This window comes from Moorena bouillonii PNG (assembly GCF_001942495.1).
GTDB classification, from domain to species: domain Bacteria; phylum Cyanobacteriota; class Cyanobacteriia; order Cyanobacteriales; family Coleofasciculaceae; genus Moorena; species Moorena bouillonii.
On sequence record NZ_MKZS01000001.1, the window covers coordinates 2,499,277 to 2,539,652 of the forward strand.

The 40,376-nt window shown below is 41.9% G+C and carries 33 protein-coding genes and 2 pseudogenes; 27 read left to right on the top strand and 8 right to left on the bottom strand.

The genetic code is table 11. The features are described from left to right. Nucleotides 1-68 precede the first annotated feature (68 nt). From BJP37_RS36130 to BJP37_RS10275, 13 genes and pseudogenes are all read left to right on the top strand, one after another. Nucleotides 69-269 carry a hypothetical protein gene (locus BJP37_RS36130; protein ID WP_143727552.1) on the top strand — a complete coding sequence of 67 codons (201 nt, stop codon included), beginning with the start codon at nucleotides 69-71 and terminating at the stop codon, nucleotides 267-269. 444 nt (nucleotides 270-713) lie between these two features. Next, a complete protein-coding gene (locus BJP37_RS10230; protein WP_075898544.1) occupies nucleotides 714-4,910 on the top strand; it encodes a condensation domain-containing protein in 4,197 nt (1,398 codons plus the stop codon). Nucleotides 4,911-5,003: 93 nt separating this feature from the next. After that, nucleotides 5,004-7,691 (top strand): tetratricopeptide repeat protein, encoded by a 2,688-nt coding sequence (locus tag BJP37_RS10235; protein WP_075898547.1) that lies wholly within the window; start codon nucleotides 5,004-5,006, stop codon nucleotides 7,689-7,691. 173 nt (nucleotides 7,692-7,864) lie between these two features. Beyond that, nucleotides 7,865-9,232, top strand: a complete 1,368-nt coding sequence (locus tag BJP37_RS10240; RefSeq protein WP_158069509.1) for a sulfotransferase — start codon at nucleotides 7,865-7,867, stop codon at nucleotides 9,230-9,232. A gap of 1,084 nt (nucleotides 9,233-10,316) precedes the next feature. Continuing rightward, nucleotides 10,317-10,514, top strand: a complete 198-nt coding sequence (locus tag BJP37_RS36135; RefSeq protein ID WP_143727553.1) for a hypothetical protein — start codon at nucleotides 10,317-10,319, stop codon at nucleotides 10,512-10,514. Nucleotides 10,515-10,703: 189 nt separating this feature from the next. Next, on the top strand, nucleotides 10,704-10,979 hold the full coding sequence (locus tag BJP37_RS10245; protein ID WP_075898552.1) for an acyl carrier protein: 276 nt from the start codon (nucleotides 10,704-10,706) through the stop codon (nucleotides 10,977-10,979). A gap of 636 nt (nucleotides 10,980-11,615) precedes the next feature. Continuing rightward, complete coding sequence (locus tag BJP37_RS10250; protein ID WP_075898555.1) at nucleotides 11,616-12,065, top strand: hypothetical protein; 450 nt, start codon at nucleotides 11,616-11,618, stop codon at nucleotides 12,063-12,065. 18 nt (nucleotides 12,066-12,083) lie between these two features. Further along, nucleotides 12,084-12,188 (top strand): annotated as a pseudogene (locus BJP37_RS44925) (ABC transporter permease); the annotation flags it as partial. A gap of 229 nt (nucleotides 12,189-12,417) precedes the next feature. Next, nucleotides 12,418-13,908, top strand: a complete 1,491-nt coding sequence (locus tag BJP37_RS44255) for a LicD family protein (RefSeq protein ID WP_075898560.1) — start codon at nucleotides 12,418-12,420, stop codon at nucleotides 13,906-13,908. A 366-nt stretch (nucleotides 13,909-14,274) separates the two neighbouring features. Continuing rightward, nucleotides 14,275-15,003 carry a sulfotransferase family 2 domain-containing protein gene (locus BJP37_RS10265; RefSeq protein ID WP_158069510.1) on the top strand — a complete coding sequence of 243 codons (729 nt, stop codon included), beginning with the start codon at nucleotides 14,275-14,277 and terminating at the stop codon, nucleotides 15,001-15,003. A 17-nt stretch (nucleotides 15,004-15,020) separates the two neighbouring features. Continuing rightward, complete coding sequence (locus tag BJP37_RS10270; protein WP_075898566.1) at nucleotides 15,021-15,521, top strand: glycosyltransferase family 2 protein; 501 nt, start codon at nucleotides 15,021-15,023, stop codon at nucleotides 15,519-15,521. Between the two features lie 10 nt (nucleotides 15,522-15,531). Further along, complete coding sequence (locus tag BJP37_RS36145) at nucleotides 15,532-15,861, top strand: hypothetical protein (RefSeq protein WP_143727554.1); 330 nt, start codon at nucleotides 15,532-15,534, stop codon at nucleotides 15,859-15,861. Nucleotides 15,862-16,110: 249 nt separating this feature from the next. Beyond that, entirely contained in the window at nucleotides 16,111-16,797 is a 687-nt protein-coding gene (locus tag BJP37_RS10275) for a glycosyltransferase family 10 domain-containing protein (protein WP_143727555.1), read from the top strand. Here BJP37_RS10275 and BJP37_RS10280 read toward each other — a convergent pair. After that, nucleotides 16,778-17,200: a hypothetical protein gene (locus BJP37_RS10280; protein WP_075898572.1), complete on the bottom strand. Its 423-nt coding sequence runs from the start codon at nucleotides 17,198-17,200 to the stop codon at nucleotides 16,778-16,780. The two genes, BJP37_RS10275 and BJP37_RS10280, sit on opposite strands and share 20 nt — an antisense overlap. Between BJP37_RS10280 and BJP37_RS10285 the strand changes: the two genes are divergently transcribed. The 7 genes from BJP37_RS10285 (at nucleotide 17,187) to BJP37_RS10310 (ending at nucleotide 23,567) form a co-directional block, all read left to right on the top strand. Further along, a complete protein-coding gene (locus BJP37_RS10285) occupies nucleotides 17,187-18,116 on the top strand; it encodes a glycosyltransferase family 2 protein (protein ID WP_075898575.1) in 930 nt (309 codons plus the stop codon). The two genes, BJP37_RS10280 and BJP37_RS10285, sit on opposite strands and share 14 nt — an antisense overlap. Beyond that, nucleotides 18,113-18,331 (top strand): hypothetical protein, encoded by a 219-nt coding sequence (locus BJP37_RS40920; protein WP_143727556.1) that lies wholly within the window; start codon nucleotides 18,113-18,115, stop codon nucleotides 18,329-18,331. The genes BJP37_RS10285 and BJP37_RS40920 overlap by 4 nt, the downstream gene beginning before the upstream one ends. Before the next feature lie 26 nt (nucleotides 18,332-18,357). Further along, on the top strand, nucleotides 18,358-19,323 hold the full coding sequence (locus BJP37_RS10290) for a glycosyltransferase family protein (RefSeq protein WP_081431131.1): 966 nt from the start codon (nucleotides 18,358-18,360) through the stop codon (nucleotides 19,321-19,323). A 44-nt stretch (nucleotides 19,324-19,367) separates the two neighbouring features. Beyond that, on the top strand, nucleotides 19,368-20,273 hold the full coding sequence (locus BJP37_RS10295; protein ID WP_075898577.1) for an alpha-1,2-fucosyltransferase: 906 nt from the start codon (nucleotides 19,368-19,370) through the stop codon (nucleotides 20,271-20,273). Further along, on the top strand, nucleotides 20,270-21,331 hold the full coding sequence (locus BJP37_RS10300; RefSeq protein WP_081431132.1) for a glycosyltransferase family 2 protein: 1,062 nt from the start codon (nucleotides 20,270-20,272) through the stop codon (nucleotides 21,329-21,331). The genes BJP37_RS10295 and BJP37_RS10300 overlap by 4 nt, the downstream gene beginning before the upstream one ends. 260 nt (nucleotides 21,332-21,591) lie before the next feature. Then, nucleotides 21,592-22,539, top strand: coding sequence for a hypothetical protein (locus BJP37_RS10305; protein ID WP_075898581.1), 948 nt, complete (start codon nucleotides 21,592-21,594; stop codon nucleotides 22,537-22,539). A gap of 8 nt (nucleotides 22,540-22,547) precedes the next feature. Then, nucleotides 22,548-23,567, top strand: coding sequence for an STELLO glycosyltransferase family protein (locus tag BJP37_RS10310; RefSeq protein ID WP_075898583.1), 1,020 nt, complete (start codon nucleotides 22,548-22,550; stop codon nucleotides 23,565-23,567). 200 nt (nucleotides 23,568-23,767) lie between these two features. On the opposite strand, the gene tnpA is transcribed toward BJP37_RS10310, so the two are convergent. Then, nucleotides 23,768-24,166: an IS200/IS605 family transposase gene (tnpA, locus tag BJP37_RS10315; protein WP_075898585.1), complete on the bottom strand. Its 399-nt coding sequence runs from the start codon at nucleotides 24,164-24,166 to the stop codon at nucleotides 23,768-23,770. Between the two features lie 77 nt (nucleotides 24,167-24,243). Here tnpA and BJP37_RS10320 point away from each other — a divergent pair, with 77 nt between their 5' ends. The 4 genes from BJP37_RS10320 to BJP37_RS10335 all read left to right on the top strand — a co-directional run bounded on the left by BJP37_RS10320 (nucleotide 24,244) and on the right by BJP37_RS10335 (nucleotide 31,221). Next, the gene (locus BJP37_RS10320; RefSeq protein WP_075898587.1) at nucleotides 24,244-25,446 is read left to right on the top strand and encodes an RNA-guided endonuclease InsQ/TnpB family protein; all 1,203 of its coding nucleotides are present in this window, start codon (nucleotides 24,244-24,246) and stop codon (nucleotides 25,444-25,446) included. Nucleotides 25,447-26,239: 793 nt separating this feature from the next. Next, nucleotides 26,240-27,175: a hypothetical protein gene (locus BJP37_RS10325; RefSeq protein ID WP_075898588.1), complete on the top strand. Its 936-nt coding sequence runs from the start codon at nucleotides 26,240-26,242 to the stop codon at nucleotides 27,173-27,175. 699 nt (nucleotides 27,176-27,874) lie between these two features. Continuing rightward, complete coding sequence (locus BJP37_RS10330) at nucleotides 27,875-29,050, top strand: glycosyltransferase (protein ID WP_075898590.1); 1,176 nt, start codon at nucleotides 27,875-27,877, stop codon at nucleotides 29,048-29,050. Nucleotides 29,051-29,142: 92 nt separating this feature from the next. Beyond that, a complete protein-coding gene (locus BJP37_RS10335) occupies nucleotides 29,143-31,221 on the top strand; it encodes a tetratricopeptide repeat protein (protein ID WP_075898593.1) in 2,079 nt (692 codons plus the stop codon). Between the two features lie 18 nt (nucleotides 31,222-31,239). Here the strand turns inward: BJP37_RS10335 and BJP37_RS10340 are convergent, their stop codons facing one another. Further along, nucleotides 31,240-31,437, bottom strand: a complete 198-nt coding sequence (locus BJP37_RS10340) for a hypothetical protein (RefSeq protein ID WP_075898595.1) — start codon at nucleotides 31,435-31,437, stop codon at nucleotides 31,240-31,242. Nucleotides 31,438-31,774: 337 nt separating this feature from the next. Here BJP37_RS10340 and BJP37_RS10345 point away from each other — a divergent pair, with 337 nt between their 5' ends. Beyond that, nucleotides 31,775-32,716: a polysaccharide pyruvyl transferase family protein gene (locus tag BJP37_RS10345; RefSeq protein WP_075898599.1), complete on the top strand. Its 942-nt coding sequence runs from the start codon at nucleotides 31,775-31,777 to the stop codon at nucleotides 32,714-32,716. Between the two features lie 105 nt (nucleotides 32,717-32,821). On the opposite strand, the gene BJP37_RS10350 is transcribed toward BJP37_RS10345, so the two are convergent. Continuing rightward, nucleotides 32,822-33,667, bottom strand: coding sequence for an ABC transporter permease (locus BJP37_RS10350; protein WP_075898602.1), 846 nt, complete (start codon nucleotides 33,665-33,667; stop codon nucleotides 32,822-32,824). Between the two features lie 175 nt (nucleotides 33,668-33,842). Here BJP37_RS10350 and BJP37_RS38875 point away from each other — a divergent pair, with 175 nt between their 5' ends. After that, nucleotides 33,843-33,998 (top strand): hypothetical protein, encoded by a 156-nt coding sequence (locus tag BJP37_RS38875; protein ID WP_158069513.1) that lies wholly within the window; start codon nucleotides 33,843-33,845, stop codon nucleotides 33,996-33,998. On the opposite strand, the pseudogene BJP37_RS10355 reads toward BJP37_RS38875, so the two are convergent. The 4 genes and pseudogenes from BJP37_RS10355 to BJP37_RS10370 form a co-directional block, all read right to left on the bottom strand. Continuing rightward, nucleotides 33,930-34,178: pseudogene (locus BJP37_RS10355) on the bottom strand (ABC transporter permease); the annotation flags it as partial. The gene BJP37_RS38875 and the pseudogene BJP37_RS10355 sit on opposite strands and share 69 nt — an antisense overlap. 75 nt (nucleotides 34,179-34,253) lie before the next feature. Next, complete coding sequence (locus BJP37_RS10360) at nucleotides 34,254-35,117, bottom strand: ABC transporter permease (RefSeq protein ID WP_075905957.1); 864 nt, start codon at nucleotides 35,115-35,117, stop codon at nucleotides 34,254-34,256. 337 nt (nucleotides 35,118-35,454) lie between these two features. Continuing rightward, entirely contained in the window at nucleotides 35,455-36,579 is a 1,125-nt protein-coding gene (locus BJP37_RS10365; RefSeq protein ID WP_075898605.1) for an ABC transporter substrate-binding protein, read from the bottom strand. Between the two features lie 221 nt (nucleotides 36,580-36,800). Then, nucleotides 36,801-37,943: an ABC transporter ATP-binding protein gene (locus BJP37_RS10370; protein WP_075898607.1), complete on the bottom strand. Its 1,143-nt coding sequence runs from the start codon at nucleotides 37,941-37,943 to the stop codon at nucleotides 36,801-36,803. 538 nt (nucleotides 37,944-38,481) lie between these two features. On the opposite strand from BJP37_RS10370, the gene mrdA reads away from it, so the two are divergent. Beyond that, nucleotides 38,482-40,260: a penicillin-binding protein 2 gene (mrdA, locus tag BJP37_RS10375; protein WP_075898609.1), complete on the top strand. Its 1,779-nt coding sequence runs from the start codon at nucleotides 38,482-38,484 to the stop codon at nucleotides 40,258-40,260. Nucleotides 40,261-40,376 lie beyond the last annotated feature (116 nt).

Consider the following 40,376-nt stretch of genomic DNA (forward strand, 5'->3'; position numbering starts at 1 on the left):
CCTGTTTATTGTGGAGCCTTTATAGTTAGCAGGTTATGCAGAAAAGGGTTAAATACTTTTGAATAGCGATGCAGCGCGGTCTTGGGGGTTTCCCCCATGAGCGACTGCATCAAGACAAGGCTCCACTATCTTACGGTAACTATCGCCTTTGGCGACGCTTGGCCGTAGGCCACGCCAAAGGCGAACGCGAACAAACCATGAGCGACTGCCGTGGTTTCCCCCACTCGCGCTTTGCATCAAGACAGGGTAATTATCCTGACATGATATAAGTCATGTTTCGTGTAAGCATATGCGCTACGCGCATTGGCTGATAGCTGTTCGGTGTAGCGTGCGCGTAGGCCGTAGGCCTTTAGCTGAATGCTTACAGTTGGTTTTGACCCCCTAACCCAATTTTGGGGATTAATGATGTCAAAGTACCTCATAATTTTGGGACATACAGGGGCAATGGGTAAGTTCTGTCCTATTTATTTGAATCAGTTTGAAGCTATTGAGATATAGCGTTTCGTGTAGGAGATGTAAACCTGTATGGTCTTTTTTTCTTGTCCAATAAAACTCCGGCCCCTCCTGGGAGAGGTTAGGGGTGTGTTCCTCTTGCCTTTTGCCTTTTGCCTCTTGCCTTTTTCAGCAATTCGTGTGTTTACAACCCAGATACAAACGCTATAGTTAAGCGATCGCGTTTTCCCCCCTGAGTCCTGACCTGACATTAATTAAAAATGGCATCCTCCACTCCCAAAGAATCCAGTGTTAATCCTTCGAGCCAAACCGAGTCTGAAAGTTTGGTTTCAGATTTCTGGAAATCTGTTAAAACTAACATCAAATTAAAGCATCAGGCTCCTCCAATTAAGCCTGTCCAACGTAACGGAAATCTACCCCTTTCCTTTGCCCAGGAGCGGCTGTGGTATCTCGACCAGTTGCAGCCTGGTAACTCTTTCCATAATATGCGTATGGCCCTTCGCCTCCAGGGTGTACTCAACATAGACGCACTGGAGCAAAGTCTGAGGGAAATTCTGTGCCGCCACGAAATCCTACGCACCACATTTACCGCTGTGGATGGCAAACCTGTGCAAGTCATCTGCCCAAATATCTCCCCAAATATCTCCCCAAATATCTCCCCAAATATCTCCCCAAATACAGTATTGGAGTTGCCAGTAGTAGACCTCCAGAAACTCCCTAAAACTGAGCGGGAAACTGAAACTCACCGACTAGCCACTGAAGAGGCTGAAAAGCCTTTCGACCTGGCACAAGGACCATTGTGGCGCTGCAAACTCTTGCGCCTGAGCGAAGAGGAACATGTACTGATCTCGACAATACACCACATCATTTTTGACGGTTGGTCTAATGCTGTTTTCTGGCGAGAAATGGTTGCGCTCTACGAAGCCTTTGTCACCGGGAAGCCGTCGCCACTTCCTAAACTCCTGATTCAGTATGCTGATTTTGCTCAATCACAACGACAATGGCTGCAAGGTCAAGTGCTGGAGTCTCAGCTTGACTACTGGAAGCAGCAATTACGTGGTCATGTTCCCCAGTTAGAATTGCCCATTGACTACCCAAAACCCACTGTCCCAACTCACCAAGGTAGACTTCAATATCTAGCACTATCTAAACACCTCACCAAAGCCCTCAAGACCCTGAGTCATCAGGAGGGTGTGTCTCTGTTTGTGACATTACTGGCGGCATTTAAAACCTTACTTTATCGATACACAGGTCAGGAAGACATGATTGTGTGTTCTCCTGTGGCCGGTCGCAATCGAGTGCAAACCAAAAAGTTAATTGGATACTTTAACAATATTGTTGTAGTGCGCACTGGACTGGGGGGAAACCCAAGTTTTCGGGAAGTAATCGGTCGTGTCAGCCAAGTCACCTTAGGAGCCACTCAACACCAAGACTTGCCCTTCCAGAAGCTGGCAGATCTGGTTCCCATTCCTCTGTCGAGAGGGATGTTTGCTCTGCAAAATACCCCAAGTCAACCCGAACAGATGGCAGGCATCACGGTTAGTCTTCTGCCTTCAGATCGGCAGACGGCAGATTTTGATTTGTTCCTGTCTATGCAGGAGACGGGAGGACAACTCAACGGGAGGCTACAGTACAAAACTGATTTGTTTGAGGCAGCTACAATTACCCAGATGCTAGAGAATTTCCAGGCTTTACTGGAAAGTGTCATTGCTAATCCGGATCGGCATCTGGAGGAGTTGCCCTCTTTTGGAAAGGCAAACCCGATTGACGCAGTGGGGTCATCGTCCGCGATCGCTATTGAACCCGGAAAAATAGAAACAGTCCTAGCACAACATCCCGATGTCGAAGAAAGTCTGGTCACTATTCAGGAAGACCCACCGGGGGAAAAGTGCCTGATCGTCTATGTAGTCCCAAATCAGAAACAGGTTCCCAGCCTAAAGGAACTGCGCCGTTTCCTGAAGCAGAAGCTACCCAACTATAGGGTACCTTCAAGGTTTGTTCCCCTAGAGGCAATGCCCCTCACAACTGACGGTAACGTAGACTATACTGCTCTACCAGCTCCCAACTTGATCAGGCAAACCCCAGAACAAGCCTATGTAGCACCTCGCACCCCCATTGAGCAAAAGCTAGCAGAAATTTGGGCGAAAGTCCTTTGGCGAGACCAAGATGTAGGCATCCATGACAACTTCTTTGACCTGGGAGGACATTCCTTACTGTCGATGCGCCTAGTGGCAGAAATTGAGGAAGCCTTCCAGAAAACACTCCCTTTAGCATCCCTATCCCAGTTAGCTACCATTGCTGAACTGGCTAGCTTTTTGGAGCAGGCAGCCGAATCAACACCAACACCCTCAGTCTTACCACCAATATCCCCACCATCATCACCCTTCCCTGAGCTGTCACCAGAAATCTATCGCAAACTATTGGCCTACAATGCTGGACGCAAAGGTCAACGAGCCGCCCCCAACTCCTTAATAGTAGGCATGAACACCTCTGGAACAAAGCAGCCCCTGTTCTGGTGTTCAGGACGGTTTCAACTCGTAGTTCAACTAGCTGAGTATCTAGGTCAAGACCAGCCCACCTATGCCATACACTCAGGGCAGTCTGCTATAAAATACACCAACGATAATATCAAAGCCTTAGCAGCATATTACGTCAGGGAAATTCTCACCATCCAGCCATCTGGGTCTTATTTACTGGGAGGAGGCTGCCATGCTGGAACGATTGCCTTTGAAATTGCCCAGCAACTACTCAGTCAAGGCAAAACCATCACCCTGCTATGCCTACTCGAAAAATTCATCCCCCAACTCTATCCAGGCCGGGTGGCACTTTTCTTCGGTCGAGACAGTGAGTTCAACCCTTACAACTCTTTCCAGAACCTGGAGTTAGGCTGGCGTAAATTTTATCAGGGAGGATTTAGTATAGACCTGGTGTCTGGAGCCCACGGACAGTTCTGGTATCAACCCCACATCCACGTATTCATCCCAAAATTACAGGCTGCCATCGAGAACGCTCAGAAGGAGGAAACATTACAAACTGCCATCGAGAATACTCAGACAGAGGAAACCGGACAGATTTTCTCTGAGAAAGCCTATCGAGCTGAGCTTGTTGCCCGACCATCCTTGGTAGCTTCGGCGGGAGAAACCATCTCGATTCCGATCACAGTCAAGAATATTTCTTCTGTGACCTGGCTATCGACCCATAAAAGTGCGATCCGACTAGGAAATCACTGGTTAGATCAGACCACAGAAGTGATACAGTGGTCTGATGGTAGAGTAGACCTGCCATCGGATTTGCCACCAGGGGAAGACATTGAATTGTCCTTGGAGGTGACCACGCCAGTCGAATCTGGTCACTACTTGTTAGAACTGGATCTGGTGGAAGAGGGGATAACTTGGTTCAAAGATTTTGGTTCCCAAACCACCACCGTTGAGGTGAGTGTCAATCCTGAGCAGGAGACGATTACCTTAGAGCAAGACAATCCTGAAGTTTATCGCTGCCGAGGTCACTGGGAATTTGAGAAAGGGGATGTAGACAGAGCCATCATCAACTACCAAAAAGCCCTTCAACTCGATCCAAGTGGGCCAGTTGAAGTCTATCAAAACCTAGGAGACGCTCTGAGTCAGCAAAAGCAGTTTCCATTAGCCATAACTGCCTACACCAAAGCTCTTCAGTTACAGCCAGACAATGGACATGTTTATTTTAGGCTCGGCAATGCTCAGCTGGAGGAAAAGGAGCTAGATAGTGCCATTGCCAGCTACCAAAAAGCGATTGAGCTGGCTCCTGCATCGGCTTGGATACACCAAAACCTAGGCAAAGCTTTGCATAAGCAAGGACAGTTAGAGTCCGCCATCGCTAATTACACCAAAGCCATCAAATTACAGCCCGATATGCCGGAGCTTTATGTTCAATTAAGTTCTGTTCAGCTCAGACTTGGACAAATCGAGTCACCCATAGCCAACTACACAGAAGCGATTAGGTTGTTATATCCAAACAATCTGAAGGTTTATTGTCAATTGGGCAACGCTTACCTAAGAAACGGGGATAGAAAAGCAGCGATCACCTGTTATCAAAAAGTGATCGAGGTCAATCCATCTTATGCTGACGCCTACCGACACTGGGGGAATGCTCTGACTCACTTCGGGGAGCTAGAGTCGGCCATAGCCTATTATCAAAAAGCAATTGAATTGCAGCCAGACAATCCCAATTTTTATTATATGTTAGGCAATGCTCAGCTTAAGCAAGGGGATATAGGAAATGCGATCGCTTCTTATCAAAAAGTGATTGAGTTGAATCCCAAACAGTTTAGAGCGTACACAAATCTGGGATACCTTTTCAACAAGCTTGGGCAACTAGATCAAGCCTACGCTGCTTACACTAAAGCCATACAGTTACAACCCAAAAGTCGAGTTGTGGCTCGCAGCTTGGAAAACCTCAGGCGAAAAAAGGGGGGGATATAGAAAAAGGGCTGTTGGAGCGAGAGCCAGATAAAATGCGATCGCGTCTTTGAGTGTAAAAGTTATAGAACAAGAATTCACGAATCACTTAAGTTAATGAGTAAATCAAAAATTAAAAACCAAAACCCAATCTTGACTTGGGTAGCTAAAGGTAATGCCCTCATAGAACTGGGAAAATTTGAGGAAGCTGAAGCAGTATTCCAGGAACTTTCCCAGAAATACCCTGAAAAAAAACAAGGCTATGGAGGTTTGGCTCGTGTAGCGATACATTGCCAACAGTGGGAGCTGGTTGTTGAAAGACTTGATTTAGCAATTAGCCTTTTTCCAGGTGATTGGAAGTTTCTGTTGCAGAAAATCAATGCCCTATTGAATATTCCCTTATTTGAGGAAGCCAAACAGCTAATTCACGCTGGACAATCACGGTTTACCCAAAACATACAATTCACTATCGCTGAAGCGAATTTCTTCCAAAAACAATATAATTACCGAGAAGCCCAAAAAATCATGAAAACAGCCAATCTAAGATATCCGGAAAATTTGACTATTCAACTTGAGATGGCTTACAACCATTTACAACTTGGCGAAATTCAAGACGCCAGAAGCCTACTAGATAAACTTAAACAGAACAGCTGGTGTAAAAAAATGCATCGATTTATAGAACTTTACTTAAAAGTTTTGAGCTATGACTATGATAATAATCTAGGTGAACTTAAGCAATATATTCAGGAAATTATATCAAGCCCAACGTTTAATAGCCAATGGTTTAATAACGGGCTGCTCATCCAGTATGCCCAAGTATTAGTTAGTCAAGGTCATTATCAAGAAGCCTATGAATTATATAATCAGTTAACCAGACAGGCTCCTGGTAACTCAATGGTTTATAAAAAACAACTTCTTGGCCTATTTGAATTAGAAAAAATTACTAATATTGAAAAATTCAGCAATTTTGAGCAAACCCCTCAATTAGGGATTTTAGTAGAAGAAACTAGTCAGTCCCTACAGGCTCGACTCACCTCTTATCTAGGCACTCATTCAGACTTTACAGAAATTAATAGTTTTTTGGGGAAAGTTATTAAAAAAAATCAACAACTATCAAGCAGCTATAAAACCGTTTTATTGAATACTTATATTTCTCCATTTGAGGTCTATAAAATCGCTTTTATTATCCTAGATAATATCCTAAATAAAATCCCGTTTTCCTTGGTTAGATTAGGGGATGGAGAAGGGCATTTTTTAGACTACCAAGAAACATTTCAGGATTTACAAAATCAGGATCGTGAAGAAACACAAATACTTTTTTGGGGTAATGTACAGATAACTAGACATGACTTTAAAAAACTTATTCCTGACTATGTTTCAGCTATCAAAAATGCTGATATAATCGGAATTCCAGAACTCTATAGATTTTGTAAATCATTAAATTCTCAATTAATAAAAAACAATTATGGACGAGAAATGCGAGGGTTACTTTCTATAATTAATACCCTAACTGATTCAAAATTTAATCAGGAACACTCTAGGGATAAACTTATCAATCAAACCCTGACATCCTGTAACATTCATCACGATCTTGAGACCTGGGGACTTTATCGATTAATTTTCAATCACTTAAAGGAATGTTCAGTGATTTCATGTCACGATAATATTAGTCAAGTTCTCAGAGAAAAATACGGAGTTGCGGTTAACCGGTTATATAAAATACCGTCAGAATATAAATTTTCGCAACTGTTTAATTATGAAGACCAGCAAGCTCAACCTCATTATCCTTACTATTTTCATCAAATCTGTTCCGAAATTACTGTCTCCTATAGAGGAGAGGTATTTCTGGTGGCTGCAGGTTTCTTAGGCAAGATCTACTGTAATATTATCAAAAATCGCGGGGGTATTGCCCTTGATATTGGCAGTATTGCTGACTATTGGCTAAATTACAAGACAAGATGGAGTCTTCAGGGGATTCCTAATCCTAATTACTATGGGAAGTTTGCGAAACTAATTAATAGGGATCTAAGGGGGGCTCAAGGAGCTTCATTGTCTTTACAAAAGTTAAATCAAAAAAATTATAAGTCAACTTATTACTGTGATAGAAATATATATAGCGCAAGCGACCTGTTTTCAGAATGGGGATCGGTTAAAGAAAAACTCTTTCTTATCACTGGTCATCCCAGATGTGGTTCCGGATTTATGAGTAACCTATTCAGACAATTGGGATTTGATATTGGTCATGAAAAACTCTGTCAAGATGGTATATCAAGCTGGTTAATGGCTGTCAAAGACCTTAAGGCTCCTTGGGGAGATCAAAGTGCCTCTTACTACGTTAAGTTTAACTATTTAATTCTCTATGTCAGAAATCCTCAAGATGCTCTGCAATCAATCCTGTTAGAAAATGAAGTTGAACGTTCGTTTAATTTCAGAAGAAACCATATCCTGAGACAACTTGATTTTGATATCAATCAATTTACTCATCCTTTGGATAAGGCTATTGCCTCTTTCCTAGGGTGGAATAAAATTATTGAGCTTCAAAAACCTGATCAAGTCGTCAAAGTAGAAGATTGTCTTGAAGATATTAAAAGGTTTATCACTCAAAAATCCCTGGCTAAGTTATTACCTGATGTTGTAGAAAATGTTTTGAACAACACCAAGATCAATAACAGCTATCAAAAATTTGCTAAAACCAAGCCTAACTTGACAGCAGAAGATTTTATTAAAATTGATAAAACTCTCAAACAAAATCTGATAAAATTCTGCAAAGCTTATGGTTATGATCATAATTTTATTGGCGGATAAATTAAGGTTATAATTGGAAAAATCAGCTAAATTAATTCATATTAAATAATCACTTTTTAGGTAAGTTCATGAGTAAGTCAGACCCTAAGCAGAGTAATGTACAGGACGCTATTGACTATTATCGTAAAGTAATTCAACTTGATTCCAATCAACCTCCAGGACTGTACCAGAGATTGGGAAATCAATTACTTAGGACAAATCATGTACAGGAAGCTGAAGCAGTTTTCCAAGAACTCTCACAAAGGTACCCTGAAAAGCTGCAAGGATATGAAGGTTTAGCTCGTGTGGCACAACAAACTCAGCAGTGGGAGTTGGCACAACAAAGGTGGGAGAAAGTGCTGGAGTTGTCCCCGAACCATATCCGGGCTTTGGTTAGTAAGGGGAATACACTGATAGAGTTACGAAAATATCAGGCAGCGGAGGCAGTTTTCGAGGAACTGTCACACCAGCATCCTGATCAGCCCCAAGGCTATGAAGGTTTGGCGCGTGTGGCACAACAAACTAAGCAGTGGGAGTTAGCCCTGGAGCGTTGGAATATCGCAATCAGTAAGACAAAGGCGAAGTCGAGCTATATCGGAAAATGCAGATTATTAGTTCGTTTTGTTGAGGATGAAAAAGCATTTAATGTCATCGATACTCTTATTGCTGAAAAAGGAGATGATCTAGAAATATTACTAGCCAAAGCTGATTTACTCATGTCAGCCTTAAGATTTGACGAGGCAGTTAAACTCCTTATAGGATTAAGGAATGACCATCCAGAAAATTTGAAAATTAAGCTCTTACTCTCTCAAGCTCTCATCGGAGCGAAACACTTTGATGAAGCCAGTCGCCTAATCGAAGAACTGCCCAACTATCAGAATTTCTCTCAAGGAATCATTAAACTCCTAAAAACCTGGCAAAAAAACTACCAGAGTGGAATTAGCTTTGAGCAGCCAAAAATTTTTGGCATAGGGTTAAGTAAAACGGGAACAACTTCTCTTGATAAAGCGTTTATTATTCTCGGCTATGCTTCACTTCATTTTGAAAATCCTATCACTAAAAAAGTTATCGATTTAGAAGATATTTTGTATTATGATGCCTTCTCAGATGCCTCGATATGCTTCAGATTTGAAGAATTATTTTTTGCTTTTCCAAATGCTAAATTTATCTACACAGAACGAAATTTAAAAGATTGGATTAACTCCATATCTAATTTGTTTATTTACCGTGGCTTCAGTACCCCTACAGGAGTGAAAGCATGGCTTAATAAACGTGAATTTAGTATGATTGAAAAAGTTCGGTTTAATTTAATTCATCGTTATGCCTTTGAGAGTTTATATGCTAACCATTCGACTTGGGAGGAGGTATATACATCTTTTGAGAGACGAGTCAATAATTTTTTTCAAGACAAACCACCAGAAAAATTATTGAAACTAAATATATGCAGTGGTGAGGGCTGGGAAAAGCTCTGCAAATTTCTAGAGGTTCCAGTTCCTTCCCAACCATTCCCTCATCTGAATAAAGGTCCTGGCAACCAAAGTCATCTTTCCTTAGTTCTGTAACTGGTAGGACTTAGGAAGTTTATTTGATTTTGCCCTCCCTAACCCCCCAATACTGCCGGGAATTAGCGGATACTTCGCTTTTTTACAGATGGGGATTTCAGAGTGCCTTGCGTAATTCCTGACTGGAAATGTAGCAGAATACCAGCAATTACTAGTTATCATAAAATAAGTACCTGGACATAAATTATGTTAACTCTGTTCAGGGCTCTCTAGGAATTATGGGTACTGGGTAAGGATTCAGCCTACCGCTATCAGCTATCAGCTAAAATGGACCGAAACCTTGATCTGGCAACCATTAGTCCTCTTAAAAGGACTTGATTTACTCGCTGTGGCCGTTTAATCCCTGATGGATTATTGGGATTGGAGCAAGATCTCAATGTAGGCATTCAGCCGTCAGCTGTCAGCCGTCAGCTTAAAATAAACTTCGTTCGCATAGCCTGCGCATCACGCAAACGGGAGCATTTAATCATGCTTACCTGTTTTATTCAAAAGCACCTCAAGTAAGGTGCGCTATGGGCATAAGCTGATAGCTGTTCGCTTAGGGTGGCCAAAGGCCTTTAGCTGATAGCACCTCAAGTAGCGTGCGCTTAGCGCATAGGCTGATAGCTGATAGCTGAATGCTTACATCTCAATAAAGGATTTATGCGATCGCTTATTTCAGTATGCTGCCCTCAGGGATGGATATATTTTTTTTTCAGGGATGGATATATTTTACTGAATCTTTATCAAAAAACACTATTTTTACTCAGTTTATTTATTAGTTCTTTATAATAAATAACCAGTTTTTTCATAAACTAATATTGATCTATACTGCAGCCAAAAAAAAGCGCGATTAGGCTTGAGTCAGTCTCAAGCTCTACAAAGACACGGAAAAATGTCCTGACCGATGGGCTATTAACCTGCATCTACCAAGAACTTCCAGAGGTCTTTAAAGCTCTCCAGCAGTATTTTGACTAACGGCACCTTGCCATTAAGGATATATAGCGTTTCTCTCAGTTATGAGGTACAGTCTTCTTTGACGTTGATTCCCTGTTAGGTGCGCTCTTACTTGGCGAATTTAATTCGCCACGGGTCGCACCTCTTGATGCAGCGCATCGCTATTCCCTATTCCCTATTCCCTATTCCCTGTTCCCGTCTTGATGCAGTCGCTCATGGGGTTTCCCCCATGAGCGACTGCATCAAGACAACAGGTAAGCATTCGTTTAATAGTCACGAAATTCACAGGCTTCTAGCCTGTGCCACAAAGCTGATTAGCTTTTACCCAGACTTTGATTCTCATTAATCTCGAACTATTAAATTCGACCGTTTGCGTATCGGCGCACCCTACGCTGGGTTTATTTTAAGCTGTTCGCGTAGCGTGAGCTTTAGCTCACGGCTGACCGCTGACGGCACCTCAAGCAGCGTGCGCGTAGCGCATATGCTTAGTAATTAACTCATTCATTGTTGGACTTATAATTGGTTAATTTAAGGTATGTTAAACTCAGAAACTGTAGTCAAGCAACTCAAAGAAATTATTGCCACAGAAGTAGATGCCAATCTTGAGCTAGAAGATATTGATGAAAATGCCTCTCTATTTGAGGATGGCTTAGGACTTGATTCTCTGGCAATTATGCAACTAATTACGTCAATTGAAAGACACTTTTGGTTGCGATTTACTGACGATGATATCAGTCCAGATAATTTTGAAGACCTCACTATTTTATCGGAGTTAATTGCCAGTAAATTAACTCTTCACAGACAGCCTTAAGGTAGCCATAACATCACTGACTGCTTTGCCATGGGTAAGCTGTTAGAAAATAGGCTGACGAATTTGAAGGTATTCCTGCTCATTGCCTGGAGGTTATTTATAATGGTGTGCTTCGTTTTTTCGGCGGTTTGCATAACTATCAGGTACACATTGTTTCTCCTCTTCCCTCTTCCCTCTTCCCTCTTCCCTGCTCCCTGCTCCCTACAAACCCAAAACTTTGTACCTAACTGAAGTGCAAACCGCTGTTGATAGTCTATTATACCAATCCTAAATGAATTGTGAGAATTTTTTTTCCCTTTTCCCTACTCCCTGTTCCCTGTTCCCTGTTCCCTGTTCCCTGTTCCCTTTGGTATATTAGGTGCATAACTACTAATTGTTTGTTTATGAAATAATTTAAAGGGGTGCTTGCTACAACTTAATTAAATAATTTACTAAGAGTAAACTAACAAATAGATAGTTCTGAATATCTAGCTATTTAATTTGAGGAGTGGGCTTCGATGGTCCTGTTGATCTCAGTCTCTCCCCACACCACTTTTATCAAGTTTTATTTCAATGAGAGTAAAGTGAGTAACGGGGATATTTTGTGTCTATTTTCTCTTAGTAAAGCTAAACATTTAGCTAGGTTAAACTTAACTCATGCATAATTGCACTCAATTAACAGAAAAAAAAAGACGTGAACGCAATCGGAAACGTTCTAAACGAAGAGCTATTTTCTGTCCAATTCATCGTTGCTACCTGGATAGCGTTAGTCAAAAATATCGCTTGTTTGCTGATCGAGCAGGACAACTAATGCAGCGTGGTCTTAAACGAAAATATGCCTTGATGCTGATATCGAGTCAAACCGCAGTACCTCTTGAAGGAGAGTGGCTAGAGGCTTTTTGGTGTAGTCAGTGCCAGGAAACCCAGTGGTATCACGTGTGCAAGACAGGCGATCGCACCTATAACCTATCTTTGGCTCCAGATCAGTTATGGCAGCAGGTAACAGGAGTGATAGATCCTCAAGGAAATCCCTCAGTCGGAGAGTTTACCCGTCGGCAGTCTAGAAGGATTGGTTTTCAGGGTGTTAAGGATTTTGGGGCAATTTAGCTTTTTATTTTATGATCTATGAGTAGTCAAAGAATAGCTGCTAAACCGAAACTAGTCATTGAAGTAGAGCGCAGGGAAAAGCAGTACTGGAAAAACTTGTGGCGCTACCGTGAGTTGTTCTATAAAGATTGGTTCAAGCACATTTTCGATTCAGAATCCGTAGAGGTTGAAATTGAAGATCAATGTCTTCGTGATTACGGCAATAGCCAATATCGGTTTACTGTCTTTATCTATAAGTAATTTAGATAAATATTAACCCCTTATTAAAATATAAATTACAAAAATATTACTATTGTTAAAAACTACCTTAAAAGACTTTATATATAGACGTTTTTTATGGGATTATAATAATATGAATAAACCAGATAAAGCAATTGATAAGTCTCAAAAAGCTATTGATATTAATGGTGAGCAGCCAGGTTGGATATACCTAGCTTTAGGTTATGTACATTATAACAACAATCAATTAAATGATGCAATTTATAATTACAAAAAAATTATTGAAATCAACTCTAATCAACCCAGTTTTATCTATAAAAGACTGGGTAATGCTTTAGAAAGTCAAGAAAGATTATCAGAAGCCATTTCAATTTACCAACAAGGAATCAGAACTAATCCAGATCATCCTGAGCTTTATATTTGTTTAGGGGATAGTTACGCAAATTTAGAGCATGTCGAAAAAGCTATAACAACCTATTATAAAGCTATAAGCCTGCGATATAAAAATCCTCAACTCTCTGGTTTTTTAGACGTTGAAGCAATTTTATCATCTTATTCAAAAGCAATAGAATCAACGTGTATAGAGAATTTTTATTACCATATAGGTAAAGCATTGAGTTATAGGCAAAATCTAAATCAAGCTGCCAAATTTTATAGGAAGGCTATTCAGATTAATCCGGAAATGTCGGCGGTTTACCAAAACTTAGGTGGTGTTGCTGCACAGCAAGGTAATTGTGAAGAGGCGATCGCCTTTTACATTAAGGCTATTAAGTCTGATCCAGGGAATGAGGAGTTCCATAATGAACTGTGGTGGCACTTATTATCTATCCCTATCGCACTACAAAAATTGGAAAAAATCGATAACCTTGCTACAAACATAGTGCAAGTAGCAAATGAGACCAAAACCATGAACCAGTCTAATATAGCGCCTTTAGAATCTGATCATGGTGATTCTCTCAAAAATAGCCCACTCTTCTCAAACTTAATGGCTAATTATGAAAGAACTATCCAGTTGGCAACTCGCTCAAGTGAGACTATTTCAGCTAAAGACATGGTAGTGGTTCTTGCTAAAAAAAATAAAGCGATACATTTAAGGCTTTGGCAGCAATTTAAATTTATAAATTCTCTACTTAGGGAGCATGATATCAATTATTGGGCTATTGGTGGCACCCTAATTGGTGCTATTCGACATCAAGGTTTCATCCCTTGGGATAACGATATTGATATTGAGATGAAAGAATCAGATCTAAATCGACTTTTCTCTTTAGAAGATCTACTCAATCAACATGGATTTTATTTGAAAAAAATTTCTAAAAGTTATTATCAAATTGCCGACAATTTTGACCTTTTTATATATGAACAAAGAAAATTGCCATCTCAAGGTGGCGAGCAACTATTTCCAGATGATCATGAAATATTCCCTTTGCAAAAATTGAAATTCTGTGACTTTGAGATTTATGCTCCCCATAAAGCAGAGGAATATCTGAAAAGGGCTTACGGAAATGATTGTCTGCAAAGATGCCGAATTTGGAATACTCATTTAAACAATTATTTTAAACCTGGCCATGATCCAGAAAGGTATGTCTTGAGCATTGATGATGTTAAGAATATATTTAAAATATGACTATAGCTTTTTAGTTTTATAAAAATGGCAATCAATAGTAATAATTTCAGAGCAATTATCTTAGCGGCTAATTATGGAAGGCAGATGCGGCCCTTGACTAACCATACTCATAAAACATTATTATAGTACGGTGAAAAGACAGTTTGGCAACGGATCATAGATGCTCTGTTGTATGCTCATATTGATTGTATAACCATCGTTACAGGTTATCCCAAATTGCGGATAAAACTAGAAGATATTTACTTGAATTACTGGCACTTGAGCAACCAATCATCATTCTGACTCCAACCATAACAACTATATTAACAACTAGATTGCAGACGGGAGCTGAGTATGCTAAGCAACGCTTTTTATTTCATTCATAAGATGGCGATTAATATAGGATTTATACCATCAGAGTGGTTCTGTTTCTCTGAATATGACCCACGGAAGTTCTATGTATTCGCGGATCGAAGGCTAGTTTTTATAGAAGTTCCCAAAGTGGCCAGTTCCTCCATTTTGTACGCAATTGGCAAGGCTTATCAAGTCGAGTTCCAGCATTTCATACATAATGATCCGTTTTGGTATATTGAACGAGACAGGTTAAACCCGCAACAGCAAGAGTTTTACAAATTTGCCTTTGTGCGAAATCCTTTTGATAGATTAGTCTCTTGTTATAAGAATAAACTAATTCAGGTGCGCCACCAGACTAAGTGCAATCCTATTAGATATTTATTCGAGGGGTATATTCCTTTGGATGCTACTTTTGATGAATTTGTCAAAATCATCACCAAAATTCCTGACTATCTTGCTGAGAAACATTTTAAATCTCAGTACGCCATTTTGTCCCATGGGGGAAAGTTATTGCCTGATTGGATAGGGCGTTTTGAAACCTTAGCCGATTCCTGGGCAGAAATCGCTCAGAAATATGCTTTTGAACAGGACTTACCAAAATTAACATCAACTGAGCACCTCAAGAATACACCACCAGATTACCGAGCATACTACACAAAAGAATTGGCCGAGATGGTTTCCAGACGGTATAGAAAAGATCTGGTGTTATTTGGATACACCAAGGCTTACCAAGAACTCTTGGACTTTTTAGACAACAAGTAACAGATAAATCACTAGAGATGGAAGAAATCACTTACCTCATTGCCAACTATAACAACGGTAAGTATATCACAGATTGCCTCAACTCCCTCCACCAACAAAGCTCTCCTAATTGGCGTGCTATCATCGTTGATGATAAAAGCACGGATAATTCGATACAGATAATAAATTCGCAACTTACTGAAAAAATTAAATTCTTAAAAAACGAGCAAAATATTGGTTATACACCCACGCTCATCCGCTTAATTGAACAGGCTACCACCGATATCGTGGGCATTTTAGATCCCGATGATGCACTGTACCCAGAGGCAACAGAACTCGTTTTGCAAGCTTATTGTGAGTATCCTGAGGCGGGTTTTGTCTACACCAACCACGATTATTACAATGAAGAGTTAACAGCCAAAATCGGGTCATATCTTTCATCTGCCATCCCATCAGGCCGCACGAGTTTGATGCATGGAGTGGGTGCCATGAGGACCTTTCGACGCTCGCTCGGCATATGCCAAAACTACAGGACTTGATCCAAGCATCTTGTATGCCGAAGATCGGGATTTAGTCTACAAAATGGAGGAGGTGACACCCTTTGTTTTTGTTGATCTAGCACTATATAAATATCGTTATGTGCCAAATTCACAAAGCCATAACCCACAAAAACGCAGACTCGGAGACAAAAATCATCGTCGTGCGTATCGTAACGCCCTAGCTCGCCGCCAAATTACTGGGCGGCGTAAAATTGGCCATTTGCTGTGGCTATACAGCCACCAGTTGTTACGTGGACAATTCCCAGGGAGACTCAAAGGGATTGTCAGTTGCTGCTTGCCCTATATAAACCGAATTGCATTCTGTCTAGCAGCGAGGTAATCAGAATGTATTAGGACTTACGCAAATACCTCAATTTAACGCTACCTGTAGGGTTGGCAAAACCTTGATCACCCTACCCATGGAGTCTGTGCGTAAGTCCTGTGTATAAAAAAATGAGTTTTATCGCTTTGGAAAACCCTTATGGCGAGGCGCATTGGCACCAACCACTCAAAGACAGAGGAAAAATCCAATTTATGACGGGTTTAAGGATTAGGGTCAAGCAAACTAGATTTGAAGGAGGAAGATCAGATGACGTTAGTTCGCATTATTGCAAACTGGGATTGGCCCCATTGGAGATCGGCCACTCCAAATCATAGTGGCATCTGGGAAGGAATAAAGTTTACCTTAGAACCTGTCGAAGAGTGCGATTATGTCATCGTCTTAAATGGAGCTAGTAAAACCACCACCATCACCTGCCCACCAGAACATATCTGGTCGATGCTTCTTGAACCACCCACTGAATTTAGAAAGCCTTGGCATGTCAATCCGTCTTACTCTTTTCGCATGTTCACCACCGATGTGGACCTAACAGGCTCACAGTATATCCATAGCCAACCCGCTTTTACTTGGCATATCAATCAAGATTATGATTTTCTGGCTTCTTTTAAAGCACCTGAGAAAACCCAGCAACTATCTTGGATTACCAGTGGACAAAGAGTATTGAAAGGGCATCGTGTCCGGATGGATTTTTTAGAGCAAATTCAAGGAAAATTGGATTTCGATCTGTGGGGACGGGACTTTAATCCGATAGATGATAAATGGGATGGTTTGGTTTCTTATCGCTATTCTTTAGCCATTGAAAACTATAGCAACCCTTTGTACTGGAGTGAAAAGCTAGCCGATTGCTATTTAGCATGGTGTATGCCCATTTATTATGGCTGCACGGGGATTACCGATTATTTCCCCCCCCGAGAGCTTAATCCAAATCGACATTAACCAGCCAGATGCTGCGGTGGAGAAAATTAAGGAGGCTATAGCCAGCAACGCTTGGCAGCAGAATCTGGACGCCATTGCATACGCACGGGAACTCATCCTCAAGCGATACCAGTTCTTCCCTTTTATGGTGTGCCAGATTCGTCACTTTCAAGCCACCTATGGCTCCTTTTTCCAAAAGCAGCCAGTAACGATTGCGCCCCGGAAAATCAAAGACAGGCTTTGGCCAAGAGGGGTGCGAAACAGCAAAAATTATAGCACTACGCATTAAGCTGTTTGACATTGATACAACCTGAAAAGCTTTTGTAGTAAACTTTTGCCTTTTGCCTCTTGCCAATGCCATTGCGCGTAGCGCTATAACTTGTTCATTTACCATGTCTGGGAGGAAAACCTTGATCTCCGTCATTATTTGTACCTATAACCGAGCCGATTTGCTCACGGATGCTTTACACACCGTTTGCCAGCAGACCCTTGAGCACTCCGAATACGAAGTTATTGTGGTCGATAACAACTCAACTGATCAGACGGCTACCGTAAGCCAGTCATTTGTGGCACGCTACCCCCATGTAAGTTACTGCTTCGAGCCGCAACAAGGGCTTTCTCATGCCCGTAATCGGGGCTGGCATGAGGCAAAGGGCGAGTATGTGGCTTATATTGATGATGATTGTAAGGTACCAGAAGGGTGGTTAGCGGTTGCTAAAGAGGTGATTGAGGGCGTATCACCCACAGTGTTTGGTGGACCTTATTTTGCTTTCTACAACACGCCCAAGCCAGCTTGGTACAAGGATATCTATGGCTCTAATTTTCCTTATGGCCAAGCACAGCACCTAGAAAGAGCAGAAGTCCTCTATGGCTCAAATCTTTTTTTGCGGCGCAACTTGTTTGAATGCGTTGGAGACTTCGATCCAAAATTAGGCATGAGCGGCCAAAAGATTGGTTATGGGGAAGAAACGGAGTTACTCCACCGTATCTGTGCCACCATGCCACAGGCCGTGATTTATTATGAGCCAAGGTTGTGGCTCTACCACTTGGTGCGCTCCGAAAAGATGAGCTGGCACTGGATTATTTCCGCCCGTTTTGCCCAAGGGCGTAACTGTTATTTCGTTTATCCGCCTTCCAACTCAAAGCTGATATTTATTATAGTACAAGTGGTCAAGTACAGTTTACTTTTACTCTTTAGCGTGCCCTTTGGCTTGCTGTTTCGGTCTCGAAAGCAATACCATTATTTCGATAATTTTTTATATGAAGTCATCTGTAATGATATTGAAACATTGGGTAAGCTTTATGAGCAATCTCGACAACTCATTCTGTGCCAAGGGTGAAGCGGTGTAAGCATTCATCTCATGTCCGGTTGAATACTTACACTCTAGCCGAATCGAAGGCAGAAGGCAGCTATGCTGAAGGCAGAAGTAAAGGAGTAAGGTTTAATCGGAGATGGTTTTTTATCACTAATTATCCGAACATGATATTAGTATCTGTACTCTCATTTAATGTGGATGGGATAGGCAATCACGGCTCAACTTATCCAGAAAGCTAGGATGGCATTGTTTGCCCCAAGTTGGTATGGCATTATCAACCTACAACGAAATGAACATCCTCGCTGCAAGCAGCGGAGTATCACTTCACGATTGCTCACACCCTAAGCGGTTTGCTATTGTTCCACAGTACCCTGCGAGGGTTGTTGTTCACAGACACAGCAAGCTGCGGGGAATCAGACCCAAAGAGCTTGAAGAAGGACTTCAAATGGAAAATCGATATAAAGTTGGATTATTAATAATTTGCACCGGAAAATACCATCGCTTTATGGAGGGATTATATGAAAGTGCTTCTAAGTTTTTTATGAATAATCATGATGTGACCTACTTTTTTTTTAGTGATCAAGATGATATGAAGCAATATCAAAATATGAAAATTATAAAAATCCCACATCTACCTTGGCCACTGATAGCCCTAATGCGCTATCACTTTTTTGATCAGTACCGAGCAGTGTTGAGCGACATGGATTTTCTCTTTTGCTGTGATGTAGATATGCGTTTCGTTTCCCTGTGTGGCGACGAGATTCTGCCCAACACGTCATCGGGCTTGGTAGGAGTAGATCATCCCGGCTATTGTTTGATGCCGCGCCTGAAATCAAAATTTGATCGTCTATTAGAAAATCATCTATTAAAAAAAATTGGCATAACTCCTCGAATTACAAACAAACGCCTACGGGGCACCTATGAAACGAACCCTATCTCTACTGCTTATATAGCTCCCGATCAGGGCGAGGTTTATTACGCTGGTGCATTCAATGGTGGACGCACGGATGCATTTTTGACCATGTGCGATCATATCAAACAGAATGTAAATCAGGATCTTAGCAAGAATTATATTGCCGTTTGGCACGACGAAAGTCATCTTAATCGCTATTTTATCAATCATCCACCGAAAACTTTGTCACCGAGCTACTGTTACCCGGAATCATGGAATTTGCCATTCCCAAAAATTCTTTTGGCTTTGGATAAAAATCATCACGAAATTCGTCGATAAGTACCTACTCCATCTGTTGAGAGAAAGTAGTGGCATAGGTTCCAATGAAAGGTAAGTGCATGGGCGTTGTTATCGTGAGATTGAGTGGTGGATTGGGCAATCAGATGTTTCAATATGCAATCGGACGTAAAATAGCCCTCGTTAATAATGTTCAATTGAAGCTAGATATTTCATCGTTTGAACATGATCTACTTCGCATGTACAACTTGTATTGGTTTCAGATTAAACAAGCTTTTGCTAGCTCGGAAGAATTGGCAGCACTCAAGTCATTAAGACAAACAAAAGAGTCGAATCCAGTTATTATTCGGTTAAGACAAGTAATGAAGCGGTTTGCAAGCTGGAAGGTTTTCAGGGAAGAGCAGTTGATGCCATTTAACCCAAATATCATGACTAGCTCTGACAAGATTTATTTAGACGGCTACTGGCAAAGCGAGAAGTATTTTTTGGATATTGAAGATGTTATTCGGCGTGAGTATACATGTAAATATGAGCCAAATGCTCAGAGTAAAAAAATAGCCGAAATGATAGCAAATAGTCACTCCGTTAGCATTCATGTTAGAAGAGGTGATTATGTCTCGAATCCAGCGAATAACCAATTACACGGTACCTGTAGTTTGACTTATTACCAGCAATGCGTCGAGCAGATTGCTAAAGAAGTGCTTCATCCGCATTTCTTTGTTTTCTCTGATCACCCTATTTGGGTAAAAGAAAATCTATGTTTGGACTACCCTATGACATTTGTCACCCATAATAACCATCTTAGAGATTATGAAGATTTGTGGCTGATGTCTCATTGCCAGCATCACATTATTGCCAATAGCAGCTTTAGCTGGTGGGCAGCTTGGCTCAATCCAAATTTGAATAAGAAAGTGTTTGCCCCGAAGAAGTGGTTTAACGACCCTCGTTTAGATACACGAGATTTACTCCCTGACAATTGGATCAAAGTATGAGTCAAATAACCGAGACGCCACTGGTTAGCGTCCTAATGCCAGTTTACAACGGTACCTTATATTTACGTGAGGCCGTTGATAGCATATTGAGTCAAACCCTCAGCAATTTTGAATTTATCATTGTTGATGATGGCTCAACAGACGAAACTCCTAGGATTTTGGATAATTACAATGATCCACGCATTGTTAGAGTTACCAATCAAAGCAATCTGGGAATCGTCGATTCGCTAAATCGTGGGTTGAAGATGGTGCGGGGGAAATATGTGGCTCGGATGGATGCAGACGATATTAGCTTGCCAGAGCGCTTAAGGCAACAGGTCCAATTTTTGGAAGAACATCCAGAGATAGGAATTTTGGGGACTGCCATTACCATCTTGTTTGACGAAACAAATAGGTCCGAGAGTACAGACTGCTATTACCCTAGCCAGCCCGGTATTGTTCGTTGGAACCTCTTTTTTAAGAATTCTCAAACCGTTGCCCATCCAACAATGATGGTTCGGCGAATAATTTACGAACAATTAAAAGGGTATGACACTACTTTTGTCCATGCGGAGGATTATGATTTCTTGTTGAGGGCTTGTTTTCACACAGAGATCACGAATTTGCCAAATATTCTGTTGCATTATCGAAGACATGGTCGAAATGTTAGCTATATCCATCGTCAAGCACAAGCCAAAAACGCGATCCTTGCCCAGCGGAAAACACTTTGCGCTTTCTTATCTCAAGAACTCTCCTTTGAAACCACTCATGCTTTGCATGTTCATCAATGGAAGGCAATCAACCTGGCAGAAACCCTTAACGTGGCTAAGTTACTCTCCCAACTTTATCGAACTTGTATAAGTTCATTCAGGTTGACTCAAAGTGAAAGAGAGAAAATCCAGCATGATGTACTGCAAGGGCTAAAGAAGTTGGCATTAACACGGAAGGTAGGAGAAAAGCAAATGCTTTCAATAAAACTATGGTGGATATGGCTCATGATCTACTTTTATAAAGATAACGGTCAGGGTAATTGCATCTCAATCGAGCTCCAAAATGCTGTAACACTTCCTAAAACTTGATCATCTTCTGAGCTCACAAAAGCACACCAATTGATTGGTCTTGCACCGGTTCGGCGTTTATGATCTAGGGCTTTACTGAGAAGAGGGGCGTCCATTACCTCCTCCAACTCACCTGCTCAGTCCCGATCAACTACGACTAACACCTGAGTCACCCTCCCCACACTCCCCTTAATTATGGGTATTGAACCAGACTTGATATTACACGCACCTGGCTTGTCGCCTTCCATCATTATGGAAACAGTTGTCATAGGATCATCAAGATGTCGTTAAAAGTGTGTTTGCTGGTGATTTATAATCACAAATTTACTAAAAATGTTCCCAAAATTGAGAAGCTGTATGGCCACAGATTTGAACATATTTACCATCTGATGCCTTTTTATCAGGGAAACGCGAACAATATTATCCCTGTATTTGAATCATCGGCTTGTTTTCAGGGCTATATTGCTCAAGCCCAATCTCGTCTTCCCGCGAGTGATTATTATGTATTCATTGGGGATGATGTACTCCTACATCCCGACTTAAACGCTCAAAATTTGATTGAAACATTGGGGTTAAATCCAGATTCAGGATATATCAAGTTCCTGATACCTCTGGAAAAAGTCTCTTTTGCTTGGTCTCACAAGCTAGACGTGATACGCAAATACATAGCCAATTCTCCGTGGGTGACCTATCGAGATGAAATTCCATCCTTGGCGATGGCTATTGCTATCCTGCAAGCCAAGCAAATAGAAATAACTGGTCGCTTATCTGTGGGAAATTTGCTAGCCCATAGCTTCTTTCCTATGATTCGACGTGAATACCGAGAGTACTACTATGAACCTTGGCGATTTCTGGAGGCTTTACTATTTTTATTGAAAAATCGGTCAAACCTTAAAATGCCATATCCGCTCCTCAATGGATATTCTGATTTGATTGTGGTTCCAGCCAGTGTCTTCGAGAAGTTTTATCATTATTGCGGGGTCTTTGGGGCGATGGATTTGTTTGTGGAGGTGGCGATTCCCACCGCGTTGGCCTTGAGTTGTCCGAAGGTCGTGACCGAAGCGGATACGGCTTGGCATGGTTATGAGATGTGGAATGTACAAGAAAAGGCTGCCTTTACAGATAAAGCCCAATCTTACAACTACGAGATTTCTAGGTTGTTCGAGTCATATTTCACACCAGATTTGCTGTATGTCCATCCCGTTAAACTATCCCAGTGGAAGGTATAGAAGTTCTTATGACGAAAAAGTATATTATTGTTACCACAATTAATGATAAAACAGAAGGTATTAGTCATTTTGAACAATTTCAAGATTGGCATATTGTCTTAGTAGGTGACTGCAAGACACCTGCCATCGACTCATCAGCAAATCTGACTTTTCTATCGGTTAGCGAACAAGAAAAGTTAGGATATGAGTTGGTTAAGCACTGCCCATATAATCACTACGCTCGTAAGAATATCGGTTATTTGTATGGGATTCAAGCAGGGGCAGAGGTGATTTATGACACCGATGATGACAACTGGCCTACCCAGAGTTGGGGAATCTACGATTTTTATGGCGACAGGCAATATGTGACCGAACAAAAATTTGTAAACATCTATCGTTATTTCACAGAAAAGCTAATTTGGCCGCGAGGGTACCCTTTAGATGAAATCCAGCATCAGACCGAGCATCAGCTTCTTAATACCGAGCCTGTCTCGATTGGGGTTTGGCAGGGGTTGGTCGATTTAGACCCTGATGTGGATGCTATTTACCGCTTGATCATCGGTGAAAACATTACCTTTGCCAAGAATAGCTCTGTGTTTTTGGGAAAGGAGCAATATTGTCCCTTCAATTCACAAAACACATTTTGGCATAGAGATGCCTTTCCCTACCTTTATCTGCCTTCAACTACAAGCTTCCGGTTTACCGATATATTGCGTGGATATATTGCCCAAAAACTAATGTGGAACCAAGGTATATATCTCGGATTTCAGCCTGCTGACGTTTACCAAAAGCGCAATCCACACGACCTGATGACAGATTTCAAGCAAGAAGTAGAATGTTACCTTGGGGTCAAAGCAATTGTGGCTTTGCTGGACACAGTGGAATTGGGAGAAAACCCCCTTGAAAATTTGCAAGTAGTCTACACATCTTTGGCAGAGGCTGGATTTGTTAGTGCGCTTGAGGTCTCGATTTGCCAAGCGTGGTTAAATGATTTGACCCGCATTCTTGAAAACAAGCACAACTATTACATCAAAGAGGGGGCTGCTTGAAACCGATCAAAATTCTTCTAGTACAGTGCGAAATCGACAATTGGCGAGTGGCACGGCCATGGTCATATAATGTCCATGTTGGTTGGGAAGTGGGATTCCATGCCAACAACGTCCAGTTCTTGACAATCTTGACCTAAGACCCTGAGGGCGCAAGCCCCTGGATTCCATCCATGGGGTTAGCCCGAACAGGAATTTATTCCCTAAACCTCTTTCTGGTTTTGAACGTACCGTTTGATTGTCTCTAATGGAGCGCCTCCAACTGTGGACAAGAAGTAGGAATTAGTCCACAAAGTAGGCAGTCGGCTTTTTAGGTGAGGAAACTGTTCCCTGAGGTACCTACTGGTTGCTCCTTTGAATCGTTTTACCACTCTGTGAATACCAAACTGTGGATCACATTCACAGAGTAAATGAACATGATCAGGCATTATCTCTAATTCGATGATTTCAACTTGGATCTCTTCTGCTATTTGGTGGAGGAGTTCTTTTAATCTTGCTTCCACCTCTTCCACTAATACTGGCCTGCGGTACTTGGGACACCACACGACATGGTATTTGCATGAGTAGACAATGTTTTTGTTGTATTTATACTTATTTTTCATTTCGTCCTGGACATTATCTAGTTGGCGTGTATATACTATAAAAGTACACGAAAGATAACGTCAAGGAGGTAATTTTAGTGCTAGCAATGGAGTTCAAAGCCGTCCTCACTAAAAACCAACAGAAAGCTGTAGACGAAGCTATTCGTACATCTAAATTTGTGCGAAATAAAGTCTTGCGCTACTGGATGGACAATAAGGGAATTGGCAAGAAAGAACTCTATCGCTATAACACTCTATTACGAGATGAGTTTAAATTTGTAAAAGACCTCAACAGTCATGCTTGTCAGGTTTCCGTTGAAAACGTAGAAAGAGCCATTAAGCGCTTCTTTGACAACTGCAAGAAGAAAGCCCCAGGAAAGAAGGGTTACCCAAAATTCAAGAAGCATTGTCGTTCTGTTGAGTACAAGCAATCTGGTTGGAAGTTATCACCAGACAAGAAGTCTATCAAGTTTACAGACAAAAAGGGTATTGGTAAAGTCAAGCTCAAAGGAACCTGGGACTTGTGGTGGTTTGATCAAAAACTGATTAAACGGGTTCGGATTGTCAAAAAAGCCGACGGCTACTACGTCCAGTTTTGTGTCAAAGTAAATAGGACTGAAGAACTGGATAAAACTGGATGCGCTGTTGGGTTAGATGTAGGTTTAAAAGAATTTTACACCGATTCTGATGGCTACTCTGAGCCTAATCCTAGGTTCTATAGAAAAAGTGAAAAACGTGTAAAATTTTGTCAACGTAGGCTTTCCCGAAAAAAGAAAGGCTCAGCCAACCGACGAAAAGCCAGAAACAGACTAGGTAGGGCACACCTCAAAATAAGTAGGCAACGTAGAGAACATGCCTTGAGACTGGCGCGTTGCGTAATCCAATCTAACGATTTGGTCGCTTACGAAGATTTGAAGGTCAAAAACTTAGTTAAAAATCATTGCCTTGCTAAGTCTATTAATGATGCTGGTTGGCGTCAATTTCGGGGATGGTTAGAGCATTTTGGCCAAAGGTTCAACAAGATTACTGTTGCAGTAAATCCTGCCTATACCAGCCAAAACTGCTCCGAGTGCGGTGAGGTAGTCAAAAAGTCTCTATCAACTAGAACTCATGCCTGTAAATGTGGTTGCAACCTAGATCGTGATCACAATGCCGCCAAAAACATACTTAACAGAGCCTTGAGTACGGTGGGGCACACCGAAACTTTTAAAAACGCTTGGGGAGATCTGTCCTCTACTAAACCTGATTCCGGTCTGGTTAAGCAAGACAGTTCGTTGAACCAAGAATCCCCTGCCTTCTAGGCATGGGGAGTGTCAATCAATTGTCAAGGCATCGCAAACTACCAAAAAGCCATTGAGCTGTAAGCATTCAGCCGTCAGCCGTCAGCCGTGAGCACCTCAAGTAGCGTGGCCAACGGCCAAGGCTCACGCTGCTTGAGGTGCTTTCCATAACTCAGATTAAACTTTTGCTTACTTGTTTTCTTGATGCAATAGCGAGTGGGGTTTCCCCCACTCGCTATTGCATCAAGACAGGTAAAAGAGTTTTAGGTTTTTTTAATAAAAGGTCGTTTAAATGCGGGACAGCTTAGTCCTCTTGAAAAGACTTGATTTACTCCCTGTGGGAGTTTAATCCCTGGTGGATTATTGAGATTAGTGCAAGATTTCAATAAAGGATTAATGCGATCGCGTTTTTCAGTGTGCTACCCTCAGGGATGGATATATTTTTTCTCTCAGGGATGGATATATTTTACTGAAAATTTATCAAAAAACACTAGTTTTACTCAGTTTATTTATAAGTTCTTTATAAGAACTTTCCAGTTTTTTCATAAACTAATAGTGATGTATACTGCAGCCAAAAAAAAGCGCGATTAGGCTTGAGTCAGTCTCAAGCTCTACGAAGACAGGGAAAAATGTCCTGACGGATGGGTCCTTAACCTGCATCTACCAAGAGCTTCCAGAGGTCTTTAAAGCTCTCCAGCAGTATTTTAACTAACGGCAGCTTGCCATTAAGGATATAAGCTTGATAGACAGAGACTTATCTGCCTGAATGCTAAAGATAAAAATTACTCAACACTAAAATCAACTGAATTTCAACATGAAAATAGCTTGTGCTGCCTCTTATTTCAACTTTTTCGACAACGAAGAAAGATATGAATGTTACCTTAAGTTTCGTAAACATATTGAGAAATGCCGATTATTTCTCTTAACCGTTGAAATTCAGTTATCTGACAAGCCATTCCATTTGAGTCACCTGGATAATGTAATTTGTCTCAAAACTAATCACGTTAAATTTCATAAAAACAATGCTTTAAATATAGCCACACAGAAACTAATCGAACTTGGTTATGACCTGATCATTAGATGTGATGCCGACATCGAATTTACTGACCTTAATTGGTCAGAACAATTAGCAGCAGCTCTTAGAGAAAACCAAATTATTCATTGCTGCAGTTTGCTTAAGCAAGAATATAGTGAAAACAAGTGGCGTACTCGCAAGTCAATTGTTAAAGCATATCTTGATGGTAAGCATCAAAATTATTCAGATGGTGGTGCTTGGGCATTTAGAAAAGATTTTTTTGAACTTGTTGGTTATTGGGATGATGTCCTTAATGTTACCAATGTCACCCCTTTTTTTTATCTCCTACCACAGGTGATCCAAGACAGATATTTAATGTTAATTGATGAGTCTAATAGATATCAAGAATATCTGATAAAAATCCAGAATTATGTCAAAAATATATCTTTTATGAACCAAACAGTTGTCATGTACAATCACGCCAAAACTCTGTCTCGTCGAAAGCTAGATATAGACAGGGTTGATCAGCTAAATGACATTAAATTTGATTTCAAAAAGGATACCTATTATGATGAATTTGGGGTGGTTCAATTTAACCCAAACAATCAACAAGCTATCTTAGCCATTAAGGAGTTTATCAAACTCAGAGAATTGCCCGATGTAACTTACTCAATCAACCACCAGGATGGCTTCGATATGATCAAGGCAAGATTATCACTAAACCCGAAAAAATAACTGATAATTAACTTATTTATAGCGGTTTGCAATTGGGTGAGGTACAAATTTTTTGGTTTTAGGGAACAGGGAACAGGGAACAGGGAACAGGGAACAGGGAAGATAGAATATAGAAGAGGGCACAGGGAACAGGGAACAGGGAACAGGGAACAGGGAAAAAATTATGTGTACCTCATTAGGCTAGACACCGCTATATTTATTGTTGGCTTTATAATTGGTTGATTTAGGGTATGTTCAACTCGGAAACTGTAGTCAATCAACTCAAATAAATTATTGCCACAGAAGTATATGCCAATCTTGAGGTAGAATATATTGATAAAAATTACTTTCTATTTGAGAAGACTTTAGGACTTGATTAGGGTAAATTTATACAACAAATAAAGTTTATTTGCAATATATTTTTTGCTTAAAAGTTATGACTAAAATATCAGAAAATATATTTTTATAATATCACTATTTTATCGAAGTTAATTGCTAATACATAAAAAAAAATTACAGACAGCATTAACGTAGCCATTGCAATATATAGCGGTTTTTATTATAATGAGGTACACATAATTTTTACCCTCCCTCTTAGCTCTTACGTCTTCTGAATTCACTGCTCCCTACTCCCTACTCCCTGCTCCCTACTCCCTAAAAATATGTACCTCACCTAATTTAAAACCGCTATAGCTATTCAAATTGACAGAGTAACTAACCATGCCCAAACCCTTGACTATTGTTCATATAATTCCAGAACTAAATCTAAAGGGTGGAGGAGTTAACACCTTCCTTAAAACCCTGATTTACTGTCTTGTTGATAAGCAAAATAAAAAAATTATTAAAAATATTATTGTTACGAATCAGTCAGACGAGTCAGATAGAAAAGATTTTCAAGCTCTGGGAACTCCTGTATTCAGTAGGTTAATGGCTTCTCAATTAGATCAAGGTAAGCCACTCGAAATCATCCAATGGATGACTCAGATACTCAAGCAACTTCAGCCTGATCTCGTTAATACCCATTTATTTTGGGCAGATACCCTTGGTAGACAAGCTGCTGTCAGTGCTGGTGTTCCGGTAATTATTACTAGGGAGTGCAACGTAAACCTTAATGAAACTGCAAAGCATAGGAAGATTAAGCGTGATCTCGCTAACATCACTGACTGCATAGTTTGCAATGCGGAAGCTGTTAGAAAATATGCTGACGAAGTTGAAGGAATTCCTCCTCATTGCCTGGAGGTTATTCATAATGGTGTGCTTCTTGAAAAATATGAATGTGACTGTAGTTATGACCACCAAAAAACAGTGGAATTTGTTTATGTTGGTAGACTAGAGCCACAGAAGAATCCTCTACTTCTCATCAATGCATTTGCTGCCATCATTGTTGATTACCCTGATTGTCGCTTATCAATTATTGGGGATGGCAGCTTAAAGGAAGAATGCCTCAATCAGGTAAAAACCCTGGGATTGTCTGAATCTGTTAGGTTTTTAGGCTACAATAAAAAGCCGTGGGATTGGGTGAATCCAGGAAGCGTCTCCATTCTTACCTCGAGTTTTGAAGGTTTGCCCAATGCAGTTTTAGAAGCTATGGCTGCAGGAATTATTTGCATTGTGCCTAACCTGGCAGTAATGAAAGAAATCGCTAAGGCCGGTTCAGAATTAATAATCTATGAAGTTGGTAATCAAAACAAGCTAATAGAGGCAATGAAATTATTGCTGGAGATGACGCCAGAGGAAAAGTTGCTGATGATTCGAACAGCACGAACCAGAGTAGAACAAGATTTTGATGCCCATAAAATGGCAGATAAATATCTCAATTTATATCAGACTATTTATGGCAAAAAAGTATTAACTAAGCATACAGCCGATCAGGTACCCGGAAGCAGCGGCTATTAAATCCTATTGATTGGAACCTATTGAGAGAGTTAAGTGAGATAGTTAAGCGATCGCGTTTTCCACCCTGAGTTTTTACCTGACATTAATTAAAAATGGCATCCTCCAATCCCAAACAATCCGGTGTTAATCCTTCGAGCCAAACCCAGTCTGAAACAAAACTTTCAGATTTCCCGAAAGCTGCTGGGACTAAGGCCAAATTAAAAGATCAGGCTCCTCCGGTTAACCCTGTCCAACATAACGAAAACCTACCCCTTTCCTGTGCCCAAGAACGGGTGAGGCTAACCCTGCCTCAACTTTCACCAGAAATTTATCATCAACTGCGACTCTACACTCTTGCATGGAAAGGTAAACGGGTCAGACCCAAATCCTTGATCGTGGGCATGAACACCAATGGGTCTAAACAGCCCTTATTCTGGTGCTTGCAGGGGTTTAGAGAACTCAGTCAACTGGCGAAGTATCTAGGTTTTGACCAGCCTATCTACGGCATGCGCTCGGGGCACCTGATCATGAAATATACCCAAAAGAACATTCAAGCCTTAGCAGCTCACTACCTCGGGGAAATCCTAGCCGTGGAGCCAGATGGTCCTTACCTATTGGGAGGAAATTGTCAAAGTGCATCGATCATCTTTGAAATTGCCCAACAACTTATTTCTCAAGGCAAAACCGTGACTTTACTTTGTCTGGTCGAAAGATTCATCCCCCGACCCTATCCTGGTCCGATTGCCCTGTTGTTTGGTCGTCAGAGTAAGTTTAACCCCTACAAATTCTTCCGCAACCCAGAACTAGGCTGGAGCAAATTCTATCCAGGAGAACTATATGTTGACCTAGTTCCTGGTCGTCATGGGGAGTTCTTCAATGAACCCAAGATTCAGGTTAATAAACCCAAGATTCAGGTTTTGGTGGAAAAAGTGCAGTATTACATTGAGAAAACTCAGTCACAGCCAACTCCACCCCAGTTGCCCCTCAATCAGACCAAATATCCCTTACTACCCAACCATGCCTATCGCGCCCAGCTGACGGCTCCCACATCTCTCGTCGCTCTCCCTGGTCAGACTCTGGTAATTGAGGTCAAAGTCAAGAATCTCTCCTCCCTGACTTGGCTTGAGACCGCTAAGAGTGGCATCCGAGTCGGGAATCACTGGTTAGATCACAATGGCAAAGTCCGACAGTGGTCTGATGGCCGAGTAGACTTGGGTTCGGATTTGCCCCCCGACTCAGAAATTGAACTGTTCTTGGAGGTGACCACACCCATGGCTGAGGGTCACTACTGTTTAGAACTGGATCTGGTGGAAGAGGGGATAACTTGGTTCAAACACAAAGGTTCCAAGACCACAACAGTTCAGGTGAGTGTCAATCCTGACCCAGACGAGATCACCAAAGAGGAAGCCAATTCTGAGGTCTATCGCCGCCGAGGTGACTCAGCCTTTGAGAAAGGGGATTTCGAAACCGCCATCCTCAACTACCAAAACGCCCTTCAACTCTCACCGTCTGGACCAGTTGAAGTTTATAAAAACCTAGGAGATGCTCTGAGCCAGAAACAGAAGTTCTCCGAAGCCATAACTGCCTATACCGAAGCTCTTAAGTTACAGCCAGATCATGAACAGGTCTATTTTAGGCTGGGTTCGGCTCAGTTGATGCAACAGGATCTAAACGGAGCAATTGCCAGTTACCAAAAAGGGATTGAGCTGTCTGTCGAACAGGCTTGGATGTACCGAATGCTTGGGCAAGCTTTCCAGTACCAAGGAAACTTAGAGTCGGCGATCGCTACCTATACTAAAGCGATCGCATTACAACCAGACCATGCCATCACCTACATCCTATTGGGGAATGCCCACCTTTTAGCTGACCATCTCGAGCTCGCCATGGCTAACTATAACAAAGCGATTCAGTTACAGCCAGACCAACCAGGGGCTTATCACTGCTTGGGGAATGCTCAGCTCCAAGCTAAAGATGTAGAAAACGCGATCGCTTCTTATCACAAAGCCATTGCTTTGAATCCCGAATATTTTCCAGCCTACAAAAGCCTGGGAGACCTGTTCAAGGAGCTTAAGAAATTAGACGAAGCGATCGCGGCTTACGACAAAGCCCTGAAATTACAGCCGAACAATCGGGATGTGGCTTCCAGTAAAGATAGGCTGATGTGGCGCAAAAAACTCCAGAGTGGTGGTTAACCCAGGGAGCAATTGGATCTAGCTATAACCTGAGGGGGTGACAATAAGGGTAAAAAGGAAACCGGGTGTAGGGTGTAACGCAACAGTGATTGACTGCTGATGAAGTTGTTTCAGTAGTGCTAAGTCATCAATAATATTAATGCGATCGCTAAACTGTTCTGGGACAACTTTCTTTAAATCCCGTCTCCAAAACTTATATGACTGACTCCTGAGCATTTTTCAGCATTCCATCTCGCTCAAAACCCGTAATTTATGGCATCCGATTTTGCTCCTGAGTAGGCTTTAGTTCAATTCTCAAATCACCCTCCAGTTCTTCCGGTAACACCATCATCCACTCACTTAGCCGGAATAACTGAATAATCTCATTTTTACTATAACCCCGATCGTATCTGTATCCAGTGATTCATAGCTCTGTGACCAGTTAATGTTACCATGAGCTTGGGGGAAAAACCATGCCATAAATGGCTCAAAGTAATTATCTCATGAAAATGCTATAGATAAATAAAATAAGGCAAGCATTGATTCACCTAATCAATGAAAGGGGATAACAGTAATGAAACTCTTCTACTACCAATACTCACCCAAACGATTCCCTGGTGGTCTCAATAACTTTGGCGATGACCTAAACCCTTGGTTATGGCAACAGTTAATCCCTAACTTACTAGATGACGATGAAAGCACCGCCTTTGTTGGAATCGGTACCCTCCTAAATAATTTACTCCCCAAGCGTTTACCCAATGCTAGCCGAATCATCATTTTTAGTACTGGAGTCGGTTATGAAAAGTTACCAAAACTCCAAGATTCCTGGACAATTTACTGTGTAAGAGGACCCCTCTCCGCCAAAGCCTTAGGCATTTCCCCTCAATTAGCCGTTACCGATGGAGCAGTGTTAGTCAGACGACTCTTCCATCCAACCAGTCAAAAAATCCATCAATTTGCCGTTATGCCCCATGCTAAATCTGCCAGATATGGCGGTCAAGCCTGGCATCAAATCTGTGAACAAATCGGCTTTAAGTATATTGACCCTCGTTTGCCTGTCGAGCAAGTATTATCTGCTATCAGCCAAACCAACATCTTACTAACGGAAGCTATGCATGGCGCAATTGTAGCCGATGCGCTACGAATTCCTTGGATTCCCATCTGCACTAATCCAAATATCTTGGCATTTAAATGGCAGGATTGGTGCTTATCTGTTGGTTTGAAATACCAACCCCAATATATCATTCCTCTGTGGGATTTATATCCTAGAACAGCACGAGGAATTCGTTCCTCAATCCGTTATGCTCACTTTTGCTTCAATTGGCTCAAACAAGATCAGTTGCATTCAGTCAAGACACTTTGGGGTGAAAAACAACAATTAATCGCCACTCAACTATTCAGAATCGCTCAAACTACCTCTCCCTACTTAAGTAATGATCATCGGATCGAACAACTTACTACTGAATTGGAAGAAAGGTTATATAAATTGAAATCAAGGATGAATTATCAAGGATGAATATAACTTTTTGGGTTGCATAACTAAGGCATGTAATAGTATAAAGTTATCTTGTATCAGTGATAAATTCCCGATTCCCGATTCCCGATTCCCGATTCCCCATTATTACCGATTTTCCACACTCCGATAACGGAGCCATTCAGCTATAAAAGCAACTGCACCTGATACCAGGATTAGCAAAACACTAAGAGCATTTATATCTGGTTTAACACCAGTGCGGATGCGGCTAAAGATTTCCATAGGTAAGGTAGTTGCACCAGTCCCAGCTGTAAAACTAGAAATCAGAAAATCATCCATACTTAGGACAAAAGACAATAAACAACCGGCAATAATCCCTGGCATCAATTCCGGTAGTAAGATTTTTATAAAAGCTTGTAGGGGCGTTGCTCCTAAATCAAGGGCTGCTTCTTCTAGGTGAGGGTCAAGCTGGGTGATACGGGAGGAAACAACAATGGCAATATAAGCCAAACAGAAAACTATATGAGCTGCTATGATAGTCCACAGACTCAGAGGAATAGCCATAACTGCCAAAAAGATTAGAGTTGCGACTGCGATCGCAATATCTGGGATAATCAGGGGTAAGTAGGATATCCCTCGATACAAGCGTTTACCTGGAAACTGGTAACGGGCTAAACCGACTGCCATCATGGTACCCAATACCGCAGAAATTCCTACTGCCACTAGGGCTACCGTGAGACTATTGAATAGTGCGTTCCTTACACTCTCGTCCTGCCATAGTTTTAGGTACCACTTAAACGTGAATCCCTGCCACTGGGCGCTGTATTTAGAGTCATTGAAGCTATAAAACGTCAGTACCAGCAGGGGTAAGTACATATAAAAGAACATCACCAGGGAGAAAATACCTTCCCAAGAAATCCGGAGTTTTGGTTGAGAGTTTACCATTTCTAGGGGAAGCTCCTCCTGCTGATGGTAGAGTTGCTCATTAGTCATTTGTTAATTGTTAATTGTTAATTGTTAATTGTTAATTTTACTTGTTAATTTTACTTGTTACTTGTTACTTATTAATTTTACTTGTTACTTGTTACTTAATTTAAAGTTTATAGTTGAAATTTTCAATTTTTATGAATGCAACCCTTTTCTTGTTATAGGTATCCGTGTAGGAATTGTGAGAATTGTTGATCCGAATTTCCCTACTCCCTACTCCCTACTCCCTACTCCCTACTCCCTACTCCCTACTCCCTTTTCTATAGTGCTAGGGCTGTGCTTTGGGATCACCATACTTAATCAAAAGTGCGATCGCTATACTCACCACCAAAATTAACATCATACTCAAAGCTGACCCAAATCCCCAGTTTTGAGTAGCTCCTAAAAACTGGTTATAAATCAATCTTGCTCCAGTCATACTCGATGCTCCCCCTAACAATTCCGGATTAACAAAATCCCCTAATCCAGAGATAAATACCAGCAAAGAACCTGCAGCAATTCCTGGTAGAGTTTGGGGNTCTCCGTACTCCCTACTCCCTACTCCCTACTCCCTACTCCCTACTCCCTACTCCCTACTCCCTTTTCTATAGTGCTAGGGCTGTGCTTTGGGATCACCATACTTAATCAAAAGTGCGATCGCTATACTCACCACCAAAATTAACATCATACTCAAAGCTGACCCAAATCCCCAGTTTTGAGTAGCTCCTAAAAACTGGTTATAAATCAATCTTGCTCCAGTCATACTCGATGCTCCCCCTAACAATTCCGGATTAACAAAATCCCCTAATCCAGAGATAAATACCAGCAAAGAACCTGCAGCAATTCCTGGTAGAGTTTGGGGTACAGTTACTGTCCAAAAGGTTTGAAAAGGATTTGCCCCTAAATCCGCCGCCGCTTCTAACAACCGTTTGTCTAACTTTTCTATAGACGCATAGAGAATCAAGACCATATATGGCAGAAAGCTGTAAGCCATGGCAATCAATACAGCAGCACTACGATTGAGCAAATCCAACCCTGGTAGTCCAATACTAGTCAGTACTGTATTGAGAACCCCAGTCGGTCGCAGAATGGTAATCCAGGCATAAGAACGTAGTAGAGAGGATGTCCACAACGGTAATATAAAACCCAGCAGGAGTAAATTTTGCCACCGCTTGGGTGCTAGCTGAGCAATCCAATAAGCCACAGGAAATCCTAGCACAAGACAAATCACAGTGGTTCCCATGGCCAAAAAAAGCGATCGCCCCATCACTTGCAAGATTACTGGATCAAATATCCGCAAATAATTATCAATACCAGAGGGATTGACCACATCTCCTGGTCTAATGTTGGGTACCAAACTTAGTTCAAAAATCACTAGGGTTGGCAGCACCAACAACAAAGCTAACCATATACCTGCTGGACTGAGCAATCCTAGGGGTTCTAACCACTGCCATCGTAAGTGTCTCTTATCTTGCATAACTGGGGATTCAGCAATGTTCTCAGTAACGCTTTCAGTGTTATTTATCATTAGTTCTTAGTCATTAGTTCTTAGTCATTAGTCCAAGACTTATACCATTTTTTTTTCAAATGCTAGATTATTATGATATCTAGATTGAAAAATATTAACTATTAAAAATCTGATTTAGTCTTTATTATTTTATCACTATCATTATTGGGATGTAATTTATAATCTCTAGCATTTATCAGTAGCATTTCGCGATTTTTTATAGGTATTTTTAAGGGTATGTTTATTTCTGCGCTTCCGTAGTATTTTCCTAAACTTTATGGTGTTGAAAAGTCCTAATTCCTAACTCCTAAACACTGGTCAACTGAGTCCAGTAGCGGTCATAAACTTCGCTAACCTCGTCAACAGGTGCAAGACCTTCACAACGTTCTAACGCTGATTGTTCTGGAAACAAACTTTGATCCTCTTGGATGTCACGGGACAATAGCTTAAAGGCTTTCTGGTTTGGTGTGGCGAAGCTCAACCGTTCACAAATTTGAGCAGCAACATCTGCTTCTAACATAAAGTTAATCCAAGCGTAGGCACCCTCAAGATTGGGAGCTGTTTTAGGAATTGCCAAGGTATCGATCCACAAGGAAGAACCACTTTTCGGTAGGACGTACTGCAAATCTGGGTTTTCTGCCATGATTTCAACAGCATCAGAGGAGTAACACATCGCAAGCCATAAATCCCCACTTAGGATTTGCGATCGCCAAGCATCAGAAGAAAATGAAGCAATACTTGGTTTTAACTCCACCAACATTTCATAGGCCTTTTTGATCTCCTGGGGATTGGTAGAGTTGTACGAGTAACCCAACATTTTCAAAGTGGCACCCATCACTTCTCGCACATCGTTGAGCAAAGTCATCCGTCTCGATAATTTGTCTTTATATTGCCAAAGATAGCTCCAATCCTCCGGTACCTTAGATAGTTTTTTGGAGTTGTAAATCAAACCCGTTGTTCCCCAGCTCAGAGGAATACTGTGCAAATTGTTGGGGTCATATATGGGATTGAGGAACTTAGAAAACAGTCGATTTATTCCGATGATGCGTTCAAAATCCAGTTTCACCAACAGATCCAACTCAACCATCTTTCGCACCATGTAGTCAGACGGGTAGATAATGCTATAGGCTCCGCCCCCAGAAGCCTGAAGTCGAGCAAGCATAGCTTCGTTGGAATCAAAGACATCGACTACAGCTTTGATTCCAGTTATTTCGGTAAAGCGGTCTAGTAGCTCATCATCGGTATAGTTAGTCCAAGTGTAGATAAATAGTTTATTTCTGTCACCTGGTGAAGTAGTTGTTGGTCTCACTTCACCTAGAGTCCAGCCACATCCAGAGAGGGTTAGACCTGATAGGGCAGCAACCGTGGCTACCTGTAAAAAGTTGCGCCTTGTAGGGCGTTTTAGGAATTGTTGTCGATCCAGTGAAAGCACAATTGAAAAGGTTGAAGGTTGAGGTTGGTTTTTGCCCAGGCGTCCGAAATAGGGTAGGTTTAATAAAGTTATTCAAAACCGATTACCGATTACCAATTACCCCAAAATAGATAGGATAATTAATCTACCATAATTGATTTAGTAAACAACTAAAAATCTCTTGATTTAGTGAGCACTAGTTTGCAAGCAAACTAGGCTCAAAAACTACCGAAATCCTCAAATTATTCCTCCAACACTCGACAATCCGTGGGTGCCCAACGAGCATAAATTGTGGTGTTAGGGTCTGGTAACTTGTTATTGGTGTTGGCCAGTATGACTCTGAGACAGTCGCCACTGAGTAACTCGACCACACATTGAATATGAGTACCCAGGTACATCGCGTGTTTGAGACGTCCTTCAAAGCAATTCATTGTATTAGTAGTTGGGGGGGAAAGACTAAGGCGAATTTTCTCTGGTCGTACACCTACTACAATATCCTGAGCATTAGAATTATCCAGGACTTCTTTAACGGATGGAGACTCAACCACAATCTTGATACCAGTCTTGGTGGTAATTTCGAGTGAGTCGGCATCGGACCGTTGCAGACGACCTTTAAATAAATTGGTATCACCGATAAAGTCCGCCACAAAGGTTGTCCGAGGATTTTCATAGATTTCTCTGGGGGAACCAACTTGCTCAATTTTACCTGCACGCATCACAGCGATACGGTCAGAAAGACTCATAGCTTCTTCTTGGTCGTGGGTCACCATCACAAAGGTTAACCCCAGGTCTTGATGGAGATTTGACAGTTCCACCTGCATCTGTTTGCGCAGCTTGAAATCTAGCGCTCCCAAAGGTTCATCCAACAACAGCACCGCTGGTCGATTAACTAATGCTCGGGCTAATGCCACTCGTTGCTGTTGACCCCCAGACAATTGAGGGGGATACCGATTCGCCAATCCCTCCAGTTTCACTTGTTTGAGGGCTGCTTTGACTCGTTCCTCAACCTCCAATGAGGGTAGCTTTTTTAGCCGTAGACCGAAGGCAATATTTTCCGATACACTCAGGTGATTGAATAGAGCATAACTTTGAAATACTGTATTGACAGGTCGGCGGTGTGGTGGAATATGATTCATCGAGCGTCCCTGAATCATTACCTCCCCAGCTGAAGGCATCTCAAATCCCGCTACTAAACGCAAGGTTGTAGTCTTGCCACAGCCAGACGGACCAAGAATGCTAAAAAATTCTCCTTGACGGATAGTTAAGTCAACACCACGGACAACAGTCTCGGTGTCGAACACTTTAAAAACCTTCCGGAGTTCAACATCAACTTTAGCTGTAGTCGTGGTAGTCGGACGTGGTTCTTTAACAGTCGTTTGAAACATGGTGGTTATTTCAGCAGTAGTGATGCCCCCAGAGTCATGCCTCGTCTGTCTGCATCTGTGCAACACGGTTTATCTCCTTGGGTTTATTTTATCCTCCAACCTAAAAATACTCCTGCAGTAGCTAAACAGATCTGCACTGATCCAGTAGCTGAACTGGAGAAGTAAATTGCTGGGTATTAGCCGTGACTAGGTATTAAGCTAATGGTAAGAGCTATTAGAACAGGGGCAAATCAGAGCCTCCTTAATCAAGGCTTTGGGGCAGATCTAGGTGAATTAGTGTGGGCAATCCCAAGGGCATGTTCCAATTCTGCTCACTACACCCGGTCACCCTCAACCCCATACCCAGTTTTAACCGACAAGCTTGGGGCGTGAGTCCTGTTGTTTTGTTGTCAATTGTCAATCCTTAATTCTTAATTGAAAAGGGAGACTTATTCGGAATCAAAGCCAATAGGTTACTGGGATTGATCACAGACTATTCGCCTTAATTGCCCAATTCCGTGTTCTCCAAGTGCGATTCCCCATTCTCAGACCTCTGACGATGACATTAATTCAGCCTTCCTTATCTCCATTTGCAGTACATCGATCTAATTCCCGCACTGTCGGACGCAAATACCAATCCGTAGTGATTATGGTACTGATTAGCGTATTCTTGCTGGGGGGAATTGCTTCCCGTTTAGCGTATTTACAGCTAGTTCAAGGGGAACGCAACCAACAGCTGGCAGAAAATAACCGGATTCGTCTGATTCCCAAGCCCCCTATACGGGGCAATATTTTTGACCGTAAGGGAAGAGTATTAGCTAGCTATCGGTTGTCTCACTCGGTATTTGTGTGGCCGATGGTTCTTAGGCAGGAGCAATGGCCCCAAACTCGCAAACGCCTGTCCCAAATTTTGAAGATACCAGACGCTGAGATTCAAAAGCGTCTGGAACAAGCGGGCTATAACTCTCCTTATCTACTTCGGATTGCCCGTGGTGTTACTCCCGCTCAAGTTACTGCCTTGGCTGAGTACAGCAATGAATTACAGGGGATAGAGGTGGATATTGATGCCTTGCGGTACTATCCCCATGGACAGCTATCGGCTCACGTTCTAGGTTACACTGGAGAGCTGGACTATGAAGAGCTGCAACGGCGTAAACCTGACGGCTACCGCCTCGGTGATGTGGTTGGCAAAATGGGGGTGGAGAAGTCCTATGAGCATCTGCTACGGGGAGAATGGGGCGGTCAGCAAGTAGAAGTTGATGGTGCTGGACGAGTCGTCAGGGTTCTGGGTCAGAAACAGGCACAAGCGGGTAAACCTATCCATATAACCATCGATATAGATGTGCAGAAGGCAGCCGAGGCAGCATTAGGCGATCGCAAAGGGGCAGTCGTGGCTATGGACCCCAACACCGGTGCTGTCCTCGCAATGGTTTCTCGTCCAACCTTTGACCCGAATATTTTCTCGACTCGCATCACCTCAGAAACCTGGCGAAAGCTACAAGGCAGAGGGAATCCGTTTATCAACCGGGCAATGCGAGGGTTTCCTCCAGCCAGTACATTTAAAGTAGTCACAGCTTCGGCGGGTATGGAATCTGGTCGGTATTCTCCCAAAACTGTTTTACAGACTTATCCTTACCTGTATGTGGGTGGTCATGCCTTTGGGGAGTGGAACCGAGCCGGATTTGGTCCAATGGGATTTGTGGGTGCTATGGCTTGGAGCAGTAACACCTTCTTTGGTCAAATCGGTCGAGGGGTTGGGGGGAAAACCCTGATTGAATGGGCTCGTAAATATGGCTTTGGTGAAAAAACTGGTATTGAGTTATCCGGCGAATCCCGTGGTTTGATAGTGGATGATGCCTGGAAGCGGAAAAACTACAATTGGGGATGGACCGTTGGCGATACCATAAATATGTCTATTGGTCAAGGATTTACCCTTGGAACACCCTTACAAACCTCAGTCATGTTTTCTGTAGTTGCCAATGGCGGCTACCGGGTTAAACCCCACTTGCTCAAGAACAATCAGGATGCTATCAAAGGGCGAGTGTCCATGAATATGAAGCCATCAACGATTCAAACCCTACGCCGAGGACTGCGAGCTGTGGTGACTGGGGGAACAGGAGCTGCATTGAGGGTGCCAGAGTTACCTCCTGGCGCTGGTAAGAGTGGAACAGCAGAGGCTCCTCCTGGCAAGGCTCATGCTTGGTTTGGTGGTTTTGCCCCCTATGATAAACCCGAGATTGCAGTTGTTGCTTTTGTGGAACATTCCGGCGGCGGTGGAGGTTCAGTGGCAGGACCAATTGTGCGCCAGGTAATGGAGGCTTATTTTAAGCATAAATAGGGTTTGCTGAAAAAGTCTTTTGGTATTGGATTGAGTCAGCGAGTGTGGAGTCAGCGAGTGTGGAGAAATGGGAATTATATAGGAGGTAGTCGGAAGACTTGCCCCTTGATTTTTCT

Bases quoted from the DNA above. Each gene is read 5' to 3' on its own strand.
- BJP37_RS10280 (WP_075898572.1), bottom strand. From the start codon at position 17,200: ATGACGGAGATCAAGGTTTTCCTCCCAGACATGGTAAATGAACAAGTT.
- BJP37_RS10265 (WP_158069510.1), top strand. From the start codon at position 14,275: ATGGCGATTAATATAGGATTTATACCATCAGAGTGGTTCTGTTTCTCT.
- BJP37_RS10330 (WP_075898590.1), top strand. From the start codon at position 27,875: ATGCCCAAACCCTTGACTATTGTTCATATAATTCCAGAACTAAATCTA.
- tnpA (WP_075898585.1), bottom strand. From the start codon at position 24,166: ATGAAAAATAAGTATAAATACAACAAAAACATTGTCTACTCATGCAAA.
- BJP37_RS10350 (WP_075898602.1), bottom strand. From the start codon at position 33,667: ATGACTAATGAGCAACTCTACCATCAGCAGGAGGAGCTTCCCCTAGAA.
- BJP37_RS10325 (WP_075898588.1), top strand. From the start codon at position 26,240: ATGAAAATAGCTTGTGCTGCCTCTTATTTCAACTTTTTCGACAACGAA.
- BJP37_RS10245 (WP_075898552.1), top strand. From the start codon at position 10,704: ATGTTAAACTCAGAAACTGTAGTCAAGCAACTCAAAGAAATTATTGCC.
- BJP37_RS10300 (WP_081431132.1), top strand. From the start codon at position 20,270: ATGAGTCAAATAACCGAGACGCCACTGGTTAGCGTCCTAATGCCAGTT.
- BJP37_RS10335 (WP_075898593.1), top strand. From the start codon at position 29,143: ATGGCATCCTCCAATCCCAAACAATCCGGTGTTAATCCTTCGAGCCAA.
- BJP37_RS10290 (WP_081431131.1), top strand. From the start codon at position 18,358: ATGGCATTATCAACCTACAACGAAATGAACATCCTCGCTGCAAGCAGC.
- BJP37_RS10230 (WP_075898544.1), top strand. From the start codon at position 714: ATGGCATCCTCCACTCCCAAAGAATCCAGTGTTAATCCTTCGAGCCAA.
- BJP37_RS10340 (WP_075898595.1), bottom strand. From the start codon at position 31,437: ATGCTCAGGAGTCAGTCATATAAGTTTTGGAGACGGGATTTAAAGAAA.
- BJP37_RS10275 (WP_143727555.1), top strand. From the start codon at position 16,111: ATGACGTTAGTTCGCATTATTGCAAACTGGGATTGGCCCCATTGGAGA.
- BJP37_RS10295 (WP_075898577.1), top strand. From the start codon at position 19,368: ATGAAAGGTAAGTGCATGGGCGTTGTTATCGTGAGATTGAGTGGTGGA.
- BJP37_RS44255 (WP_075898560.1), top strand. From the start codon at position 12,418: ATGAATAAACCAGATAAAGCAATTGATAAGTCTCAAAAAGCTATTGAT.
- BJP37_RS10360 (WP_075905957.1), bottom strand. From the start codon at position 35,117: ATGCAAGATAAGAGACACTTACGATGGCAGTGGTTAGAACCCCTAGGA.
- mrdA (WP_075898609.1), top strand. From the start codon at position 38,482: ATGACATTAATTCAGCCTTCCTTATCTCCATTTGCAGTACATCGATCT.
- BJP37_RS36135 (WP_143727553.1), top strand. From the start codon at position 10,317: ATGCAGCGCATCGCTATTCCCTATTCCCTATTCCCTATTCCCTGTTCC.
- BJP37_RS10250 (WP_075898555.1), top strand. From the start codon at position 11,616: ATGCATAATTGCACTCAATTAACAGAAAAAAAAAGACGTGAACGCAAT.
- BJP37_RS10370 (WP_075898607.1), bottom strand. From the start codon at position 37,943: ATGTTTCAAACGACTGTTAAAGAACCACGTCCGACTACCACGACTACA.
- BJP37_RS10345 (WP_075898599.1), top strand. From the start codon at position 31,775: ATGAAACTCTTCTACTACCAATACTCACCCAAACGATTCCCTGGTGGT.
- BJP37_RS10270 (WP_075898566.1), top strand. From the start codon at position 15,021: ATGGAAGAAATCACTTACCTCATTGCCAACTATAACAACGGTAAGTAT.
- BJP37_RS10235 (WP_075898547.1), top strand. From the start codon at position 5,004: ATGAGTAAATCAAAAATTAAAAACCAAAACCCAATCTTGACTTGGGTA.
- BJP37_RS10305 (WP_075898581.1), top strand. From the start codon at position 21,592: ATGTCGTTAAAAGTGTGTTTGCTGGTGATTTATAATCACAAATTTACT.
- BJP37_RS10310 (WP_075898583.1), top strand. From the start codon at position 22,548: ATGACGAAAAAGTATATTATTGTTACCACAATTAATGATAAAACAGAA.
- BJP37_RS36130 (WP_143727552.1), top strand. From the start codon at position 69: ATGCAGCGCGGTCTTGGGGGTTTCCCCCATGAGCGACTGCATCAAGAC.